Origin of the sequence: Clostridium sp. UBA1652, from assembly GCF_002320975.1 — a bacterium.
GTDB lineage: Bacteria > Bacillota > Clostridia > Clostridiales > Clostridiaceae > Clostridium_T > Clostridium_T intestinale.
On sequence record NZ_DCLI01000001.1, the window covers coordinates 1 to 57,671 of the forward strand.

Here is a 57,671-nt window from a genome sequence, read left to right on the forward strand (position 1 = left end):
TCGTTGTGTAAGTTTCGTTTTATTCAAAACTTCTTAAGTTTCCTCTGTTTAATTTTCAAATAACATCGTCACCACTTGGCGACTTATTCATAATAACATCTCTTTAAATCGATGTCAACAAAAAATATTCATTTTTTTAAACTTATTATTTTATATACTTCTTTAATAATTCTTATTGCCTTCTTAAGATTTCCTTAATGTAAGTCTAAACGTCTTGAATTCCACTTATTAAAATCATACAATTCAGATATACGATAAACAAAAAGGAGGGAACGAATTTGATAAAAAGTGAATTTATAAATATATTAACAAATGGTCTTATACAAATGCCTAAAGAGCAAAGAGACGATATAATTTCTCAGTATGAAGAACATTTCGATATAGGGATTTCAAGTGGAAAAAGTGATCATGAAATAATACAAGAGTTAGGCAGTCCCTATGAAATAATCGAAAAATATAATGGCAACTCTCATAATACGCCTGAGGAGAATGAGGTTGAATATACGCCAAGTTTTAAATCTGAAATAAAAGAGCCAGATAGTGATTATAAAAACTATACTAATAATTCTTACAATAATTATGAATCTGTAAGAAATAAAAAATCTGATAAATCAATTTTATTAACTATTTTTCTTATTATTGTAGTTTTAATTCTTTCTCCTGGAATAATAGGTGCTGTTTTTGCAACAATTGCAGCCTTATTTTCTGGAATTATATTTTCATTAGCTTTAACCTTTAGTAGTGTTCTATTATTTTTTGCAAAACTATTAAATACCGGTCACTTAAAGGATATGCTAGGTACTGTTCTAGATCAAATTCCTATGGCATCTACTATTTTCTTTTTAATAGGAAATATTTCTCTTACAATTCTATCTTTTATAATAGTGATTCAAATATTTAAATTTTTATGGTATCTTACAAAGAAGTTTTTTGCATTCATGAAAAATTTGTTTAATTAGGAGGTGACTTATCTATGAAGAAAAAACTTAGCTTATTCAGCTTTTCTATAATTTTGATAATAATATGTATAATAAGTTATACAGGCGTAGTTATTAGTTTACTTTCATCAAATATAAGCTTTAATGATTTAAATAAATTAAATATAAACGTAAATTCATTTTTCAGTAGAAACACTTATACCTATGGTGTAGATTCAACAGAATCCAATTCTTTAGATGGTATAGATTTAGTAAACTTAAATTTCGTAGTAGGTAATATAAATATTGAAACTTGGGATAAAAATGAAGTTTCAGTAAGTACTGTTGGAAATGTAAGTACTAATAATTCTATTCAAGACTTTAAGCTTGAAAAAACTATTTCAGGAAATCAAGTGACTTTTTCATTTTCTAATAGTATAAATTTACTTTCTAATTTATTTAATTCACAAGATATGTCTATTAATGTTTTTATACCAAATAACTATAATAAAAGCTTAAACATATCATCTACATCTTCTTATATTAATATTAATAATAATAGTTTTAATTCGATAGATATCAAAACTATTTCAGGTGATTTAGAATTAATGAATATTAATACAAAAAGTATTAATTCCAGTTCTACTTCTGGCAATATTTCTTTTAATAATGTAACTACTGAAACATCTACTATTGAAAATATATCTGGTAGTGTATATGCTCAAAACTTTTCTGGAAATATAAATTGTAAAACAGTTTCTGGAGATATAAATGTAGATTTTAATAGCTTTAATAATGATTATAAATTTTCTACTGTTTCAGGATATACAAACTTAACAATTCCTTCTAACGCATCTTTTGCATTAGCTTCTGAAACTTTAAGTGGATCTATATCTAATGAATTTGGATCAAATAACAATTCTAATTCAAAAATTAGATTTAACTCAACTTCTGGTGATTTATCGATAAATAAAAAATAATAATAACCACTCAAAATATTTATGTTAATTTTGAGTGGTTATTTTTTTAGAAATTTAAAGTGATTTTAATGAAAAAATTGGAATATATTTGATATAATTATATGTGTAAATATATTCTAGGAGTGATTTTATGCAATCAAAATATATGATTATAATTTCTTTTGATGCAATAGATAAAAAAGATTTTGAATTAATGAAAGGTTTTCCTAACTTCTCAAGAATTATAAATGAAGGTTCTTACTCTAATGATGTAGAATCTGTTTATCCATCATTAACTTATCCAGCGCACACAACTATTTCTACCGGTAAACATCCTATTAATCACGGAATAATAAATAATATCTTGGTTCAACCTAAATTTCCAACTAACTCGGATTGGTACTGGCAAAGGAAATATATAAAAGGTAAAACTTTATACGAAGTTGCAAAAGAAAAAGGAATGAAAACCTCTACTTTTTTGTGGCCAGTTACTGGAAAGGCTGATATTGATTATAATGTACCTGAAGTTTTTCCAACTAGACCTTGGCAAAATCAAATATTAGTTTCTTTATTAAATGGGAGCAAGTATTTTCAATTTGATATTAATAACAAGTTTGGACATATAAGAGATGGACTTAAACAACCTAATCTTGATGATTTTGTGCTTGAATCTTTTTTATATCTGCTTGAAAGCAGAAAAACTGATTTTATGATGGTTCATTTTACTGATCTAGATACTAATCGTCATAATTACGGTTATTCATCTAAAGAGGCTTATGATGCTTTGAAAAGGCATGACGATAGGTTAGGTAAAATTATAGGTTCTCTAGAGAAGCTTAATATGTATGATGAGACTACTTTAGTGGTCTTAGGAGACCATAGCTTTTTAGATGCGGATTATGTAATAAAGTTAAACAAGCTATTTATAGATAATTCACTTATATGTGTAAATAGCAAAGGCTTAATAGAAGATTACATTGCTTATTGCAACTATTGTGATGGTTCGGCTTATATTTATATTAAAAACAAATTAAAAAGGGATTTTGTATTTAATTTATTAAAGAAGTTCTCTTCTGAAAATAATAATTGTATAGAAGCTATACTGTCTGAAGAAGAAGCTTCCTTACGTGGTGCAGATAATCATTGTGATTTTATGCTAGAGGCTAAGCGAGGTTACTATTTTATAAATGATATTGATGGAGATGTTATAGAGGCAGTTAGCGGTAAATATCATAAAGCTACTCATGGTTATGATCCAAAAATCAAAGATTATCAAACTGTTTTTATGTTAAAGGGACCTTCTATAAAGAAAAATCATTCTATAGGGCCTATGCATCTTACATCTGAAGGACCAACTTTAGCTCATATTTTAGGCGGCTCTCTTCCTGAAGCTGATGGCCCTATTCTTTACGATATATTTAAAAATAAATAAGGCTGGAAAACCAGCCTTATCTTATATAGATTTTATTGAACCAGATATCAGATTATTTATCTCTTTTAATTCTTCATCAGACAAATATCTCCACTGACCCATTTTTAAATCTTTTAATTCCACATTCATTATTCTTATTCTTTCTAATTTCTTAACTTTATATCCTAATGCCTCACACATTCGTCTTATCTGCCTATTTAATCCCTGAGTAAGTATTATTCTAAATACATAGTCACTTTCTTTTTGTACAAAACATTTTTTCGTAATAGTTCCTAGTATCTTTATTCCAGAGCCCATTCTAGCTATAAACTCTTTGTTAATAGGCTTATCTACAGTAACAATATACTCTTTTTCATGGTTGTTTCCTGCTCTTAATATCTTATTTACTATATCCCCATCATTAGTTAGAAAAATTAATCCTTGGGAATCTTTATCTAATCTACCTATAGGGAATATTCTTTCTTTATGGCCTACAAAGTCCACAATATTTCCTTTGATTTTTGATTCAGTTGTACAAGTAATCCCTACTGGTTTATTTAATGCTATGTAGACTTTTTTTAGGTTTTCTCCTATTAATATATTATTAACCTTAACCTGCTGTCCCTTTTTTACTTTAGTTCCCGTAGTTGCTTTAATTCCATCTATAAAAACTTTTCCTTGCTCTATTAATTTGTCAGCTTCTCTTCTTGATGTAAATCCTGAATCTGATATATATTTATTTATTCTTATGTCATCACTTTTTTCACTATGTTTTATTATATTATTTGAGTTTACTTTACTATCACTTTTTCTCTGTGCTAGTTTTTTGTTGCTCTGTGTTTTTCTCAGATTCATGATCGTCTTTATCCTTCCTAACCTTATGTTCATATCCAACATTATTTATTGAAGTATCAATGTTTTTTTCTATTAAGTACTTTTCAGTTTCTTTTATACTATCATAAGATATTGCTTGCTGATTTATAAAAATTGTGACTGAATTATTTACAAGCATCTTTTTTTCATAGGCTAATGCTAAGATCTTTTTTAGCGCATCATCTATATCAGTATTCTCAACATTTGCTTCGTCTAAGAGATCAGCTCCCTTTTCTGTAGGGGAATAGCTATATACTACCTTATTAAACGAGTTAATTTCAACTTTGATTAATGATGTAGTATTAATAATTATTATAGATGTGATCTTATTATATTTATAATAAAGCACTCCAGACAAAGCAATTATAATTGTTAATATGATTGCTATCTGTTTTCTATAATGTTTTATACTTTTACTTTCATTACCTTCTTTTTCTTCACCCAATTTAACACTTTCATTTGTTTTTATCTTTATAAAACTCCCATCACATGTTAATATAATTGAGTTTTTTCTTTCTTTTCTAAGTATTATCCCTTTATGTAACTTTTTATCACCTTCAGCTTGTACTATTCCTTGTTTATCATATTCAACTATATTTATGTATTCTTGAATAAATCTATAATTAGGATTAGCTAATATTAAAGTATAAGCTATTATAAAATCGCCCCATAGCTCAACAAATGTTCTTGAGACTCCTGTTTCTCTGCATATATCGCTTATAGGTAACTCCCTCTTTTTTCTAAGTAAATCATAAGCATCAGGGCTCTCAATAATATAATACGCTATATTTAAACAAAGACTTTTACTAGCTTCCTTTTGGTTACTATTAACCAATCTACTTAATTTAACTTTATATAATGCTAACTCCCTAATAAATAAGAATACTTCCTTACCTCTTATTTTATCCTCATCAGGATTAACCATCCTAATTTTACTTCCATTAAAAAATCTATACCTAAGCTTTGTTATTAAAGCATCCATACTATCAACTCCATATACCTTAATTTAGCCTATACTTTTAGCACACCTTTAATTATAAGTCTTTTTTTACCTCCAGGTGTACAAGTCACAAGTGTTATAGTACTATCCTTTGTGGCATCTAATACAGATACTTGCTCTGGCTCTACTATAAAACTATCATTAACCTCATAGACATACTCATTTTCTTTTGTCTTTATTATTATTTCATCACCTTTTACTAGTTCATCAACATCTTTAAAAAATCTATCGTTGTGTGCTGCCAAAGCAAAGTTTCCCTTCTCCCCTGCTTTTGCTGTTTCAGGAAAGTGTCCTATTGCATATCTTAGTGTTGATAATTCTACACCTTCTACAACAGCCGTTTCCACATTTATTTTAGGTATTTTTAACAGTCCCATAGGAGGAATAGTTACTTCACTACTACCACTTTCATTAGTTACACTTGTACCTTCTTCATAAGATTGATTTAAAACTTCATCAAAGGCTAGCTTCAATTTTTGCTGTTCTTTGTAAGCGATATATTTTTCATTTCCTACCCAAGCAATAATTATAAATCCTACTAGGATTAAAATTACACCTACTATATTTCTTATTTTATTTTTCATAAATTCCTCCCATTGTTCTATGTATATTCATATACTATATTATAGCATAGTATATAAATTTTTTTATTACTTAATTATTCATAAAAACTTTTACAAATGCCTAATATGTTTATGCTAAATTTGGTATAATATAAATATAAGATTTTGTATTAAGAGGTGATTAATATGAACGGCAAAGTTATTTATGTGGATTTTACAAAACATCAACAACCCGCTGCCTCTAACAAGTTAATGCTATTTAAAAAATTTTTTTATAGGATTAAGAAAATCTTTACATCGTCTAATAGTAAGGATTCCTATGATAACGTTGTTTATCCATTTAAAAAAATTCTCTAGTTAATTTCTTTTATCCTCTTAAATTATGTCTTAGCTTATGCTAAAATATAATAAAAATTTGAGGTGATAAAATGAGAGTTGGACTTGGATATGATGTTCATGCATTAGTAGAAAATAGAAAACTTATATTAGGGGGAGTTCAGATCCCTTTTGAAAAAGGATTATTAGGTCATTCTGATGCCGATGTATTGATTCATGCAATCATGGATTCATTATTAGGTGCTGCCGCTCTAGGTGATATAGGAAGACATTTTCCTGATACTGATGAAAGATATAAAGGTGCATCATCAATAGAATTACTTAAGTATGTAGGTAAGCTTTTGAATGAAAAGGGATACATTGTTAATAATATTGATTCAACAATAATAGCACAAAAACCTAAACTTTCTCCATATATACCTAGTATGATAGATAATATTGCTAAAGCTTTAAATATCTCAATTGAGGATTTAAATATTAAAGCTACAACAGAAGAAGGACTAGGTTTTACCGGAAAAGGTGAAGGAATTTCTTCACATAGCATATGTTCAATAATAAAAAATAGATAGAAATTTTATTTCTATCTATTTTTTATTCCCATTGTTTCCAAACTTCTGGTTCATATCCTACTGTAGCTTCTTTTCCATTCCTAACAACAGGAGTTACAAATAACTTAGGATTTTTTAACAATATTTCTTCTTTAACCTCATCGCCTCTAATGTTTTTCAGATTTGATTTTTCGTATTCTTTAGATTTTATATTAATTAAAGCGTTTAGCGTTATTGACTTTCTTATACTTTGTAATTCGCCCTTACTTATAGCTTTTTCAGTTAGATCAATAAATTGATATTTTATCTTCCTTTCTTTAAAATACCTCTCTGCTTTTTTAGTGTCAAAACATTTTTTAGTTCCAAAGATTTGTATATTCATTTCTTTCTCCTTATAATTAACTTGTTATATTAATATTCTAATGCTATAATTATGAGCCGTAAATAGTTATATTAGGAGGTCATTCATGGATAAAAGGAGCTTTAAAGGTAGTGTTATATTAAATCCAGTACCAGTGGTATTAATCACTTCTAGAAATAAAAACGGAGATGAAAATGTATTTACTGTAGGTTGGACTGGAACTCTATGCACAAAACCCCCAGTACTTTCAATCTCTGTAAGACCTGAAAGATTGTCTTATGAATATATTAAAGAAACTATGGAGTTTGTAGTTAATCTCCCAACCTCTTCTATGGTTAAAGCCGTAGATTATTGTGGTGTTAAATCAGGTAAAACTGTGGATAAAATTAAAGAAATGAATTTTAATTTAGGTGAGTCTACTAACATAAATGTCCCATACATAAAAGAATGTCCTGTAAATATTGAGTGTAGAGTTAGAGAAATCATGTCTCTTGGTACTCATGATGTGTTTATTGCAGATGTCCTTGGTTCTCATGTAGATGAATCACTTATTGATGAAAAAGGGAAAATTCATTTTGAAGAAGCTAATTTAATATCTTATTGTCATGGAGAATATTACCCATTACCTAAAAAATCTTTAGGGTCTTTTGGTTTTTCAGTTGCAAAAAAGAAAGTTAAAAAAAAGAAAAAATAAAAAGGATGCTGTAGTAAACAGATTTTATATAACAACTACAGCATCTTATTTTAAGCTAAAATTTTCTCAGCATGTTCTTTTAATAATTCAATTTTATTATTATAGTCTACTACAGTGAAGTCATAAATGCTTTTTACATGCCTAAAGAAATCCATAAATTCAAGTCTTCTTGCTAATCCTATATTAAATGAATATGCAAGATTATTTAAAAATACCTTTTCTTTATGTTCATACTCTCCATCTACAAGAGCTAGTCCAACTAATTCAAAATAAATTATCTTTTTAACCCTATCACTTGAACCTCTTAAAGTTTTTTCTATCTCTTCGAGGGTAAGTTTATAAACATTACACTCTTCTAAAGAAAGTTCTTTAATGTAATCATCTATTAAATTTTTTTCTTCATTTGCAAATATTTCATCTACATTTGCAAACTCTTTAACTAGATTTATAAATGCTATAGACTCTTCTTTATTTAATTCATGTAAAAACATCACTTTCCTCCTAATATTTTAATTTTTTATCTTCTTATTATAACATTAGCACCAAATTAAAATATTCACAAATACATTTTTATAAAAAGATTGCCTTATGTATGAAAGACAATCTTTTTATATTAAGCTCCTAATATCTCATCAATGCATTCATGGACATGATTAACATGATTTTTAGCTATTTCTTTTATTTTTTCTTCTGCATAATTAAAAGTATAGCTATTATTAGTTATTTCAAACATTGATATATCATTAAAGGAATCTCCTATGGTGTATAAATTATCAACTTTTAGCTCTTTTCCATCAATAACTTTTTTAAGACCTCTTCCTTTAGAACAATCTTTTGGTACCACATCTAAATAATATTGATTTCTAAATACTTCTACATTATCTCCATATTTATCAAGTATTTTCTTTTTAATATCTTCTGATTCTTCAATAGATTTACTTCTAGGATACAAGCTAATTATTTGATAATCAGTATTTAAGTTAATAATCTCATCTTTAGTAAATATTTTTGTAGCATATGATTCTAAATTAAATTCTTGTTCACGAATATACTTGTCCTTAATTAAACACGTATCTATTCCGTTATCTAAAACAAAGCAAATATTTTCATCATCAATAAAATCTTTAATTATTTTTGTTGCAGTAACTGAATCTATTCTTTTATTGTATACAACTTCAAAATTACCATCCAATACTAAAGCTCCATTACAAAGTACCAAATAATCCGCATCTACATCCTTATAATCTTTAAAAATTTCCTTTACTCCACGCAAGTTTCTTCCTGTGGAAATAATAAATTTGTGACCATTATCCTTTAATTTCTTTAGAGCTGATATATCATTTTTGGCTATTTCCTGTTCTCTAAATAAAGTTCCATCTAAATCACTTGCTAATATCTTCATCCGTTACCCCCTACTACATTTACTATTATAATAAAAGTCTATATTAAATAGTATAGTTTTACAATATTGGTTAACTACTATTAACATTAGATAATGATAAAATAACAGATATGTTAACGATTTAATTGGTATTTTGTCTATATATCAGAAATCCTTTTTTCTATATATATTGGTTGATATTATATACGATATATAGGAAATAAGCATTGTTATTAAAAACAACAGTATCCACTTTATTACATTATTAGAATTACTCATAAAATTAATCACTTTTTGATTTATGTTTATATTATTTACTACAAGACTTGCTGCTCCAAAAAAAGCGAAAAATACAATGAATCCAAAAAATCTAGTTTTCTGATATCCAAATTTATAATATAACGGTATCTCTATACTATTATATATACATATAATTAACAAACACATTAAAAAAGTCTTTAAATCTATAGGTATTATTTCAACCCCAAATATTGGGCTAAAGGATGTTATAAAAACTGCTAAATAATATAACACTAAAACATAAACAATATTTACTAAAGCATTTAAATATTTAACTAAAACTATATCCTTTCTAGAAACAGGTAGTATATTCATCATTATATCTGCTTTATATTTATCATCAAAAGCCATACTTGTATTGCTAATCAAATAATTTATTCCAACAGCACACATGATAAATAATAACATTCCAAATTCATTAAATATAACTCCAAAAGTAACTATATATATAATAGAAAATATATAATATTTTTTACATACCAATAAATCCTTTTTCATCAAATTAATAATTCCCATTTTTATCACTCCTTATATAATAAAGCATAAGCTCTTCAATATTAGGTTTTTCCATAACCATTTTATCTCCATAGGTTCTTGATAGTTTATTTGCTTCTTTAGTTAATGCTTCAAACCCATAGGCGTTTTCTTTAATAGCTACAAAGTCTTTTCTATTTTCTAAAGTTAATAGATTTTTGTCTCCTTTTACTAATCTATGCCCCTCTATTATTTCATCTTTTGCTCCTTTTAATAGAATCTTACCATCATTTATGATGATTAAATAATCTGCTATCTTATCTAAATCAGAAGTTATATGAGTTGAAAAAAATATAGTTTTATTCTCTTCTTGAATAATATCTGATAATATTTCTAACAGCTCTTCTCTTACAATAGGGTCCAAACCTGATGTAGGTTCATCCATTATAAAAAGTTCTGCATTATGTGATAGTGCTATAGCTATAGAGTATTTCATTCTCATTCCTTTTGATAATTTAGATATCTTTCTATCTAAAGGAAGATTAAATCTTCTAATATAATTATTAAATTGATTCTCATCCCAGTTAGAATACATAGGAGAAATTATATTTTTCATTTCTTTTAGCGTTAATTCTTCATAGAAATATCCTTCATCTAAGACTACACCAATTTTATTTTTAAGTTCCTTATCGTTAGTTTTATTATCTTTATTAAATATTTTTACATCCCCTGAATCCCTGTTTATTAAATTCAATATAGATTTTATAGTTGTAGATTTACCTGCACCATTAGCTCCTATAAAACCAGTTATATAACCTTGTTCCAGCTTTATATTAATATCTTTCAAAGAAAAACCTTTATAAGTTTTCCTTAAGTTATTTATCTCTAATACATAACTCATTTACTATTCCTCCTTAATTAATAATTGAAATATTTCTTCAAGTTCCTTTTTAGTTATTCCTAATAAGTTAGCTGTATTAATAGCATCCATAAGTTTTTCTTCAACTGTTCTAAGTTTTGTTTCTTTTAAAATTTCCTTATTTTGAGAAGTAACAAAAAATCCTTTTCCAGCAACAGAGGTTAAAAATCCTTCCTTTTCTAAATCATCATATGCTCGCTTAGTTGTTATAACACTTATTCGTAGTTCTCTAGCTAGTTCTCTTATAGATGGAACAGCTTCACCAGAACTAACCTCTCCTCTTAAAATAGAATCCTTAATTTGATTCATTATTTGTTGATATATAGGTAAATTAGAACTGTTTGATATAATTATATTCAAAGGCTTCACCTCTTTTCGCTTCTGTATATATCGTATATACTGTATATATTAATTATATACAGTATATACGATAGTGTCAATAAAAAAAGAATCTCTATTTTTGAGATTCTTTTCGCTAAAAATTATTTAATTTCACTTAACTATAATTTAGAATATTGAACTAAATAAAAGCATTATATTTAAAATACCAACTATTATTCCAACAATCCATAAAAATATGCTTTCAAGACCTTTATTTTTATATTCTCCCATAACCTTTTTTGAAGAAGTTAGGTAAACTTGAGTAAACACTGTCCATGGTAATTGTATACTTAATAACATTTGAGAGTAAACCAACCCTTTAAATGGATTTGAGATAAAAAATATTATTATTGCTGCAATAACTAAAGTTATAGACACCCCTATCTTAGTATGTCTATCTTCCATATCATATGGTTCGTTGAACATCCCAGCAAAAATACTACCTCCTGCCATACCAGCTGTTACGCTTGATGATATTCCCGCAAAGAGTAATGCAATTGCAAATATTAATGATGCCCAATTTCCTAACAAGGGTTGAAGCATTAAGTGCGCTTCACTTAATTCATTAATCTTAATATTATTTGTAAAGAATACAACTGCAACTAAAATCATTGCACTGTTTATAGACCATCCTATTGTCATAGACACCAGAGTATCTAAGAACTCATATTTTAGTTGTTTTTCCATAACATCTTTATTTTCTAGATTCCATTGCCTACTTTGTATTATTTCTGAATGTAGAAATAGATTATGTGGCATAACTACAGCACCTAAAACACTCATAATTATAGGCATTGAATTTTCAGGAAAAGATGGTGTAAACCATCCTTGCACGGCTGATGACCAATTTATATTAACCATAAACAACTCAACTATAAATGCTAACCCTATTATTGATACAAAGCCTATTATAACTTTCTCTAATCTTTTATAAGAGCTTGTATATAACATCCATAAAACTACTACAAGAGATATTATACTACCTATTTTAATAGGTATTTTAAATAGCATATTTAAAGCTATAGCCGCCCCTAGTAGTTCTGCCATAGCCGTAGCTATAGACGCTAAAACCGCAGACCACAATATTGGCTTTGCTACCTTTGGCTTTATAAATTTTGTTATTGCTTCAGATATACATAATCCTGTTACTATACCTAAGTGGGCTGCATTATGTTGTAGTGCTATTAACATAATTGTAGATAAAGTTACCATCCACAATAATTTATATCCATAATCTGAACCAGCTGCAAGATTGGATGCCCAGTTACCAGGGTCTATAAATCCAACTGTTACTAAAAGTCCTGGCCCTATATATTTTATAAAATCCTTTGCCATTAATCTTGGCTTATGACCTTCTTTAGATAAGTTAATCTTCTTTATAAGTTTCTCCATATAATCACCTAATTAATATTTATTATTATTTAATAGTATTGTAATACATTTCTATTTAATTGTACACTATTTAATATGCTGGGTATCTTATTATCCATTCTTCACTATCTTCATATCCTATTAATAAGTCATCTGCAATAGAAACTATTGTATCATATAATTCTATACTATCTATATACTCTTTTGGTATAGCATCAACGCCCAAATAAGCACCTAATATATTTCCTGTTATAGACGCTATACTATCGCTATCTCCACTATTATTTACAGATATCAATACTGCCTTCTTATAATTATCACTATATTTTACAGAAGCATATATAGATCTTGCTAAAATTTCTTCTGCATACCATCCTTCACCTAATTCATTTATGCATTCTATCGGTGATTTATCAGAATTTGCTAACTCTAAAGCTCTAATTATTATATTTTCACATTCCTCATGTCTACTATATGTCTTTAAAACATCTAATGAATTTTTAACAGCACTAGTCAAGTCATTTCCTTCTATAATTTCTGCAATAATAAATGCAAAAACACCTGCTGATAGATATCCAGATGGATGTCCATGAGTAATAGCCGCACACCTACAAGCTTTATCAAAAGCTTCTTGCTTTGGATAGCTTAATCCTATTGGAGCTACTCTAACAACTCCACCTGAATATTTGCTATCATTTACCGCGTCCTCTATACTTCCTCTTTTCTCTTCCCTTAATACCTCTAAGCATGTTTCTTCTGGTTCCTTTAATGCATGAAACCACCCTCTCCTAAGTACCCAACTGTTCACAAGATATTTATCCATTATTTTATGAAGTCTTTCTTGAGTTGATAGCCATCGTATGTATGCATGATAAAGAATTTCTTCAAAATTTTCCTCATTTGCTTTAGTCATTTTTAATTTCGAACGAAGTACTCCTTCTGCTGTAAATAATGACATCTGCGTATCATCACTTATTTCAGCATTTTTCATCATTCCAAGTTTTAAATTTTCAACTCCATTTTCTCCGTAAGCTTCTCTTATTTCTTCTATGGTCATAAATTCAACTTGAAACCCTAGCGAATCTCCTATCGCTCCTCCTAGTAGACACCCTCTATAATTCTCTTTCTCTCTTCTTCCCATAAATAATCTCCTTTATTATTTCTTCAGATCAACTACTATTCCATCCGTCACTTTAATCAGACCATTTGTTTTTAACTCAATTTGAACTCCTATCTTTCCCCCACTTACTATTATACTTTCTATATTATTGCAGCTATTATCAATAAATGTCTTATATTTCTTTTTCATACCAATAGGTGAGCACCCGCCTCTGATATATCCAGTATATTTATTTATATCTTTAACCTCAAGCATTTCAATCTTTTTTTCATTTGTTGCTTTTGCTGCCTTCTTTAGGTCAAGCTCTTCAGTTACAGGAATAACAAAAACATATAGTTCCTTTGATACTCCTTTAGTAACCAAAGTTTTATAGACCATCTCTGTGTTTTTATTAATTTTCTTCGCTACTGATACTCCATCTATTTTCCCATCTTTATTATCATAATTTAATATATCATAATCAATATTATTGGAATCTAAGATTCTCATAACATTAGTTTTACCTTGAGCCATTATATTAATCTCCTTAAATAACCTTTTAGTATCATTATACATCATAAATTATCCCATAATAAAATAAAAACTACCAATAAGGTAGTTTTACATATCACATTGTTCAATTTCTATAGTATATTTGTTGCATTTTTCACAGAATATAATATTCACTATAAAACTATTATCTACAACATTACTTCTAAAAAGTCTGCCAAAAGAACTATCTTTATAGGATTTTGATATATTACTTTCAATATATTTATTATCTTTAGTAAATATATAAAAAGAATACCCTAAATATTCATAGAATTTACTCTTAACAATATCTTCTTCTTTGCAGCTACTGCAATATTCACTGTAGTATTCTCTATCAAAACTAATGTTTTCAGCTTCATTTAATAAGTTTAGTATATTGTTAACTGATAAGCATTCTATTTTGTACTCTTCATCCATTATGAAATCTTCACAATTATTTTCTGTTAACTCATATGTTTTTTCATTAAATTTAAGTGTGTACATTTATTTAATCACCTCTTGGTTAATTATACACTTAACATAGTTAACTGTATATCATTAAATCCAATCATATATTGTTTTCCCAAGTTCTGGTGCATGCTCAAATTCAGCCTTCTGACCATTATAAAGAACTTTTACTCCCTTAACCCATTCTCCCGTATAGTCTTTTTGAATAATATTATTAACTATTCTTTTTGAATTTATTGTTCCACCTGTACTACCTTGAAACTTTGAATACCATCCATTAGGTGTGTCTATCCCTTTATCAATTAAGTCTATTACCACTATCTGTTTGTTATCTTCTTTTGTAATAGAAGTTTTATACTCTAAGCCTACAAACCATCTATCCATTATTTCCTTAACTATCATATCTACTTTTTTATTAATTAACTCATTTGACTTTACAGAGAAATCATAGGGTTCTAATAACTCATATGTATTATTATCTACATCATATATTTTAAAAGTATCTTTGTTTTCATTATCAACTTTAGGATTTGATATTACTTCATCACTTTCTCTGCCCTTTTCTTCTTTAATCTTTTTTCCAGTGCATCCAGCAATAACTATTAATGATAAAAAAACTAGTAGTGAACATTTTAATAACTTTTTCATAGTTAACCTCCACTTATATTTTCAACAATCGATTATAGTGTTAACATATGGAAATAAAAATATTCAACATAAAAGAAAGTGCCCTAAAGCACTTTCTTAATTACCTATTTAAAATATTCCATTAAATGTTATTGCTGCTACCACAGCTCCTAATATAGGTGCTACTACTGGTATCCATGCATATGCCCAATCAGAATCTCTCTTATCTTTAATTGGAAGTAATGCATGAGCTATTCTTGGTCCTAAGTCTCTAGCAGGGTTTATAGCGTATCCTGTAGTTCCCCCTAAAGTAAGTCCAATTACCCAAATTAACATACCTACTGCTATTGTTCCTAATCCAGCAACCATTTCAACTCTTCCCAACCCAAGTATACCAAATACAAGTATAAATGTACCTATGAATTCAGATATAAAATTAGATGCTGTACCTCTTATAGCTGGACCTGTACAAAAAACGCCTAATTTACTGTCTTTGTCTTCAGTAGCATCGAAGTGTTGCTTATACATTACATATACTAAGCATGCACCTATAAATGCTCCTATCATTTGAGATACAATATATCCTGGTACTTGTTCCCAAGGAAATTTCCCTATTGCAGCTAACCCTAATGTTAATGCGGGGTTAAAGTGTGCTCCTGATACTCCTCCAAATATAAATGCAGGAATAGCAACAGCTAAAGCCCATCCAGTTGTTATTACTATCCATCCACTATTATTTCCTTTAGTTTTATTCAAAACAACATTGGCTACTACGCCATCACCTAAAAGTATTAAAATTGCAGTTCCGATAATCTCAGCTAAATATATAGACATGGTATATCCCCCTCATATTCTATTTTATTTTTCCCACGCTTGTGATCTTTTTACTGCTTCATGCCATCCACTTAAAAGTTTTTCTTTCTTGTTATCTTCCATTGAAGGCTCAAATGATTTTGATATTGCCCAGTTGTCACATATATGATTTTTATTTTGCCAGTATCCTACTGCTAAACCTGCTAAGTATGCAGCTCCTAATGCTGTAGTTTCTATAACCTCAGGTCTATCAACTTGAACACCTAATATATCTGATTGGAATTGCATTAAGAAATTGTTAGCACATGCTCCTCCATCAACCTTAAGTGTATGAAGTTCTATTCCTGAATCTTGTTCCATAGCCTTTAATACATCATAAGTTTGATATGCTAAAGATTCTAATGTAGCTCTAACAAAATGTTCTTTCTTTGTTCCTCTTGTTAATCCAACTATAGTTCCTCTTGCATATTGATCCCAATATGGTGCTCCTAAGCCTACAAATGCAGGTACCATATAAACTCCATTAGTATCTTCAACAGCCTTAGCATATTCTTCTGAGTCAGCTGAAGTCTTAAGCATTCTCAATTCATCTCTTAACCATTGAATAGCAGCTCCTGCCACAAATACACTACCTTCTAGTGCATATTCAACTTTTCCGTCAACTCCCCAAGCTATAGTTGTAAGAAGTCCATTTTTAGATTCTACTGCTTTTTCTCCTGTATTCATAAGAAGGAAGCATCCTGTACCATAAGTATTTTTTGCATCCCCAGGATTATGGCAACATTGACCAAATAATGCAGCTTGTTGGTCTCCTGCAGCACCCGCTATTGGAATTTCTCCTCCTAGTAATCCATTAGCTGTATATCCATAAATAGCACTAGATGGTTTTACTTCTGGAAGCATACTTGCAGGTATATTTAACTCTTCTAGTATTTCTTTATCCCATTTTAATTCGTGTATATTAAATAACATAGTTCTTGAAGCATTAGTATAATCGGTTACATGGACTTGTCCTTTTGTTAAATTCCATATAAGCCATGTATCAATTGTTCCAAATAATAAATTGCCTTTTTCAGCTTCTTCTCTAGCACCTTCAACATTGTCTAGTATCCATTTTATTTTAGTAGCTGAGAAGTAGGCATCAAGTATAAGTCCAGTTTTTTCTTTTATAGGTTTGTCAAATCCCTTAGATTTAAGTTCATCACACATATTAGAAGTTCTTCTACATTGCCATACTATTGCGTTATATACAGGTTCTCCAGTATTCTTATTCCATACTACAGTAGTCTCTCTTTGATTTGTTATACCAATTGCTGCAATATCTGTAGATGATATTCCTAATCCTGCCATAGCCTCAGCAGCAACCCCTATTTGTGTAGACCATATTTCTTTAGGATCATGTTCTACCCAACCTGCTTCAGGATATATTTGAGTAAATTCTTTCTGTGCAACATTTACTATAGCCCCTGCTTCATTAAAAATAATACTTCTTGAACTTGTAGTTCCTTGATCTAGTGCCATTACATACTTTGCCATTTAATTACCTCCCTTAGTAACCGTTTTCTTTTTTATTACAAGGTAACGGTAAATTCCCCATATTATTTACCATTACTTATAATCCATAATCCATTTCATTTCTTAATAATTATTCATTTAACTCCCATAAAACTCTCTTAGTTGTTGATACAGCTACTGCTCCGGCTCCTATTGATTCAATTATATCTTTTTTGGTTTGAATTAATCCCCCTGCTATTATGGGAAGATGTACTTTTCTCTCCATTGATTTTATTATCTTGCTTGCCACTCCTGGCATAACCTCAACCGCATCAGGTTGTACTGTTTTTATATTTTTTATTCCTGTCTCTAACGATAATGAATCAATTATAAATATTCTTTGTATCGTATTTAGTCCTAGATTCTTAGCATATTTTATGTTAGTTGGTTTTGTACTAATAATCCCATAAGGTTCTGCAATTTTTTTTACATATTCTATTCCTTTAGAGTCCCCTTTTAGTCCTTCTACTAAATCTATATGAACAAATACTATCTTATTATGCTCTTTTAATTGTCTGCATATTTGTGCTATATTAACAATGCTCCCAAAGAGGACAAATACAATTTTCACATCACTTTCAATAACCTTGTCCAAATCCTCTTCATTTCTTATTGCTGCAACAACAGGATTCTCTATAAGAATTTCTCCTAAATTATTCATCAATACCTCCACTGGAATTATTAAACATTACCTCTTAATAATATCATCTTATTTACGCTTTAGCTACATTTCTTGTTGCTATAATATTTATAGATGTATTAGCTACATTTCTAACTATTATATCACCTATAGCAATAGGCGCCTGTACAGTTATCCCCTTGATAGCCCTTATACATTCCTGAATTTTATCCTTTGGTATATCCTGTTCAGTTTTAACTGGAACCATAGGTATGTCTCCATTTACAACATCTACTACTGATGTAACTATTCTAGTAGGGTTTGTACATTCTTTTACCCCATACGCTGCTCCTCTGTTACAACTATTCCCTGTAACACTCTTTACCTCTTTTCCATCTAAAGTTACTTCTAATACACATCCTAATGGGCAGCATATACAAGTTAATTCTCTATTTTCCATATAAACTACTCCTTTTCAACCTTTATTGTTATATTCTCACAATTAGGATACTTAGTTAATAAAGTTTTAGATAACTTCACACTTTCCATTTCACCTGGAGTTAAAATTCTTTTCTTAATATGCATTACTCTTTCATTATCAAAATACACACTAATAAACTCATTTTTAAATACACTTCCAACCCTAAATCTTACCATAGCTTCCTTTTCTACATTATCCTCATTTATATAACTTGGAACTGTATATCTAACTCCCTCTATTCCTTTTATCTTAATTGAATTTTCACTTTTATTTTTTCCATTAATATATTGTGCAGCGCATTTTCCTGCATTGTAGGATTCCTGAGTTACATAGTCTACAAGATCATGCACATGTAACACATTACCACAAGCAAATACACCCTCAATATTAGTTTCTAAACTTTCATTCACAATTGGTCCTGATGTAACATTAGACATTTCAACCCCTATACCCTTTGATACATCATTTTCTGGTATCAATCCAACAGACAGTAATAAGGTGTCACAACTTACATACTCTTCAGTTCCCTCAACAATATTTCTATTTTCATCTACTTGAGCTACTGTAACCCCTTCTAATCTACCTTCGCCTTTTATATCTATTATTGTGTGACTTAATTTTAGTGGAATATCAAAATCATCTAAACACTGAACGATATTTCTCTTTAATCCACCAGAATAAGGCATTAATTCTACTACCATTTTAACTTTAGCGCCTTCTAAAGTCATCCTTCTTGCCATAATTAGTCCTATATCACCTGAACCTAAAATAACAACTTCTTTTCCTGGCATATACCCTTCAATATTTACAAATCTTTGAGCTGTTCCTGCTGTAAATACCCCTGAACATCTATTTCCTGGTATATTTAATGCTCCTCTTGGTCTTTCTCTACATCCCATAGCAAGAATTATAGATTTTGCTTCTATTTCTAAAACTCCATTTTTGCTTATAGCTGTAATTATTTTATCCTTATTTATATCAATAACCATTGTATTTAATTCAAATGGAATTTGTAATTCTTTAACTTTCTCTACAAATCTGTCTGCATATTCAGGTCCTGTTAACTCCTCTTTAAATGTATGAAGTCCAAAACCATTATGAATGCATTGATTTAATATTCCTCCAAGTTTGTTATCTCTTTCTAAAATTATAATATCATCTATACCATTTTCTCTTGCTGAAATTGCAGCAGCTAGTCCTGCAGGACCTCCACCTATTATTACTACATCATGCTTTCTCATAACTGCACCTCCCTTAAATATTCTCTTTATTCTTACCTACAAGAATATAAGAATCTTCACCAAATTTAGTTACATCTGTTTGTGGTATATTAAGCTCTCTTGATAATATTTCAACTGTACGAGAGGTACAAAATCCAGCTTGACATCTACCTGCCCCAGCTCTAGTTCTTCTCTTTATTCCATCAAGATTTGTTGCTCCTAATGGTCTTCTTATTGCGTCTATTATTTCACCTTCAGTTACAAGCTCACATCTGCATATTATATTTCCATATTCCGGTCTATTTTTTATAAGTTTGTTTCTTTCTTCATTAGATAATTCACTAAACTTTACTATATCTTTTCTCTTACCATTAAAATCAGCCTTCTTATTAGGATTTAATCTATTAGCTACTATATCCTTAACCAATACTCCAATAGCTGGAGCTGAAGATAATCCTGGCGACTGGATTCCAGCAACATTTATAAATCCCTTTGAATCTTCTGCTTCTCCTATTACAAAATCATCATGTTCCTCTACTGACCTTAATCCTGTAAAAGAAGTTATAACAGCATTTTTAGGTATATTATTAATACTTTTAGTAGCCTTAAACATTATATCTTCAAGACCTTCTCTTGTTGTTCTAACGTCGTCTTTATCTTCTGAATCTACTGCATTAGGTCCAACTAATAAATTTCCATCAATTGTCTTAGTAACCAATATTCCTTTTCCTAACTTACTAGGTAATTGAAATATTGTATGCGAAACTACATTTCCTGCAATTTTGTCAAAAAGACAGTATTCACCTCTTCTTGCTGTAACTTTTAATTTCTTTTCACTAATCATATTATTAAAGTAATCACTATATACACCAGTGGCATTTATAACTATTTTAGATTCATATATTGCATCTTTAGTTATAATTTTATAATTATCATCAATCTTTTCTATTGATTCGACTTTACTATTAAACTTAAATTCAACGCCATTAACATTAGCATTCTCAGCCAATGCTATAGTCATTTTAAATGGATCTACTATTCCACCTGTAGGTGCTACTAATGCTGCAACTACTGTATCTGATATATTAGGTTCCTTCTCCCTTAATTCTTGTGCATATATTATTTTTAGTTCAGGAACTCCATTTCGTTCGCCTTGTTTTTTTAATTCTTCAAGTACATGTATATCATCTTTACTAAAGCATAATACTAGGGATCCATTTCTTTCAAAAGGAAAGTCTAACTCTTTAGAATATTCATCATACATAGAATTACCTAATACGTTTAGTTTAGCTTTCAAGCTTCCAGTCTTAGCATCGAAACCAGCATGTACAATTCCACTATTAGCTTTTGATGTACCACAACATACATCAGAATGTTTTTCTAAAACGCATATATTCATTTCATATCTTGATAATTCTCTAGCTATAGCACTCCCTATAACCCCTGCCCCTATTACTACTACATCATACATCCCTTATTCCCTCCAAAATCCTTAATTTCACCTAAAAAAAGACAAAAAAACCACCACTATAAGTTAAATACTTACTGTGATGGCTCTCATATACTCGGCCGAATCATATATTCTCTTCTTTAAGTTTATTCTATCACTTATAGAAAATGATTACAAGAGTTTTGTTAATTTTCTTTTATAATATATTAGAGAGGCGTTCTTATTATTCTATCTTCAAAAAAACAAAGGGAAAAATACTATTTCCCCTCATATTGCCTTCTTATTATTTTTAATTGTATACATATTCGAATCAGCTTTCTTAAATAAACTATCCATATGCCCCAAAGATTTCTGACTAAATGAATATCCTATCGATATGTTTATATCTACACCTAAATTAACCTCATTGAACTTATGTATATTTCTATCTATATCTTCAACTATTTTCTTTACGCAAGATTCATTTAAATCTGTTAGCAAAATACAAAACTCATCCCCACCTATTCTAGATACTATTGAATTTGTTGATGAGAATTTATTTAATATTGTACCAACACCTTTTATCAGGTTATCTCCTTCCATATGTCCATAAACATCATTAGTTGTTTTCAAATTATCTAAGTCACACATAATTATGGCCACTTTAGAATCTATTTCTACATCATATTTATTGCATGCTCTTTCAAAAAAATCCTTATTATAAAGTCCTGTTAACATATCATGAGTCACTCTATACTCTAACCCTAATTGATATTTTATTTTTTCATCAATATTTCTTATTATCCCTTGAACAGCTACCAACTTACCTTTTGAGTATATAGGAGTAGCATGTTCCTCAAACCACAAGTATTTTCCTTCTCTATTTCTCCATCTCTGTATTATAGGTTTTTCAAAATCAAGAGTTCCATAAATTTTGTCATATAGTATATTTAAATCATCTGGATGAATAAGCTCAAAAGGATTATTAGGGTTTTTATAACATTCCATAACTAAACCTTCCCCTAAAAACTTTTCTATAGATGGACTTAAGTATATGAACTTGAATTCAGGTAAAATTTGAAAACAATATACTATGTCTTTAGACTTCTCGATTAAATTAAATATTCTTTTCTGATTCCTTTTTATGTTCTGAGTCTTTCTGTAAGACTTTAAGCTAATTCTTTTATGATAAATACTTGCAATTATTACACCAACTATACATCCTATTAAAAAGTATTCTACCATTAACATCTTCCCCTAAATAATTTATATTGTAAATACTATATTTTTAAACAATATCCAACATACAATTATTTCAACAAAAGTTAACCGATTCCTTCTATTAAATTGATAAATTTTTGTTAAATTCATTCATAATATATCAACTCACCAAAACTAATTTTTGAGCAATATCATAACATAAACAATATGCTCTTGAAATTCCCATTATAATCCTTAATAATATAGTATATATTACATTATTAGGGGGAAAATAAATGATCGAGTTGGTATCAGAAAAATTAACAAATTATATAAGCTCAAATAGCGATATTAATGATTCAGAAATACCTAAGATAAACTTTGCTATAAAAGCAATATTAAGTGAAAGCTCTAAATTTATAATAATGTTTATTATATTTTTTATGTTAGGTACAGAAAAATACTTCTTATTATCTTTCTTAATTTTATGTCCTATTAGATCCTATTCTGGTGGAATACATTTTTACACGTATAAAGCTTGCTTAGCTTTTTCCATATTAGTATTTTTGATAACAAGCTACCTAACTCCTAAATATATTGGGCAAGTACCATTAATCATACATTTAATTTTATCCATATTGAGTCTAATAATTATTTACATAAATTCACCAAAAGTAAGTAAATATCGTAGAAAACATAAAAAATATGATAATCCTACTATGATATTAAAAAATAAATTAGCTGCCTGCCTTATTACACTTTTTTTCTTGTTTTTTTCTTTTACACTTTTAAGCAATACTTTATATATTAATTGTGCAATAGCCTCAATATTTTTACAGTCCTTACAATTACTATTTACAGCTAAAGCAAACTAAAAATATTTTTAATGCCTTCATTTCAATAATTCATGCAATTTTTATTCATACTTCTTGTCATATTTTATATTATTATAATATAAAATTATGAGGAGGACGGTTATGAAACTTAAAAAAAAGTTGTTTAATATACTATCAGCTGCTCTAGTTGTTGTTGCATATTCATCCACTAATCCATGGGGTTCTTTTGGCCTTTTTGGAGAATCTGAAATTCCAGAAAATTTAATGGAAGATTAAAATAAACTCTGTACTATCATTTTGAGTGGTTATTTCTATTGAACCACTATACTTATCCACTATGCTTTTAATATTATATAAGCCGAATCCCCTTTGGCTACCTTTAGTGGAAAAGCCTTTTTTAAAAATTTCATTTGTATTTGTAATTGTTGCTCCACTATTTGTTACATGAATAATGGAGTTCTCTTTTTCCTTATCTATAATTAAGTTTACCCATCTATCATCATCTTGTTTATCTACTGCCTCAAAAGCATTGTCTAATAAATTAAATAATATCTCAGCTAATTCATAATCTTTTACCGGTATCAAATTTGTATCACTATTTATACTATAAGTAAATTCAATATTCATTTCATCAGCTCTTTGAAATTTACTATATATTATTCCTGCTAAAACCTTATTTTCTAAAGATATCAGATTTTGTTCTTTTGAGAGTGATGTATTTAATCCCTCAATATATTGTTTTATTTTCTCATTAGAATCACTTGCATCTGAAACCTGAACTATTCCATATATAGTACTTAGATGATTTTTAAAGTCATGTTGTTTACTTTTAACATCTTTCACTAGGTCTGTAGTTAGTTTAGAATATCTGTTATACGCCTCAAGATTTTTCTTTTCTTCTATTAATGATATTAGTATTTTTAGGAATCTTATATTTATAATTATATATACAATTAACAATGCTCCAAATTTAATTATATTTTTCTCTATTATTGTATAGTCAGTTTCCCATATGCTTCTTATTATAAAAACACATATAAATGTACTTATTAAATAGAAAAAAATAATCTGAACATGTATATTATTTGTGAAGAGATTGCTATATTTAATGTATTTATGTATGATGATTGTCCCACAAATCATTATTGTATTACTAATTAATCCTTTAATTTCATTATTATTCATTATCTCTGTATTTACAAAACTACTTAGTAACGCTAATATAGCTAAAATCAACAGTTGTAAAAATATTATTGTAATAATTACAACTACAAACTCTACTATACACTTCTGTATGTTTTTTTTAAATACAAGTGCTACCAAAAATATTATTAAACAATAATTTATAAAAAAAATATATTCAAATTCAAAATATGATAAAATATTATTTATAGAACATGCTACTAACGATATTATTGCATACTTAACTATATTGTTTTTGCTCTTGGTTTCAAACTTGCTCCATAATATAAATATCCCACACATCTCCATATAACTTAAAACAAAACTCCACACTCCGCTACTAAACATTCTCCTCCAACTCCAACCTCTATATATTTTCAAAATTCAATTTAAATTTAGATCCCAAATAAGCTTTATCTTCGCATCCTCTAAAGTATATTTCACTACTTGTTACAGATATCTGCCTTATTTCTTTGATATATTTTTTATTAACAGCGTAAGCTCTATGACTTTGCACTATATCTTCACTATTAATTTTTTCTAAAGCTTTTTTCAAAGATAACTTGTCTATTTCATATACACCAAATTTTGTATAAACAGTTAAAGTTCTTATTTTAACTTCTATAAACACGATTTCATCGATATAAAACTTAAGTCTTACGCCTCTGCTTTCAAATACTACATATTGCTTGTCTAACTTCGTTTCATTGTCTTCTTTAGCATAACTATTTTCATGTAAAAGTTTTGTCATATTTTGTATTTTCTCTTTTTTTATTGGTTTTATAATATAATCGTAACAATGAATTTTTTTAAAAGCATTTAGCATATAGCTAGAGTTTGAAGTAATAAATATTATCCAAGCAAGTTTATATTTATCTATCATTCTTATTTTATTTGCTAAGCTTATCCCCGAACCTTCCTTTAATTCTATGTCTATGTAAAAAAAATCTATAGGAACTTTATTTAATATTTCAAGTCCCTTAGCCTCACTATCAGCATGAAAAATATTTATATCTAAGGATAACTCTTGAATAATTTTAATTAATGATTCTACTTGATATCTCTCATCCTCTATTAAAAGTAAATTTGACAAGTCTTAATCCCCCTTAAGTCAATTAACAAAACTAAAACTACAGCCTATTTTGCCGTAGTTAAAAATTGATTTTTAGAGTTTACCTTATATATCTATTATATCTACATAAAATTTTACTCTACTACTTTATTTTATCTTAATATTCTCTTACTATCTAGTCAATTGTATTTTAATTATTTCTATTATTTAATTATATTTTTTATCAAAATATAAAAGACCATATGTTATATGATCTTTTATCCACTCTATCATATTTAAGTTTTAATTTTTTTTTGACAAATTTCTCCTTCAAGCCAATCTACAAATTGTCGTGCTGTCCTTGGCGATCTTCCGTTATAACTCATTTCCCATTGAATAGCCCTTTTATGGATTTCTTCGGTTGGTTCTATCCCTCTAGCTTTAGCTAAAGAATCTACTATCTCTAAATACTCCTTTTGAGTTGGTGATATAAACGTTACTGTTATCCCAAATCTATCTGATAAAGATAGTTTTTCTTGCATTGCATCTGCAGCATGGATTTCGTCACCAGCTCCTGATAATCTCATCCCATCTCTATCACTAAACTTTTCTTTAACTAAATGTCTTCTATTTGATGTAGCATATATTATTATATTATCAGGTTTTGTCTCTAATCCACCTTCTAAAACTGCTTTGAGGGCTGTATAAGTATCTTCACTATCTCCAAAAGCTAAATCATCTATAAATAATATAAACTTTTGAGGTATATCTTTTATGATTCCTATTAATTTAGGAAAGGTACTTATATACTGTTTAGGAATTTCTATAACTCTCAAGCCCTCTGTATAATACTCATTTAATAAAGCCTTTACTGTAGATGATTTACCAGTTCCTCTACTACCATATAGTAAAACATTATTAGCTTTATATCCCTTCAAAAATGCAATAGTATTATCTATTATTATATTCCTCTCTCTTTCATAATTAACTAGTTCCTGAAGTCTTATAGGATCTAAGCACTGTACCCCTTTTAACTCTTTTCCTTCCCATAAGAATCCTTTATATTCACCAAATATACCAATACCATTATTTTTATAAACTATAGCTAAATCATTAATTAAAACACTCCAAGGAGAAGTATTCATAAATTTATCAACTATAAAATTACTTTCAATATATGCATCGTCTATAATTTCTATTTCCCATTCCCCAAGATTTTGTAGTTTATCTAACTCAAAATATGGATTATTTTCATCTTCTATAAATAGCTCTTTTATATATTCTGCTGTAAAATTCCCTATACTTTCTAAGGAATCTAAATCATTTGCTACAGCTTGCTTAATTGAAAACCCTATATTACATAAATTATCTTTTTGAGCCTTTTTAGAAAATATGTTTTCGCTTAATATTATCCTATTTATTATATATTGTTTCAGCCCAAATCCATTATTAATTTCCATCAGCTCATAATAAAAATCATTATATAAGTTAATTATTTCACTAATTGTATTTTCATTCTTATCTAAATAATTAATTAATTTATGCAATTTTTCAATAACTGAATCCTTTAGTAAATTCCTATATATTCCTAAGGATTCTAAATTAATTTTCATCCTTCTTATCTTATTGCTTATCATGATAATACTCCTCCTTATACTCCCTATAGAAATTATAATTCTACGTTTTAATTCATATACCTCTTTATTCTTTGTTAATTTTTTTACTAAAAATTTAGAACTATACCATTGCCTTTGTAATAAATTTCCATGAAAAGACAAGGAAAAAATTTAATTCTTTCACTATAAGATTAAATTTGATATAATCACATTAGCATAAGCTTAAATTTAACAATATAAACTGTTTTTATTTCTATTTTTATAAATCTATTACAAATTATTCACTTATGATATTACTTTGCTATTTGTATTCATTTCATAAAAATGGTAAAAACAACTACTAATAGGGGGCTAAAATCTAATGGAAAATTTAACACAATTATTTTCAAAAATTGATGATTTAGTTTGGGGACCACCCTTACTAATTCTACTAATTGGGACAGGTGTCTACCTTACCATAAAGCTAGGTTTGCTACAAATATTCAAATTACCACTAGCATTTAAGTATCTTTTTTCTAAAGATGAAGATTATGATGGTGATGGAGACATAAGTAGTTTTGCGGCTCTTTGTACAGCTCTTGCTGCTACAATAGGAACTGGTAATATAGTTGGAGTTGCTACTGCTCTTGCAGCAGGAGGTCCTGGAGCACTGTTTTGGATGTGGGTAGCTGCATTATTTGGTATGGCTACTAAATATGCCGAAGGATTGCTAGCTATAAAATATCGTGTGGTAGATAAAAATGGCCAAATGTCAGGTGGCCCAATGTATTATATAGAAAAAGGGTTAGGAATTAAATGGCTAGCTAAAGCATTTGCTTTTTTCGGAATATGTGTTGCACTCTTAGGAATGGGAACCTTCACGCAAGTAAATTCTATATCAAGCGCAATTAATATTACATTTAAAGTTCCTCAATTTGCTACAATAGCATTATTAACAATTATAGTAGGACTAATAACAATAGGTGGTATAAAAAAGATATCTAAAGCAGCGGAACTTATAGTTCCATTTATGGCTATATTTTATGTATTAGGTGCACTAATAATATTAATTACAAACATATCAAAATTACCTGAAGCTATATCTTTAATAGTTCGCAGCGCATTTTCTCCGTCTGCGGCCTTTGGTGGGGCTCTAGGTGTTACTATATTAACATCAATGCAAAAAGGAATAGCTCGAGGTGTTTTTTCAAATGAATCTGGATTAGGTAGCGCTCCTATAGCTGCTGCTGCTGCTAAAACAAAATCTTGTGTTAGACAAGGTTTGATTTCCATGACAGGAACATTTATTGACACAATAATTGTTTGTACTATGACAGGGCTAACTTTAGTTATAACAGGAATGTGGAATAGCACTGAATATTCAGGAGCTCAAGTGACAACAGAAGCATTCAAAGCAGGTTTTGGCAACTTTCCAATGATTGGTCAATTTATAGTTACAATTGGACTTATTTTCTTCGCATTTACAACTATAATAGGCTGGAATTACTATGGTGAAAGATGTACAGAATACTTGTTTGGAGTAAAAGGAATTCTCACATATAAAATAATGTTTCTCGTAGCAATTGCTTCATCTATTTTCATGAAACTTGAACTAATATGGATAGTAGCTGATATAGTAAATGGTTTAATGGCACTTCCTAATTTAGTTGGATTAATAGGCTTAAGAAAAGTAATAATAGGAGAAACCACAAGCTACTTTAATCAAATAAAATTAAATAAAGCAGCCTAAAAATTAAGACAGTATATAGATTTATTAAAAGTAAATCTATATACTGTCTTTTAGTTAAGAAATAGGTTTAAATCTACATCTTCAATATTATAATTTCCAGAGTTTATATCATCAAAATGCCACCATTCAGTATCAATTACTTTAAATCCACTTTTCAGCATAATACCTGTTAGAATTTGCATATTATTTTTAGCTTCTTCATTCATATTGGAATTGCTTCTATATGCTTTCTCTGAAAAGTCATCAAAACTAGAAGGCATTACTAATTCCTTCCCATCTTTATCAACAAGAGTGATATCAACAGCACAGCCTTTATTATGTATTGAACCACCGTTATCAGGATTTGCAACAAATCTACTGTCTTTAACTATGTTCCAAAATATTCTTTGCACATAAACTGGTCTATACGCATCCCAAATCTTTATTCTATATCCTAACTTTTTAAATTCTTCATTTGCCTTTGCCAACTTTAGAGCAGTATCTTTTCTTAATACACATATGTCATTTGGATAAACTTTTTGTTTAGTAAAATTGTTTTCTGTTGCATATCTTAAATCTATAACAAAATCTTTATCTATTTCATTTAATAAAACGAATCCATTAATTTCTTTAGGTTCTTTTACTTTCTTCTCGTTATTTACTTCATTGGATACATCAACATCTTTCTTACTCTCAACTTCTTTATCAGCTGAATCTTCATTTATATTAATTTCTTCAACAACTTTAACCGTCTTATCATTTTTTATATTTTTACTACACGAAACAGCAAAAAAGTTTACAGTAACCGATAAAATCAGAATAAGTGAACATATTTTTCTCAAAAATATTTCCTCCTATTTTTATTTAGTGTGATTATACAAAGACTCATACCTATAATAAATCATATCGATTACGCTTAAAAGTGCATATCTTCCTCCTACTAGCGATTCTACACTTTTAACATCTGGATTCCCATATAGCAATACTAAATCAGCCTCTTCCATATATTGAGTATTTGGATTTTGAGTTATTATTACAAGTTTTGCTTTCTTATTTTTTATCTTTTTAATAAGCTCTGTATTAGCTACTCTTCCAGCTACTGTTAAAATTATAGCAAGAGAATTCTCATCCATATCATCAATATACTGATATTGTTCCTGCATATCAACAAATGCCGTTACTAGTTTACCAAGCATCAAAAGCATTGTTTGTATCTCCATAGAAATATATTGAGAAAACTGCATACCAAAAAAAGCAATCTTTTTATATCTATATATATACTCCACCAATTTATCTAGTTTTCTTATATCTAAATTTTCAGAGGTTTGTTTTAAATTATTTATAACTAAATCATAAAAATCATTTGTAAGTTCATCTGGGGTTGATGATTTTTCCTGTATAAATTTAGGATTAAAAGAAGCTTTAAGCCTATAATATTTTAAATTCAGATCTACCTGTTCCTTGAATTCACTAAAACTCTCATATTCTAATTTTTTGATAAATCTACTTATTGTAGCTGATGATGTATAGCACATATCCGCTAACTGATTTATGTTTAGCTTAGGAACCTTTTTTATATTATTCAACATTGTCCATGCAATTGTATAGTAAATATCTTTTTCTTTATTAGAATTAACCAAAAATAACAATCGATAAATAACTTCATTCATATAAATACCCCTCCTACTTCACCTAAACATTATTATAAAGTATTTATTAACTATTCGCAAAACATAAAAAGGAGTTTTATATAAACTCTTTGCAGCTATTTGAAAACTAATTTAAATTCTACTATCAAGAGATTCCTTTGGTAAGTTTTTTACTCCCTCTTTAAGTAATTCGGATCTTCTTACATTCTTAGAACTAGCTGGTGAAACTATCTGCTTCCATAATTTTGACCCCTTAGCACCTAAAAATAGTCCTAAAGTATGAGTTAAGGCTACATGAGGATTTTCTCCATTCTTCTCAAGGGTTTCAATATAAGGAATAAATTCTTCTATTATTTCTCTTCTCGATATATTATTTATCTCACCATCTTTAAAGAATTTATCTACTTCCCTAAGAATAATAGGATTATCATAGGCAGCTCTTCCTATCATAACACTATCTACATAATTTAAATGTTTTTCAATTTCTTCTATAGTTTTTATTCCACCATTAATTTCTACTTGTAGATTAGGTTTCTCTTTCTTAACCTTATACACCTCTTCATATCTTAATGGAGGTATTTCTCTGTTCTCTTTTGGACTTAGTCCTTCTAAAATAGCTATTCTTGCATGTATTGTATATCTATCTGGATTAGCTTCTGCAACCTTGTCTATAAAGTTAATCATATCTTCATATCTATCTAATAAAGTTCTCTCAAAACTAGCTGGCAGTATATTTTTCCCTTCAATACCTATTCTATGTTTTAGAGTTACAGGTTTCTTAGTAGCTTCTTTCATAGCTTTAATCATATCTCTTACAAGTTCAGGATAAGCCATAAGACATGCTCCCATCTCATTTCCAGCTACTCTATCAGAAGGACAACCAGCATTTAAATTTATTTCATCATAATCCCAATCTTCAGCTAATTTTACTGCATTATATACATCTTCTAGAGTAGAACCTGCAATCTGTAAGGAAATAGGCTTCTCAAAAGAATCAAAATCTAATAACCTATCTCTTTTCCCATTTATTATAGCTTGTGCTGTTACCATCTCTGTATATAACAAAGCTTTTTTAGTAATAATTCTAGCAAAATATCTAAAGTGTCTATCTGTTCTGTCCACCATAGGCGCTATACTCACCTTAGGCGTTAGCATCTTTGAATCTATATTCATAATCCCATTCCTTCCATTAAACCTTGTCTTTAAGATAGTATTCATCCAAAATAACTGCCCTTATACTCTCATATTTTATGTTATCAGGAAGTTTTCTCTTTATTGAACTTATAGAGCTGTAACCCGAGCTTCTGCACTCATTTATAATTAAAGCTCTCTCCTCTTCTGTGTATAACCCTCTTATATCTAAGTTAAAGTCTAGTTCTCTTCCTGACTCTAAATAGTAAGTAACATAACCTAATACTGTAGATATTGAAACCTCTAATTCCTGGGAAATATATTGAAGTTCCTGTCCTTCCTTAAGCATGTCTATGGCAATTTCATCCGGCTTTCTATGCTCCCCATCTATTATCAGCTTATTTCTTTTCTTATCTCTCCACTTAACGTCAATACCATTTTCTAATACATAGTTATTTACTATTTCTAAGATTTTCTCTGAATATCTTTCTATTTTCTTAGGTCCAAGACCTGTTATATCCTTTAAGTTATCCGTATCTCTAGGATACCTTCCACTTATTTCTTTTAATGTATTTTTAGCTATTACAGCTTGAGGAAGTTGATTTTCTTTTTTAGCTATAGCATTTCTAACCTTCATTAGTTCTTCTAATAATCTTTCATCAGTTGAAACATAAAATGCTTCATCGTCTAAAACAGCTCTATTTTTCTCTAAATATTTTAGTATTAGCTTTTCAAATTCCTCACCATATTTACTATACTTAACCTCACCTACTCCAGATATTAAAAGCATTTGTTCTTTATTAACTGGATGTTTTATAGACATATCCTTTAATGTTACATCAGGGAATATTATGTAAGGAGGAACTCCCTCTCTCTCCGAAATCTCTCTTCTTAAAGTTCTAAGCTCTTCATATAATGAATCGTCAAGCTTAAATACTCTTTCCACCTTGATTTCTTTGAATTTAACCTGTTCTTCTCCCTTTAATACTTTTATAGATCTATCATTTAATCTAATAACTGGGTAAGTTCCCTCTACCATATCCATATATCCATGAGAAATAAGAGTATTTATGAAGTTCTTCAAATCTTCTTTGGAGAACTCCTTCATTATTCCATAGGTAGATAATTCATTGAACTTAAACTCTTGAAGTTTCTTATTCTTCGATGCTCTAAGTACATCTACAATCATTGTAGAACCAAAGCTTCTCTTCATTCTATATATACAGGATAAAACCTTCTGTGCATCTAAGGTTCTATCTACTATTTCTCCTTCACTTTCACAATTACTACAGTTGTTACAATCCTTAGGATACTCATCTCCAAAATAGTTAAGTATAAATCTTCTATAACAATCATTCGAGTGAATCATATCAACCATATATTGAAGCATTTTATATTGATTACTTTTTCTCTCTGGATTTTCTATACTCATTTCAATTAGATACTTTTGAGTTTGCACATCTCCAGGAGTAAATAACAATACACATTCGCTATCTAAACCATCTCTACCTGCCCTACCTATTTCTTGATAGTAGCTTTCTATATTTTTAGGCATATTATAATGAATAACATATCTAATATTAGATTTATCTATTCCCATACCAAAAGCATTTGTAGCCACCATAATATTAACTCTATCGTAGATAAAATCCTCTTGATTTTTTTCTCTTTCATTGTCAGATAAGCCTGCATGATATCTTCCTACAGAAAAACCCTTCTTCAAAAGTAATGTATAAGCTGCATCTACTTCTTTACGGGTAGCTGCATATATTATACCTGAATCTTCTTTATGATTATTTATGTAATCTAAAAGATAGTCCTTTTTACTACCTGATTTTACTATAGTTATCTTAAGGTTTTCTCTATCAAAGCCTGATATAAATACTTTTGGAGTCTTAAGAGATAAAATATTAATGATATCTTCCCTTACTTCATTTGTGGCTGTTGCTGTAAAAGCAGTTATTATAGGTCTATTCCTTAAGCTATTAATAAAAAAAGGTATCTTTCTGTAGCTTGTTCTAAAATCATGTCCCCATTGAGATACACAATGAGCTTCATCTATTGCTACTTGTGATATATTTTTCTCTCCAAGTATAGCTAAAAACTCATAAGACTCAAGTCGTTCTGGAGCAACATATATAATTTTAAATCTATCACTTCTTATTCCATCTAATACTTCTTTAAATTCATTAGTTGATAATGAACTATTTATATAGGCTGCCTCTATTCCCATTTCTTTAATAGTATCAACCTGATCCTTCATTAAAGAAATCAATGGAGAAATTACTACTGTCATTCCTTCCAACATAAGTGCAGGAATTTGATAACAGATAGACTTACCTCCCCCTGTTGGCATAATTGCTAATACATCATTACCTTCAACGATATTTTTAATAATATCGTCTTGTCCTCTTCTAAAACTCTTGTATCCAAAATATCTTTCTAACAGTTCTAATCCTCTATCAATCAACTTAAAACACCTCTACAAAATCTTTATTATCATAATTATTAACATAACTCAGCATTATTTTTCATCTAATTATAACACTTCAAGTCTTTTTACTTTTAAATTTATGTTAAAATTAAGTATATCATATTTTAAGGAGGGTATTATGCTTACAATTGGTTATATAGGCAATGGTAAAAGTACAAATAGATATCATCTACCATTCGTTTTGAGAAGAGAAAATATAAAAGTTAAAACAATATATCAAAGAAACCCTAAACACGAAAGTTGGGCTAGAATAGAAGGTGTAAACTACACTTCTGACTTAGATGAGCTATTAAATGATGAAGATATACAGCTTATAGTAGTCTGCACAAGACATGATAGTCATTATGAATATTCAAAAATGGTTTTAGAACATAATAAACATTGTTTAGTTGAAAAACCTTTTATGGAAACATCAACTCAAGCTAAAGAAATATTTGAACTTGCAAAGGAAAAAGGATTAATTGTTCAAGCGTATCAAAATAGACGTTTTGACAGTGATTTCTTAACAGTTCAAAAAGTTATTGAAGAAGGCAAGCTTGGAGAATTACTTGAAGTTGAGATGCATTATGATTATTATCGTCCTGAAGTTCCTGAATCAGTAACTAATTTTATTCCTCACTTTTCTTATTTATATGGACATGGCTGCCATACTTTAGATCAAGTAATAAGCTATTTTGGAAAACCTGACGACATTCATTATGATGTTAGACAATTATTAGGTTCAGGAAGAATGAACGATTATTTTGATTTAGATTTATATTATGGAATTTTAAAGGTGTCCGTTAAATCTAGTTACTTTAGATTAAAAGAAAGACCAAGTTTTGTTGTATATGGTAAAAAAGGATGCTTCGTTAAACAAACTAAAGATCGCCAAGAAGAACACTTAAAACTATTCCATATGCCTGATAATAAAGATTTTGGTATTGATACTCTTGAACACTACGGGACTCTAACTTATATAGATGATGAAGGCGTAACTCATGAAGAAAAAGTTAAATCAGTTGATGGTGATTATGGAAGAGTTTATGATGATTTATACGAAGCTATTATAAATGGAAAAGAAAAAACTATTACTGATGAACAAACTTTATTGCAAATGGAAATTTTAGAAACGGGCGTAAAAGATTTAAAATAGTTTATCTAATTTAATAGTTGAATACTTGAGTACCTGAGTACTCAGGTACTCAAGTATCTATGTACTTAGGTATACAACAATAAAAATATATTATATAAAATAAAAAAGCAGCTTAATGCTGCTTTTTTTATTAAACTTTATAAAGTTTTATTTAAATTTACATCTATTACAATCAGCAAAATAATTAAACCAAATTAAATTGCTATGATGCAACTTCTTCTCTAACTACAATTTCTCCATCTCTTAGTTTCAATATTGATGTTCCATAAGCTGCCGATTCTTGTGAATGAGTAACTTGTATTATTGTTTTTCCTAAGTCCTTATTTATATTTTTGAACAGTCTCATTATTTCCGTACCTGTCTTTGAATCTAAGTTTCCTATAGGTTCATCTGCTAATATTATATCTGGTTCAAATACTAATGCTCTAGCTATTGCAACTCTTTGCTGTTGCCCACCAGACAATTCTCTTGGCGTCACTTTTCTCTTATGACTCATCTCTATTCTATCTAATATTTCAGTAAGCTTACGTGAATAATCTTTTATCTTTCCTCCATCTAAAATTATTGGAAGTAAAATATTATCTTCTACAGAAAGGTTAGGAACTAAATTATAAAACTGAAATACAAATCCAAGCTCTCTTCTTTTCATTATACTTTTTTGTTTTTCACTTAATTTGCTTAAATCTTTCCCATTAACATTTACTATACCGCTTGAGGGTTTATCTAATCCTCCTAGTAGATACAAAAGTGTAGACTTTCCACAACCTGATGGACCCATTATAGAAAGAAATTCTCCCTTATCCACAGAAAAGTTTAAATCCTTAAGAACGTTTATCTCTTCTTTCCCTACCTTAAAATTTTTATTTAAATCAAATACTTCTATTGCTCTCATTTCTTTTCCTCCTACTCATATTTTAATTCTTCTATAATAGATAGTTTTTTACTTTTAAATAGTACTGGTATTGTTGCTATTAAAACTATTGCCAGTGACACTAGGAAAATTACAGGCACAAATTTTATATTAAATACAACCTCCATATCAAATCCCAATAACTTACTTATCTTGCTCATTATAGACATGCCGAGATATGAAAATGGTGTTACTATGATTATTGACCATACTACTGTTAGAATTGACTCTATTATAAGCATTTTATTTCTTTGGAATTTACTCATACCTACTGAACTTAAAACTGCTAAGTCTTTTTTTCTCTGAATAAAACTTATCCCTATATTATTTAAAACTCCAAAAGCTCCTATAACAACCGACATAAATGAGAATATACTCAATATATCTGTAAGTTGTTTGTTATTTTCAACATTTCTTGCTTTTGTTTCTTCAAATGTTAAAACACTGCCTCCAAGGGCTCTTATTTTCTTATTAATATTTTCTTTTACATCTGCTGAACGTCCTGTAGTATTTAAGTAAAATTGTATAGACGCACTATCTACATATTCTTTTGGTAGACCCTTATAATTTATAAAAACAACCGCTCCATTGTTATATAATTTACCATCAATAATCCCTACAACATTATAGCTTTTATTGGTAGTTCCAACTTTCATATCAAAGCTATCGCCTTTTTTCAATTTTACTTTTTCTGCTATCTTTTCAGTTATAACAACATCATTTAAACTACCATTTTCAAATTCTTTATATTCTTCTTTATCCCAGTTTAGATAATTATCAAAGGCTAAATATTTATCTGGCTCTATTCCCATAACAGAATAATTATTGCCCTTAATCTCTCCACTAGCATATTGCTGTCTTTGTATTGAACTTTGAACAACATTAGGTTCTTCTTTAAGTATATCTAATACCTTTTCCTTAAGATCAAAGGCACCACTTTCAGGAACATTTATTTCTATACTATAGTGTAATTTTTCATAAGCTTCTACTACTACATCTTTTATACTAACGCTTAAAGAATTTATCATTATAATAGATATAATTGCTATATTCATTAAGTTAATATTTCCAAGCAAAACTTTTGATGTGCTCATGTTATTTAAAGCTAGTGCATTTATAGGATTAGTATCCCTAAGCTTAGAAAATATATTTTTTGATATAAACTCTACAACCTTAGGATAAATTAGTATTACTGCAATTATTGCTAATAAAAATAATACTGGGCTTATACTAATTAGCCATTTAGTTTTAAGTGAGTTTACAATAATCACTCCAAGTAGAAGTATTATGCCTGCTACAAATTTCCCTATTCCTATATGTTCTGAGCTATCTGAGGTATTTAATATAACTTCCTTAACTTGAAGTTTATTCGTCTTTATAATCGGTACTATAGCCGATGCAACAGATAGTAATATTGAAAATACTAACCCATACATTAAATATCTAATATTTATATTAGGTTGTTGTAGTATTCCATACTCTTTTAAAGGAGATATAATATAATTTATTAGGTATAATATTCCAATTCCTAAACCATTACCTATTACCCCTCCTAAAACTCCATAACACAAACTTTCTAAATATAATATTCTTCTTATAGTCCCTCTAGTTGCACCTTGACTTAAGAATGTTCCTATAATAGGCATTCTCTCTGTTACTGTTAATTTAAAAGAACTATATATTATAATACTGCTCATAAATACAACTACTAATAACATCATGTAAAGCATGTTATTTATTTGTGCAACTTGACTTTTTACAGCATCTTCATTATAAAGTTCTTCTGCTATAAAGTTAGTATTAGCATCATTAAATTTTTCTATTGAATCTTTAATATTTGATTCTGCTTTATTCCCAAATGCAACATTATATTTACCTTTCATATTAAACTTTTCAGCTAAATATTTATAAGGAACTAGTATCTGAAAATTCTCTTTTGTATCCCCATAAAAAACTCCTTGATTAGCTGAAATTTTTGAGATTTCTAAGCTAACTTTCTCTCCATTAAGTAGTGTATTTAATTTATCCCCAACTTTAAGATCAAACTCTTCACTTACTCTTTTGGAAATTATACACTTCTCTCCATTAAAATCTTTTAATTCATTTCCATCTATAAATACATCTTTGTTTATATACTTCTCTTCTCTCCCTATTACTTGTATAGTCTGCATATCATCTGTATCATATATAAAACTACTTCTTATTTCAGGCACTATATCTTTTAGTCCATCTAACTTTAACCCCTCTAAGTCAAAGGCCATTGCCCCATCTTTAGCTGATACATATACATCTTTATTTTCAAGTTGTTCTAGCTGTGGTTTTACAAAACTGTCTATAGCTGCATCTACTGCTCCCATGCTCCCTACAAATAATCCTGTGCTAAGTACTATAGCTATAAGCAAAAGAAAAAATCTTGCTTTTTTTTCTAACATGCTCTTTAGTACGTACTTTAAAAATATCTTCATAATTTGCCCCCTTTGTTTCATCTTATTTATTACATTACCATATTTTTCTTAAAATTAATCACTATTAAGGTTAAAGTTAGTAAATCTTAAGAGTTTTATAAGATTTATACAAAAGAGTTGCTGAATCTGTAGAAGCTGCTTCTCATGCTCCATTAAATTCCTTGAAAAAAATAAGAACAGATCTCTCTGCTCTTATTTTTATTAAATATTTTCTAATTCTATTGTTAAAATATACTTTAGCCCCTTTAAATCATGTGGAGTCTTTGTGTAAATAGTTTTTATATTTTCTTCTTTACATGCTAATTCCAAATGTTTTATTGCTATTCCTACATCCAAATCACTAAAATGCATAAGTTTTTTAGTGATTAAGTTACCAGTTTTAGCAAAGGCTTCTATTTTAGCGTCGCCTTCCATAGTAAATACCCAAGGTTGAAGATTAACCGCCGATGGAGCTACTCTAACTTTATCAAATATTTTCACCCATTTATCTTCAAAAGGTTCATATATAACTTCCTCAAGTTTTTTTCTTTTAAAAGAGCTTGACTCTTTAACATCTAATTCCTGTTCATTTTCAGGATAACCAAAAGAAATTACTATTACAGGCTTGTGATTTTCTTTTATAGTCATTACATCTTTTAATAAATTTTTCTTTATAAATCCACCTATCCAACAAGTTCCTATCCCTCTATCAGCTAGTTCTAAAACTATTTCCTCAAGCGTATATCCTATATTTTCTAGATATCCACTTTTCTCCTCTGAAGTAATTACTAAATAATGTGGGGCTTCTATCTTCCCATAACTTCCCACTATCCCCTTACTTATATCTTGAATCTTTTTACCATCTTTAATAAGTTCAATATTCATTTCTATCTTTGGATATAATCTTGGAACCTCTTTTATTAGTTTATTGATAAAATCAAAGTCTTCTTCTGAAATACTACTGTTTTTGTACTTTCTTACTGACTTTCTTCTATAAATTGCATTCTCTATATTCATTAATTATCACTCCCTTACAAATCACATTTCACTTTATAGATTATTATAACTTAAACATAGAAATTACATCCAGTGAATTTATAATAAACTTTTTTACTATAATTTAACTTAAATAAAAAGGCTACACTATCTTTTTTAAGAATAGTGTAGTCTTTTATATGGTTAATGCACTTATTTTATCCCAAATTATATTATTTAACTTTTTAATATTTATTATCTTAAAATCACTATTAACAAAGGCATGAGTAGTACTCCCTTTTGCTAAAAGTACTCCATCCTCTTCTCTTATGACTTTATAGTTAAAAATAACTTTTACTGGACTCAGGGTTTCTATCCACGTTTCTATTGTAATTAGATCCTCATATTTTGCAGGAATTATGTATTTACAATAACTTTCTGCTAAAGGCATAAGAATTCCTTGCGTTTCCATATCTTTATATGATATATCTGTTTCTTTTATAAACTCTCCTCTACCTATCTCAAACCAAGGATAATAGTTAGAGTGGTGAACAATCCCCATTTTATCTGTTTCTACATATCTTACTTTAAAAGATGTTCTATTTATGTACATAATATGCTTCCTCCAAAACTATCTTCAGTTTTTCTATACGTGCTTTATGTTTAAAGATACTTTATCTATGGCTTTTATTAGTTGATTTGCAATATCTATTTTAAATTGAGTTCCTAATTGATTTGCTTTTATATATAATATTCCTTTTTCAGTTACTCCATACAAAGGTTGTAGATTATTTAAAGCTATTGCTTTTATATCTTGAATACACTTTTCACAAGTGCATATTCCTTCGTATTTCTCTAATAAATCTGGTAACATATCATTAACCATATCTTCCATACAATTTTTAAGCATTATTGGCCTCCACATATTAAAATATACAATATTATATATTATACTATACATATCATATATTCGTAAAAGATTGTATGTACTTTATATACTTAATTTGGAATATGTTTATAAAAAACCTCTATAAATTATTAGTTTATAAAGGTTTTTAGATGTTATTTTAAATTAATAACTTCTAGTAAGCTCTTAAGTTTAGCATAAGCTAAACCTACATGTTTCTCAGAAGGCTCAACTAAATCTGGTATGATTACACATTTTATACCTCCAGCAACTGCTGCTTCTAATCCTCTTTCCGAATCCTCGAAAACAATAGCTTCCTTAGGTTCAACATCTAGCTTCCTACATACCGTTAAAAATATCTCGGGGTCTGGTTTTCCTTTTGTTACTTCATCCCCACATATTACTCTATCAAATCTATCTAATATACCAGCTATAGATAATAATCTTTCAGCTCTTTCTCTACTGCTAGATGTTGCTACAGCTTTCTTTATACCTTTTTCATCTAGAAAATCAAGAAGTTCTATAAGTCCCTCTTTTACTCCAAGGCCTTCCTCTTCTATTATCCTATTAACAACCTTGCCTTGTTCTACATATAGCTTATCAAATGGAAAGTCTTCTCCGTGTATACTTTTAAATCTATTTGATATTGAAGTTTTATTCATTCCTAAAAGTCCAAGTAAAAAATCTAAAGTTATATCATAATTATAAGTTTTCCCTATTTCCATCCATGCTCTTTTAGTAAGCATTTCTGTATCAAACATAAGCCCATCCATATCAAATATTGCTAGTTTTACTTCATTCATTTGCTACACTCCTTGCTAAAAACCTTAGTAAACTACTTTTAAATTATTATAGCATAAACCATATTTAATTATTTTCAAAATAAGATATTAAACTTTTTTTAAAAATACTATTGATTTTTTATTTATATAATAATATAATAAGAAAAACAATATTTAACTCTTAATCTATGACGAGGAGAGTAAATACATAACTTGATTTTTAGCGAGCTTGGGGATGGTGAAAGCCCAGTATGATGTATGTATCGAAGAACACCTTTGAGATGCTAACCGAAATGTAAAAAGTAGACTTAGCCGGTAGTCAACCGTTAAAATGACTAGATATAAAAACAAGTTAGAGTTTTTGTATCAATATGAGTGAGCATTAGCTAATTTAGGGTGGCACCGCGGATATCCGTTCCTATACGTAAGTATAAGGACGGTTTTTTTATTCTTACGGCTTCTAAATTTACTATGTTAACTAGGGTGGCACCGCGGAATTTTAACCGTCCCTATACCAATTTATGGTATAGAGGGCGGTTTTTTTGTTTATAAAAATATGCAATAAGTATTAAAAATTATAGGAGGCTATTAGAAAATGAAAAGAACTTATGTATGCGATGTAAAAGAAACAACTGAAGAAAGTGTCTTAGTTAAAGGGTGGGTTCATAAAATTCACGACCTTGGTAAGATAACATTTCTTCATTTAAGAGATAAAACTGGAATAATTCAACTAGTTGTTGATAAAGATGAAATTAAAGACTTAAGACTTGAAATGAGTGTTGAGGCAATTGGGGATAAAGTTGAAAATGAAAAGGCACCTGGTGGTGTAGAACTTATATCTAAAGGAATCACTGTAATTGGAAAGGCATTTTATGATAAATTACCTTTTGAAGTAAACAGCTACAAACAAAAGGCTTCATTAGAGAAACAATTGGATTACAGAAGTTTAAGTTTAAGATCGCCTAAAACAAGAGCTGTATTTAAAATTCAAGAAGAAATTGGTGATGCTTTTAGAACCTACTTAAAGGACTTAAGATTTTCTGAAATTCATACACCTAAGATAATCTCATCTAGTACTGAGGGTGGATCTGAAATGTTCACTGTTAACTACTTTAACAAACGTGCATTTTTATCACAAAGTCCACAGTTCTATAAACAAATGATGGTTGGAGCTGGATTTGAAAGAGTTTTTGAAGTAGGTCATGCATATAGAGCTGAACTTCATGGAACTTGGAGACACTTAAGTGAATATGTGAGTTTAGACGTTGAAATGGGCTTTATAAAAGATGAATATGAAGTTATGGACTTAGAAGAAGGTTTCTTAAACTATTTGTTTAAAACCCTTAAAGAAAAGTGTCCAAAAGAACTTCAAATGTATGGAATTGAACTTCCTGATAAATTGGAAATTCCTAGAATGCCATTAGCTAAAGCACAAGAAATCTTATTAGAGAAATTCAACAAAAAATCTCCAGTAGGAAATATAGATGCTGAAGGAGAAGTCCTTTTATCAAAGTATATAAAAGAAACTTACGATTGTGATTTTGTTTTCCTTACTGAATACCCAGTATCAAAGAGACCTATGTATGCAATGCCTGATAGTGAAAGACCTGAACTTACAAAAAGCTTTGATTTAATATATAAAGGTCTAGAAATTACAACTGGCGGTCAAAGAATACATGACTATGATATGTTAGCCGCAAACATCAGAAAGTTTGGTTTAAACCCAGAGGATTTTGGTTTCTATCTAGATAGTTTTAAATATGGAATGCCACCTCACGGCGGTTTTGCTATAGGCCTTGAAAGACTTACCCTAAAAATATTGGATTTAGAAAATATAAGAGAAGCTACTCTTCTACCAAGAGATTTAAAAAGATTAGAACCATAGGAGGATTGTAAAAATGAAAGTTACTGTTGAAAATGTAGAATATATTTCAAAACTAGCTAAACTTAAATTTACAGAGGAAGAAGCTGAAAAGCTTGCAGGAGAATTTGAAAGTATCTTAACTCATTTCGAAACTATAGACAAATTTGATTTAAGTGATATTGATTTGAATATTTTTTCTGAGGATTTAAAACCAGTTCTAAGAAAAGATGAAATGACGGTATTTGAGGATAAGAAGAAGTTATTCTCTAATACAAAATCTATGAGAGATACTGCAATAATGGTTCCAAAGATTATTGAATAGGTGGTGAATATAAATGCAAATTGAATTATTACAAGCAAATGAAATTAGAGAAAGTATTATAGCTAGACGCTTTACTGCTGTTGAAGTAGTAACAGCTCTATTTGATAGAATTAAAGAAGTTGAACCTAAGGTTCAAGCTTATATAACGCTTTGCGAAGAAAAAGCTTTAGAAAGAGCTAAGGAAGTTGATGAAAAAATTGCAGCTGGTGAACCTGTCGGAAGACTTGCTGGAGTTCCTATCGCTATAAAAGATAATATTTGTACTGATGGTACATTAACTACTTGTGCATCAAAAATGCTTGGAGACTTTGTTCCTCCTTATGATGCTACAGTTATAAAAAAGCTTCTTAAAGAAGATGCCATAATAATAGGTAAAACTAATATGGATGAGTTCGCTATGGGTTCTTCTACAGAAAACTCTTCCTTTAAGACAACAAAAAATCCATGGGATTTAACTAGAGTTCCTGGTGGTTCATCTGGTGGTTCTGCCGCTGTTGTTGCTGCTGGTTTATCTCCTATTTCTTTAGGATCAGATACTGGTGGCTCTATAAGACAACCAGCTGCTTTTTGTGGTGTTGTAGGCTTTAAACCAACCTATGGAATAGTATCAAGATTTGGTCTTATAGCTTTTGGTTCTTCTTTAGATCAAATAGGACCATTCTCTAAATCTGTTACAGATGCAGCTTTAACTTTAGAAGTTATTCAAGGAGAAGATTCTCTTGATTCAACTTCTTATAAAGGTGAAATAAAAAGTGATTATTTAAGCACTTTAGCTGATGGTGTTAAAGGAATGAAGATAGGAGTTCCTAAAGAATTTTTCCAAAGCAGTCTTGATGAAGAAATCAGTGATTCAATAAAACAATCTATACAAGTGTTAAAGGATCTTGGTGCTGAGGTTAGTGAGATGTCTCTTCCTATAACTGAAGAAGGACTGTCTGCATACTATATAATCTCTTCTGCTGAAGCTAGTTCTAACTTAGCTAGATTTGATGGCGTAAGATACGGTTACAGACCTGAAGAATTTTCAAACATTGATGATTTAATGGTTAAAAGTAGAACTGAAGCTTTTGGTAAAGAGGTTAAAAGAAGAATAATGCTTGGAACTTACGCTTTATCTTCTGGATACTATGATGCTTACTACAACAGAGCTCACAAACTAAAAAAGAAAATTAAAGAAGAGTTTAAGAAAGCTTTTGATGAATATGATGTAATCTTAAGTCCTACTACTCCTACTGTTGCATTTAAATGTGGAGAAAAATCTGAAGATCCATTATCAATGTATCTTGCCGATATTTACACAGTTAATGCAAACCTTGCTGGTATTCCTGCAATTTCAATTCCTTGTGCTTTAAGCAAAGAAGGATTACCAATAGGACTTCAAATACTTGGGCCTCACTTTGGTGAAGAAAAAATATTAAAAACAGCTTATGCTTTAGAGCAAGAACTAAAAGTATCTACTCTAGCACCAGTGCAATAAAGAAAGGAAGGATATATTATGAGTTTTGAAACAGTCATAGGTCTTGAAATACATGCCGAACTAAAAACAAAATCTAAAATATTCTGCTCCTGCTCTACTGAGTTTGGTGCAGAGCCTAATAAAAACACTTGCCCTATATGCTTAGGATTACCTGGAACTCTTCCTGTACTTAATGAAGAAGTGGTTAACTATGCAATAAAAGCAGGGACTTCATTAAACTGTGAAATTAATAAACTAAATAAAATGGATAGAAAAAACTACTTCTACCCTGACCTTCCAAAGGCCTTCCAAACTTCTCAATTTGACTTGCCTATCTGCAGCGGTGGTCATGTTGATATTGAAGTAGGTGGAAAAACAAAAAGAGTTCAATTAAACAGAATTCATATAGAAGAAGATGCAGGTAAATTAATTCACCTTGATGATGACGGCATCTCTCTAATTGACTATAACCGTGTAGGGGTTCCGCTTATTGAAATAGTATCTGAACCAGATATGCGTTCACCTGAAGAAGCTGTAACTTTCTTAAGAACTTTAAGATCCATTCTTCAATATGCAGATGTATCAGATTGTAGAATGGAACAAGGTTCAATAAGATGTGATGCTAACATTTCTATAAGAAGATTTGGTGAAGATGTTCTAAACACTAAAGTTGAAATTAAAAACATCAACTCTTTTAAAGAACTTCAAAAAGCATTAGAAAAAGAAGAAAAACGTCAAAGAGAGCTTTACACCTATGGCGAAGAATATAAAATAAAACAAGAAACTAGAAGATGGGATAATGGAAAAGGAAAAACTATTCCTATGAGAAGTAAAGAAGATGCTCATGATTACAGATACTTCCCTGAACCAGATCTAGTTCCAATAATAATCCAGGAAGAACAAATAGAAAGTATAAAAGCAACTCTTCCCGAAATGCCAAGAGTTAAAAAAGAAAGATTTATTAAAAGCTATGGACTATCAGAGAAAGAAGTTGGGATCATAATAGATGATAAGGTTCTATCTTCTTTCTATGAGGAAACTGTTTCCTTAGGTGCTAACCCTAAATCTGTAGCTAACTGGGTACTTGGAGATATGTTAAGACTTCTAAAAGAGGTTGATGGAGATTCTTCTGAAGGAATTACTTCTATATCTTTAGATCCTAAAGCACTATTTGATCTTATCAAAATAATTGAAGCTGGAACTATAAGTACAACAGTTGGTAAAGAAGTATTTGAAGAAATGTTCAAAACTGGTGCTTCTCCAGATGAAATAGTAAAAGCTAAAGGACTTTCTCAAATAAGTGATAGTTCAGAACTTGAACAATTAATAATAGAAGTTTTGGATAACAACCCACAATCCATAGCTGATTTCTCCTCTGGAAAACCTCAAGCAGCTGGATTCTTAATGGGACAAATAATGAAAGCTTCAAAGGGTAAAGCAAATCCTAAACTTGCAAAAGAGCTTTTAGATGAGAAACTAAAAGAAAGATGTTCCTAAAAAATAAGGTTGGTGCCTATACGCATCAACCTTATTTTTATTCTTTTCTAAATACAGAGTACTCCTTGTTATCCATAGGAGAAGTTTGGAAAAAAAGTTTAATACCTTTTTCCTGAATAAAGCGTATATACTTTATCTCTTTAGCAGAAAAAAAGTCAGAAAGCTTCTTTATAACTATGCGACTTGCTGGATAAGGAATTTGAATTTCATTTACTTTAAATCCTGCTTCAACAGCATCCTTAGCAACTTCTAAATCTTTAAATATAACCATTAAATTACGTTTTGTACTGCTATCATTTTCTATAAAATCTAGTAGTTCTTTTATAGAAAAAATCTTAACTTTCATTGGCTCTGGAAGACATAGCTGCATTACTTTAATAATGAAAGGGTCATTGCTATAACTTGGATCTACTATTACCACATAGTTAGCATTTAAAAACTGATTCCAGTTTAAAGCTACTGTGGCATGCAATAATCTTTTATCAATACGTGCAAGCTTAATTTTTGTGCTCATATTTTTTCACCAACCTGTTTCTGTCTTTGATATTCCTTCAATGTATTGGCAATTAATACCATCAAGAACTTTCCTTTAAAATCTCCCCTAATATCAATATTAAAGACTTGTTCGTACTTCTTAAGTTTATAAATTAAAGTATTCTTATGTAAAAATAAATCATCTGCAGTCTGAGTAATATTGTAATCATTTATAAGTAATTGATTTGCAATACTAGTAAATTCGTCAATATCTATCCCTTTTCCTCTATCACTATAAAAATCAAAAATATTTCTTGCATCATCTAAATGAATTTTGGAAACAAAATATTCAAATAAATAATCCGTAAAGAATACTGGTTCATCCACTTGATAATTTATATTCTTTTCAATCCACAAGCAATTTTGGTAACTTACACTATACTGCCTAAGTTTATCCTGCATAGATCCTACCATATAATAGCACCCTTGCAATCCCCAATCTTGCAAGCTTCTAATATACTTCTTAAAGTATCTTTTAGCTTCAACATTATCTAAACCAGTTGGCATGTCTTTAAACAATATCAGACTTTTATTATTGAGTAGTGAATATATCAACTGCTTGCTATCGGCTCTTAATTTAAGACGCATAACTTCATCTAAGTTATGCCCTTTTTTATTAACAATATATATAGCCGCCCTGGTTTTATTTTCATCAATTCCTAACTGATTGATTAACTCTAAAATATTATTTAAATCAAACTGCTCTTCATTGAGCAAATATTTAATTAATTCATCGTCCTTAGTAACTTTTTGCTTTAAAGAACTATTGTTTATCTCATACATTAGCCGTGTTGTTAAAGAGTCTATAAGAAGACTACTTATCATCTTAAGATTCTCATCCTCACCTTCAACCCAAATGTATCCATACTTTTCACTTTTAACTCTAATAGCATAAAATACATTATTAGAATTAGAGTCATCTACATTAAAACATTTTCCTATATATTCTTCCTTACTGCAAGAAATAACTCTACCTGCTTCATTCAATAGCCCTATAGTATATTTTTTATTTTCTTGAACAACACTAATAAACTCTTTAAAAATATCAACTAACATCATATTTTTTGCCTCTCTTATTCTGGTTAATTAATATTTTAGCACATTTACATAAAATTAAAGAAATTAGTTTTTAAGACCTTTCATAATCGCTTATTTGCTCTAATCTTCTTGTATGGTGCTTTCCTATAAATATTGTATTTAACCATATATAAATTATCATAAAAGCAAGCTCTTCTCCTATAACTCTTCCCCCTAAACATAGTTTCTAATATACTTAAATTGATTCAGATTTTAATAGAACAACCACTATTAAAATCTGAATCAATTAACAGTCTATAATTTATAATAATTTAGCATTTTTTTAATTTTTTCATCAACTTCTTGATTTACTTCTCTAACAGGTTTTCTTGCAGGTCCTACTTCTGCTATATTAGCTAGTTCTACTGATCTTTTCATTATTGATGGAACTGTTCCTAATTTTAAAACATCTCTTAAAACATCAATATCTGCTTGCAATTTTTTAGCTTCATCAACAGCATTTGTTTTAAGTGCCTTATCAAGCTTTACTAAAACTTCTGTTATAACATTACTAGTGCCTGCTATTGCTCCAGTAGCTCCTAAACTATAACCTTCTGAAATCTTAGAATCTGACCCTACTAATACATTGAACTCTTTGCCCCTACCAGCTTCAATATATCCTTTTAAATTTTCTAGTTCTCCACTACTATCTTTAATAGCTTTAATATTATCTATTTCTGCTAAACGTTCAGCTACCTCTTTTGAAATATTGCCTCCTGTTAATTTAGGAATATTATATAATACAATTGGAATTTTTACGGAATCAGCAACATCCTTAAAATGATTATATAATTCTTCATCGTTAGGTTTTATAAAGTATGGACTTATAACTGAAAGGGCATCTGCACCCACTTCCTCCATTTTTTTAGATAAACGTATAGTTTCTTTTGTTGAACATGCACCAGTTCCTACAAAAACAGGAACTCTATGATTAACTATTTCTATTACTTTCTTAGCAAATTCAACTTTCTCTTCTTCATCTATAACGTGAAACTCACCATTACTTCCTAAAATAAAGATTCCATTAACACCTTTTTCTATTAAGTGGTTTATTAAGTCCTCAGTAGCTTTATAATTAATTGATTGTTCTTTGTCACGATTAAATGCTGTAACAATTGGTGTAATAATTCCTTCAAACATAACTTTCCTCCTAAATTTTAAACATATTTTACTCTATGAAATGTAGAAACTAATCAAGCATACTATTAGTATGAACTCCACTTTCTCTTAAGTTATTTATACAATTCTCAACTGCTTGTTTTACGTCTATCTCTTCAGCATTTGATGTATTAATATAGAGATCTATTAACATAGGTAAGTTTAAACCTGTTATAACATTATGATTATATGACCTTGTTAAAGCAGTAAGCACATTACATGGTGTTCCTCCATATAAATCTACTAAAGCTATTGTCTCGCCTTCTAATTCAGCTAATATATCCTTAACTTGCTGCATAAATTCTTCAAAAGACATTTCGGGTAATAAGGATACTGCTCTAACATTCTCCATTTTACCAACTATCATTTCTGCTGATTTAATGATTTCTTCACCAAATCTTCCATGGGTTCCAATTATAATATTTAAATTTGCCATAAAAACTCCTACTCTCTTTCCATTTCTCTTATACTTTTACCAAGACTTCCACCTGGATGCCACTTTAGGTACTTATCTAAATCTAACTTTTTCTCTTTTTGTAATACTATACTTAGGCACTGAAGAATCAATAGCTCCGATAAAATAGATGCTCGTGGTGGTTTGTTTAAGCTATCACCTTCTATATTTACATGAGCTACTAAACATACTTCTGAATGCTTAGCTAACCATGATTCACTATTTCCTGTACAACTAATAATACGAGCTCCATTCATAGTTAGAGTCTCTATAGTTGACTTTAACTCCACAGTTTCTCCACTATTAGATATAGCAATAACTACATCTCCAGCTTTAACTTGACCACTTGAACCATGAACAGCTTCTGTACCATGTAATTCGTAAGCACTTGTCCCTGTACTAGATAGTAAAGAAGCAATATATCCAGCTACATATGATGGTTTGCCTATTCCTGTAACATGAACACGCCCTCCAACTTTCTCGCTTTCTAATATTATTTCAGCAGCTTTTTTTACACTTTCTATATCAATGTTATCTAGGTTTTCACCAAACTCTTTTTTAATATTAGTTAAAAAATCTTGTATTTCACTATACATTCTCTCACCAACTAACCTAATAAATTTTGTAGTATAATTTCAGTCGACATTTCACAAGTTCTTTTTTCTGATTCTATTGTTCTTGCCGCTGTATGAGGTGTTAAGATGAAATTATCTAAAGCAAGTAATTTATCGTCTTCTGTAGGCGGCTCAGTACTATATACATCAAAGTAAGCTGAACGAATTTCCTTGTTAATTAAAGCTTCATATAAAGCCTCTTCATCAACAATTCCGCCCCTTGCTGCATTAATTAAACAAGCATCATTCTTCATTTTCTTAAACTCTTCTGTAGAAAGCATATTCTTAGTAGATTCTAAAAGAGGTACATGTAAAGATACATAGTCACTTTCAGAAATAATTTCTTCAAAAGATTTCTTTTCCACATTAAACTCTTTTGCAGTTTCATCTGTAATTTCAAAAGCATCATAGGCATATACTTTCATACCTAATCCATTTGCAAAGTTTGCAATGTGTTTTCCAATCATTCCAAATCCTATAATTCCAATTGTTTTCCCGCTAACCTCTTGACCTGTAGGCTTGTTCCATTTATGTTCTTTAACTTCTTTAGCTGTATTATAGAGATTTTTAGCATCTGCAAACATTAATGCTACTACATGTTCTGCAACAGCTTTAGAATTAGATCCAACTGTTCTTCCAACAATAATTCCTTTTTCTTTTGCATAATCTACATCTATGTTATCCGTTCCAACTCCGAATTTACATACAACCTTTAAATTGGGACACTTATCAATTAATTCTTTGTCAATTATATCTACCCCAACAATAATTGCATCTGCATCATAAGCTAAATTATAAAATTCTTCTTTTGTGTATGCCTTTCCAGTATTATTATAATGAACCTCTAACCCCTTAGATTCCATATATCTAACTTTATCTAATCCATAATTAGCAAACCCTCTAGGAGTAATTAAAACTTTCATACCTTTCACTACCTTTCTAACTTAACGTCATATATGCTGCTTAAACATAAAGCAAATTCATATATAGTTATGAATTTGCTTTATGTATCTAAAACTATATAATTCCAAAGAATGTTAAAATTAAAGCCATTATCATAGTAAAAACAATTATACGTAAGTATCTTGGTCCTCTTTTAGTAATATAGAAATACATTCCTAGAACTAAAGTAAATGGTAATAACTTTGGAACCATACCATCTAAAATGCTTTGTAAAGATACTTCTGCCGCTGAACTACTTGTAAATGTCCAAATGGTTTTAAATGAAACATATGATGAAGACAAACACCCAATCATAAATAAGCCAACTATACTAGCAATATCAATAACTTTTTTTATCTTCCCTGAATGTAGGATTTCAAGAACTGCATTTTTTCCTAACTTATAACCTTTATTTATTAGAAACCATGAATATCCATATGACCATGCTAAATAAATAAGTGCTGGTATAAAAGCTGCAACAACCGAGCCATTAAGTGCCATAGGAACAAATATAGCAAGCGGAATCGTAGCTACTATTCCTTGGTCAACACTATCCCCAATTCCTGCTAATGGTCCCATAAGACCTATCTTTAATGATTGAATCATATCTGGAGTAATATTTTCATTGCCTAAAGCTCTTTGCTCTTCAAGAGAAATAACTATTCCATGAATAAGGCTTCCCCAGTCACAATTAGTATTAAACATTGATGTATGACGTTTCATAGCTTCCTTAAGTTCCTCTGGATTATCTTTATAAACTTTTCTTAGTATCTTATTTAATGAATACCCAAAAGCTAGTGCTTGCATTCTATCAAAACTTACAGGAACTTCAACTGCTAAATTCCATTTCCACCAAGCTTTAAATAAATCCATTTTTGTAACTATTGTTTTTTGTTCTACTGTATTCTCAACTGCTTGACTCATATTAATTCTCCTTCCTCATTTTGTTTAAATAAAGAAACTATTAGTGCTATACATAAAGCAATAATTGCCCCTGTTAGCATAGAAAATCCTGAAATAGCATGTATGAAGAAACCTAATACGAAAAATGGTATGTATTGCTTCTTACCCATAACTACTAATGTCAAAGCAAATCCTAGTGCTGGTAACATTGCTCCAGCATTTGCAAGTCCATTCATAAACCAAGTTGGTATTGCTTGAATAAATGCTTGTATTACGCTTGGACCATAAAGAGTAGCAATAAAAACTGGTGTAAAATACAGAACTCCATTTGTTAACCATGGTAATAAAAATGAGAAAGTAGATAGTTTGTCATACTCCCCTGCTTCTACAAATGCATCGGCCTTAGTATTATAAAAAGAATTAATTGTACGACGAAGGTTGTTAATTAAAACACCTAAAACTCCAAATGGAACAGCAATTGCTATTGCTGCAGCTGGATCTAAGTTATTAATAATTGCGGCCGGAATTGCAATACAAGAAGCTAGTCCCAAGTCATTTGGAATATTTCCTCCAGCTTCAATACCCCCCATGTACATTAATTGGATTGTAGCACCATATATAAGTCCTGTTTGAACATCTCCAAAAACTAATCCAATGAAAACACCTAAAATAATTGGTTTACGGAATGCATATGAGAAGAAGTATTGAGCTCTTCCCATTGAAATCCAATAAAGCAAACCTACTAATGCAGCTTTAATAATCATTTATTTTTCCCCCTCTTTTTTAATTAAAGTCTTGTAATAACCTTTTGTAATGCCTCCGATGGGTAATCAGGAGTAGTCTGAAAATAAATATTGATTCCCATTTTTTCAAGGTCTAATAATGTATTAGCATCTTTTTGGTCTAATGTAACTGCATTATGGACAGCTTTTCTACCAGCTCCTCCTCCTAGTCCTCCTATTTGCACTTCCTTTAGATCTAAACCTGCTCTTATAGCATTATCTAATTCTTGTACACTTTTAAACAAAACCATTACTCTATTTTTTTCAAACTCACTATTTTGTTGAGCTTTTACTGCATCCTCAACTGATAAAATTCTAATCTTTACTCCTTTTGGTGCAGCCATCTTAAACACATCTTGCATAAAATCGTCATGGCTTAATGCCGTATCTATAGTAACGATTTCATTGATTTGACACTGAGTTAACCACCTAGTGATTACCTGTCCATGAATTAATCTAAAGTCTATTCTTGTTAAAGCTATACTCATAATAGCCCTCCTTTCTTGTATGAGTTTATTATAATACAATCGTTTTCTATAAATAAATGTTCGACAACCACAAAAAGGAGAGCTCATTTTCATTCAAAGTACCAAAGTTAAAATCTATATCTTTGTTCTAAAAGACTAGTTTAAAGAATAACTATATAAACTAAAAATTCCCCCTAACATAACAATTAGAAGGAATTTTCAAGACTCATTTATTAATTATTCTTATTACGATATTCTGTAATTATAGATTTAATTTTAGATGCATTTTCTGCGATCTTCTCTGATGTCCCTTGTGTTAATAATCCACCAAACCCACAAAGATCAACGCCATTTTCTAACCATACATGGAGATTGTCTAAAGTAATTCCTCCACTAGCTAGAATAGGCATATTAGGAATAGGTGTTTTAAATACTTTAACTAACTTTGATCCATAAAAATCTGAAATAGGAAAAGCTTTTATAAAAGACGCCCCCATACTTAAAGCATCAATAGCCTCAGTAAGAGAAGTACATCCTGGTGCATATGGAATTTGATATCTGTTGCACACCTTTGCTGTTTCTGGGCAGTAATTTGGTGCAATAATAAACTTAGCTCCTTTTAATATAGCATGTCTAGCTGTTTCAGGATCTAAAACTGTTCCTGCTCCTACACACAAATCATCTCCATACTTTTTAACTAAACCTTCAATAATATCTCCGGCATTGTTTAATGTAAAGCTCATTTCCATAACTGGAACTCCACCTTTTATACATCCATCAGCTATCTCACAAGCTCTTTCAATAGTCTCTGCTCTAACTATAGCAAGAGCAACAGATTCATACATTCGATTTAAAATATCCATTTTTTTCATCACAATTCACCCCTTACCTATTATTTTATAGGTTCCATCTAAATTCACAATGGTACAGCAAACCAATTATATTTTGTTATTTTGTTATATTAAACGAATTTTTAAACACTTTTATTTACTGTTATCAATCTTATATCCTTTATTGACTAAAACTATAGTCAAATATATAATGTAATAGTAAAAAACAGTAAACAGGAGTTTATTTATGCAATATTTAAAAGAAGATGTAAGAGACGCTATCCTAGGCGCAGCCATGAAAGAATTTAGAGAAAAAAGCTTTCTTGAAGCTTCTATGAGATCTATCGCAAAAACCTCTGGTGTGACTGTTGGAAATATTTATAGATATTTTAAAAATAAAGATGATTTGTTTAATTACATAATGGATCCTGTATGGAATGAAGTAACTAAACTAATCTACATTGATTTTAACAGCAATAATGCAGATTTTCAGATTTCTGAAATGGTATCTGCTATTATGGATATTTATAAAAAATATGATATAGAGTTATATATCTTATTAAACAATAGCAGAGGCTCAAAATATGAAAATGTAAAAAAAGAGCTTGTGGATTTAATCTATAAGCGTACTTGTAATGAGTTGCTTCCTACTTTACAAACAGAAAATAAAGAACTAAATGATATGTTTATTCTTAAAGTTATTTCTAATCTAATAGTTGATGGATACTTTTTAATAGTAACTGAAGTAGGAAACGATATAGAAAGAATTAATGAACTTTCTCACCAACTGCTTAATATAATAATAAAAGATGTTCATAAAAGGATATAGTGTATAGATTTTTTATCTATACACTATATTTAATCTAATTTTTATAAGCTTCCATCTTTACTTGAAATTGTTCCATATAAAGAAGGTCTTCTGTCTCTAAATATTCCCCAGAAGCTTCTTTCTTCAGCTATTTTATCTAAGTCAAAGGTAGCAGTTAAAACTGTCTCCTCTTCCCTATTAGCTTCCACAACTTTTTCCCCAAATTCATTTGTTATAAAAGATGAACCGTAAAAAGTTATTTGTGAATCTTGTATATGTTCAGTTCCAATTCTATTTGAAGCTATAACTGGAACTATATTAGCAGCAGAATGTCCTTGCATAACTCTTTGCCAGTGATCTCTAGAGTCATATTGTGGTTTTGATGGTTCTGAACCTATAGCTGTTGGATAAAATATAAGTTCTGCTCCCATTAATGCTAAACTACGAGCTGTTTCTGGGAACCATTGATCCCAACATATGCCTATACCTATAGTACCATATTTTGTTTTAAATACTTTAAACCCTGTATCCCCTGGTGAAAAATAGAACTTCTCATTATATCCTGGTCCATCTGGAATATGAGTTTTTCTATAAGTTCCTAAAACCTCTCCATCTGCATCTATAACCACTAAAGAGTTATAGTACATGTTGTTTTTCTTTTCAAAGAAACTTATAGGTAATACTACTTGAAGTTCTTTAGCTAACTTTTTAAAGTGATTTACAGCATCACTATCTTCAAGAGTTTTGGCAAGCTTAAAATAATCTTCAACTTGCTTTTGGCAAAAATATAGATTTTCAAAAAGTTCTTGTAAAAGTACAATATTAGCACCTTTTTTTACTGCTTCTCTTACTAATCTTTCTCCATTTTTTATGTTATCCGCTACAACATCTGTACATTTCATCTGAGTAGCTCCAACTGTTACATTTCTCATCTTTATCCTCCCTTTATTTAGGTTGTTGTTGTGTTATACAGTGGATATTTCCCCCACCTAATATAATTTCCCTAGAATAGACAGGCACTATCTCTCTTTCTGGGAATATTTTTTCTAAAGTCTTAATAGCTAATTCATCTTTTTCATCGTTGAAAACAGGCATTATAATAGCTTTATTACATATTAAGAAGTTAACATAGGAAGCTGGTAGTGGGTCATCTAATTCTATTTCTCTAGTACCCTCTAAATGCACGAGCCCTTCTTTTTCTTCATTAGTAAAATATATAGGTTGTGGAAGTATTAATTTATGCACTACTAAACTTCTACCTTTAGCATCTTTCTCCTTAGTTAATACTTCATAAGCGTCTCTACAAATTTTATAGTTTGGACTTTTTTCATCATCAGTCCATGATAGTATAACCTCTCCTGGTCTTGCAAAGCAACAAATATTATCTATATGACCATCAGTTTCATCATTAAATAAACCCTCTTCAAGCCATATAATCTTTTCAACATTCAAATACTCAATTAAGTAATTTTCAATCTGTCTTTGGGTTAAATCAGGGTTTCTATTTTTATTAAGTAGACATTGCTTTGTCGTAAGAAGAGTTCCTTCTCCATCAACATGTATAGAACCACCTTCCAAAATAAAGTTTTCAGTTCTATATCTTTCTTTCCTAGAAAACTCTAATATTTCCTTAGCAACCTTATCATCATTATCCCATGAAGAATAAAGTCCTCCAGCAAGTCCTCCCCATGCATTAAACTTCCAGTCCACTCCTCTAACTTCACCCTTATCATTTTTAACAAAAGTTGGTCCAACATCTCTAGCCCATGAGTCGTCATGAGACATCTTTACTACCTGTACATTTTTATCCAATAATGTTATTGCTTTATCATAGTATTCTTTTGATACACCAACAACTATCTCTTGAAATCTGCCTATGGCATTTGCTACCTCTGCAAAGGTTCTTTGAGCATTCTCAGCATTATGATGCCATATATCTCCTCTTTCAGGCCAAAGCATATAACATTTTTCTTGTTCTTCAAATTCTCCTGGCATCCAAAATCCATCATTTTTTGGCGTTGAATTTAACATATTTGTCCTCCATTTCAAAGAAAAAGAATAAGATACTTATCTTACTCTTTAAATACAATTTTATATAAATTAGTATTTCCCTATTTTGATTTATAATCTATTATACTAATAAAATTATTAAATTTAAACTAAAAAGTTGCAAGAATTATTGGGTAATAATTCTTGCAGCTTACATTAAAATATTATTTTATAATTCTTCACCATTTGTCTCTATAACTTTTTTATACCAGTAGAAAGATTTTTTAGGTTTTCTTCCTAAATCTCCATTACCATCATTGTCTTTATCAACATATATAAAGCCGTATCTCTTTTTCATTTCTCCTGTAGATGCACTTACCAAGTCTATACATCCCCACATAGTATAGCCCATAAGGTCAACACCGTTTTCCACAGCCTTTTCCATTTCAATTATATGATCTTTTAAATATTCTATTCTGTAATCATCATTTATTGATCCATCTTCTTCTACAACGTCTACGGCACCTAGCCCATTTTCAACCACCATAACTGGTATTTGATATCTATCATAAATATGATTTAAAGTCCAGTTTAATCCTTTAGGATCAATTTGCCATCCCCAATC

61 protein-coding genes, 1 pseudogene and 1 other annotated feature (1 of these 63 running past the window's edge) are annotated in these 57,671 nt (G+C 29.5%); of the genes and pseudogenes, 14 read left to right on the forward strand and 48 right to left on the reverse strand.

Going from position 1 to position 57,671, the window contains the following annotated elements:
* Nucleotides 1-278: 278 nt before the first annotated feature.
* The 3 genes from B3N22_RS00005 to B3N22_RS00015 all read left to right on the forward strand — a co-directional run bounded on the left by B3N22_RS00005 (nt 279) and on the right by B3N22_RS00015 (nt 3,308).
* Nucleotides 279-959 (forward strand): DUF1700 domain-containing protein, encoded by a 681-nt coding sequence (locus tag B3N22_RS00005; protein WP_286903864.1) that lies wholly within the window; start codon nt 279-281, stop codon nt 957-959.
* Between the two features lie 14 nt (nt 960-973).
* On the forward strand, nt 974-1,897 hold the full coding sequence (locus B3N22_RS00010) for a DUF4097 family beta strand repeat-containing protein (RefSeq protein ID WP_286903866.1): 924 nt from the start codon (nt 974-976) through the stop codon (nt 1,895-1,897).
* Nucleotides 1,898-2,027: 130 nt separating this feature from the next.
* Entirely contained in the window at nt 2,028-3,308 is a 1,281-nt protein-coding gene (locus B3N22_RS00015) for an alkaline phosphatase family protein (protein ID WP_286903868.1), read from the forward strand.
* Between the two features lie 21 nt (nt 3,309-3,329).
* On the opposite strand, the gene rluF is transcribed toward B3N22_RS00015, so the two are convergent.
* From rluF to B3N22_RS00030, 3 genes are read right to left on the reverse strand one after another with little or no spacing between them, the layout of a single operon-like run.
* Complete coding sequence (gene rluF, locus B3N22_RS00020) at nt 3,330-4,142, reverse strand: 23S rRNA pseudouridine(2604) synthase RluF (RefSeq protein ID WP_286903870.1); 813 nt, start codon at nt 4,140-4,142, stop codon at nt 3,330-3,332.
* Nucleotides 4,090-5,142 carry an anti-sigma factor domain-containing protein gene (locus tag B3N22_RS00025; protein WP_286903873.1) on the reverse strand — a complete coding sequence of 351 codons (1,053 nt, stop codon included), beginning with the start codon at nt 5,140-5,142 and terminating at the stop codon, nt 4,090-4,092. Before B3N22_RS00025 ends, rluF begins: the two co-directional genes overlap by 53 nt.
* 29 nt (nt 5,143-5,171) lie before the next feature.
* Nucleotides 5,172-5,744 carry a class D sortase gene (locus B3N22_RS00030; protein WP_286903875.1) on the reverse strand — a complete coding sequence of 191 codons (573 nt, stop codon included), beginning with the start codon at nt 5,742-5,744 and terminating at the stop codon, nt 5,172-5,174.
* 407 nt (nt 5,745-6,151) lie between these two features.
* Between B3N22_RS00030 and ispF the strand changes: the two genes are divergently transcribed.
* On the forward strand, nt 6,152-6,628 hold the full coding sequence (gene ispF / locus B3N22_RS00035; protein WP_286903877.1) for a 2-C-methyl-D-erythritol 2,4-cyclodiphosphate synthase: 477 nt from the start codon (nt 6,152-6,154) through the stop codon (nt 6,626-6,628).
* Between the two features lie 22 nt (nt 6,629-6,650).
* Here the strand turns inward: ispF and B3N22_RS00040 are convergent, their stop codons facing one another.
* A complete protein-coding gene (locus B3N22_RS00040; protein ID WP_286903879.1) occupies nt 6,651-6,989 on the reverse strand; it encodes an arsenate reductase family protein in 339 nt (112 codons plus the stop codon).
* Nucleotides 6,990-7,074: 85 nt separating this feature from the next.
* On the opposite strand from B3N22_RS00040, the gene B3N22_RS00045 reads away from it, so the two are divergent.
* Nucleotides 7,075-7,662, forward strand: a complete 588-nt coding sequence (locus B3N22_RS00045; protein ID WP_286903881.1) for a flavin reductase family protein — start codon at nt 7,075-7,077, stop codon at nt 7,660-7,662.
* A 50-nt stretch (nt 7,663-7,712) separates the two neighbouring features.
* Here the strand turns inward: B3N22_RS00045 and B3N22_RS00050 are convergent, their stop codons facing one another.
* The 17 genes from B3N22_RS00050 to B3N22_RS00130 all read right to left on the reverse strand — a co-directional run bounded on the left by B3N22_RS00050 (nt 7,713) and on the right by B3N22_RS00130 (nt 22,574).
* Nucleotides 7,713-8,153, reverse strand: coding sequence for a hypothetical protein (locus B3N22_RS00050; protein WP_181602579.1), 441 nt, complete (start codon nt 8,151-8,153; stop codon nt 7,713-7,715).
* Nucleotides 8,154-8,275: 122 nt separating this feature from the next.
* Nucleotides 8,276-9,064 carry a Cof-type HAD-IIB family hydrolase gene (locus B3N22_RS00055; RefSeq protein ID WP_286903883.1) on the reverse strand — a complete coding sequence of 263 codons (789 nt, stop codon included), beginning with the start codon at nt 9,062-9,064 and terminating at the stop codon, nt 8,276-8,278.
* Between the two features lie 144 nt (nt 9,065-9,208).
* Complete coding sequence (locus B3N22_RS00060; protein ID WP_286903885.1) at nt 9,209-9,859, reverse strand: ABC-2 transporter permease; 651 nt, start codon at nt 9,857-9,859, stop codon at nt 9,209-9,211.
* Complete coding sequence (locus B3N22_RS00065; RefSeq protein ID WP_286903887.1) at nt 9,846-10,718, reverse strand: ABC transporter ATP-binding protein; 873 nt, start codon at nt 10,716-10,718, stop codon at nt 9,846-9,848. Before B3N22_RS00065 ends, B3N22_RS00060 begins: the two co-directional genes overlap by 14 nt.
* Nucleotides 10,719-10,721: 3 nt before the next feature.
* Nucleotides 10,722-11,096 (reverse strand): GntR family transcriptional regulator, encoded by a 375-nt coding sequence (locus tag B3N22_RS00070; protein WP_286903889.1) that lies wholly within the window; start codon nt 11,094-11,096, stop codon nt 10,722-10,724.
* 147 nt (nt 11,097-11,243) lie between these two features.
* The gene (locus B3N22_RS00075; RefSeq protein ID WP_286903890.1) at nt 11,244-12,509 is read right to left on the reverse strand and encodes an Nramp family divalent metal transporter; all 1,266 of its coding nucleotides are present in this window, start codon (nt 12,507-12,509) and stop codon (nt 11,244-11,246) included.
* Nucleotides 12,510-12,579: 70 nt separating this feature from the next.
* Nucleotides 12,580-13,629 carry an ADP-ribosylglycohydrolase family protein gene (locus tag B3N22_RS00080; protein WP_286903892.1) on the reverse strand — a complete coding sequence of 350 codons (1,050 nt, stop codon included), beginning with the start codon at nt 13,627-13,629 and terminating at the stop codon, nt 12,580-12,582.
* Between the two features lie 15 nt (nt 13,630-13,644).
* Complete coding sequence (gene ybaK, locus B3N22_RS00085) at nt 13,645-14,121, reverse strand: Cys-tRNA(Pro) deacylase (RefSeq protein WP_286903894.1); 477 nt, start codon at nt 14,119-14,121, stop codon at nt 13,645-13,647.
* Between the two features lie 87 nt (nt 14,122-14,208).
* A complete protein-coding gene (locus B3N22_RS00090) occupies nt 14,209-14,622 on the reverse strand; it encodes a DUF3785 family protein (protein ID WP_286903895.1) in 414 nt (137 codons plus the stop codon).
* A gap of 54 nt (nt 14,623-14,676) precedes the next feature.
* On the reverse strand, nt 14,677-15,234 hold the full coding sequence (locus tag B3N22_RS00095; RefSeq protein WP_286903896.1) for a hypothetical protein: 558 nt from the start codon (nt 15,232-15,234) through the stop codon (nt 14,677-14,679).
* A 108-nt stretch (nt 15,235-15,342) separates the two neighbouring features.
* Nucleotides 15,343-16,047, reverse strand: coding sequence for an MIP/aquaporin family protein (locus B3N22_RS00100; protein WP_021803209.1), 705 nt, complete (start codon nt 16,045-16,047; stop codon nt 15,343-15,345).
* Nucleotides 16,048-16,071: 24 nt separating this feature from the next.
* A complete protein-coding gene (gene glpK / locus B3N22_RS00105; protein WP_286903899.1) occupies nt 16,072-17,562 on the reverse strand; it encodes a glycerol kinase GlpK in 1,491 nt (496 codons plus the stop codon).
* Between the two features lie 109 nt (nt 17,563-17,671).
* Complete coding sequence (locus B3N22_RS00110; RefSeq protein WP_286903901.1) at nt 17,672-18,241, reverse strand: glycerol-3-phosphate responsive antiterminator; 570 nt, start codon at nt 18,239-18,241, stop codon at nt 17,672-17,674.
* 52 nt (nt 18,242-18,293) lie between these two features.
* A complete protein-coding gene (locus B3N22_RS00115) occupies nt 18,294-18,659 on the reverse strand; it encodes a DUF1667 domain-containing protein (protein WP_286903903.1) in 366 nt (121 codons plus the stop codon).
* A 5-nt stretch (nt 18,660-18,664) separates the two neighbouring features.
* Complete coding sequence (locus B3N22_RS00120; protein WP_286903905.1) at nt 18,665-19,921, reverse strand: NAD(P)/FAD-dependent oxidoreductase; 1,257 nt, start codon at nt 19,919-19,921, stop codon at nt 18,665-18,667.
* Between the two features lie 13 nt (nt 19,922-19,934).
* A complete protein-coding gene (locus B3N22_RS00125; RefSeq protein ID WP_286903907.1) occupies nt 19,935-21,371 on the reverse strand; it encodes an NAD(P)/FAD-dependent oxidoreductase in 1,437 nt (478 codons plus the stop codon).
* A 246-nt stretch (nt 21,372-21,617) separates the two neighbouring features.
* Nucleotides 21,618-22,574: a sensor domain-containing diguanylate cyclase gene (locus tag B3N22_RS00130; RefSeq protein WP_286903909.1), complete on the reverse strand. Its 957-nt coding sequence runs from the start codon at nt 22,572-22,574 to the stop codon at nt 21,618-21,620.
* A gap of 251 nt (nt 22,575-22,825) precedes the next feature.
* Between B3N22_RS00130 and B3N22_RS00135 the strand changes: the two genes are divergently transcribed.
* Entirely contained in the window at nt 22,826-23,404 is a 579-nt protein-coding gene (locus B3N22_RS00135; RefSeq protein ID WP_286903911.1) for an accessory gene regulator B family protein, read from the forward strand.
* A 102-nt stretch (nt 23,405-23,506) separates the two neighbouring features.
* On the forward strand, nt 23,507-23,641 hold the full coding sequence (locus B3N22_RS00140) for an AgrD family cyclic lactone autoinducer peptide (RefSeq protein ID WP_286903913.1): 135 nt from the start codon (nt 23,507-23,509) through the stop codon (nt 23,639-23,641).
* On the opposite strand, the gene B3N22_RS00145 is transcribed toward B3N22_RS00140, so the two are convergent.
* The 3 genes from B3N22_RS00145 to B3N22_RS00155 form a co-directional block, all read right to left on the reverse strand.
* The gene (locus B3N22_RS00145) at nt 23,627-24,895 is read right to left on the reverse strand and encodes a sensor histidine kinase (RefSeq protein ID WP_286903915.1); all 1,269 of its coding nucleotides are present in this window, start codon (nt 24,893-24,895) and stop codon (nt 23,627-23,629) included. The two genes, B3N22_RS00140 and B3N22_RS00145, sit on opposite strands and share 15 nt — an antisense overlap.
* Nucleotides 24,896-24,914: 19 nt before the next feature.
* A complete protein-coding gene (locus B3N22_RS00150; protein WP_286903917.1) occupies nt 24,915-25,640 on the reverse strand; it encodes a LytR/AlgR family response regulator transcription factor in 726 nt (241 codons plus the stop codon).
* Nucleotides 25,641-25,894: 254 nt separating this feature from the next.
* Nucleotides 25,895-27,235: an ATP-binding protein gene (locus B3N22_RS00155; RefSeq protein WP_286903919.1), complete on the reverse strand. Its 1,341-nt coding sequence runs from the start codon at nt 27,233-27,235 to the stop codon at nt 25,895-25,897.
* A gap of 340 nt (nt 27,236-27,575) precedes the next feature.
* On the opposite strand from B3N22_RS00155, the gene B3N22_RS00160 reads away from it, so the two are divergent.
* Complete coding sequence (locus B3N22_RS00160) at nt 27,576-28,943, forward strand: alanine/glycine:cation symporter family protein (RefSeq protein WP_286903921.1); 1,368 nt, start codon at nt 27,576-27,578, stop codon at nt 28,941-28,943.
* A 50-nt stretch (nt 28,944-28,993) separates the two neighbouring features.
* Here the strand turns inward: B3N22_RS00160 and B3N22_RS00165 are convergent, their stop codons facing one another.
* From B3N22_RS00165 to recQ, 4 genes are all read right to left on the reverse strand, one after another.
* On the reverse strand, nt 28,994-29,764 hold the full coding sequence (locus B3N22_RS00165) for a M15 family metallopeptidase (protein ID WP_286903923.1): 771 nt from the start codon (nt 29,762-29,764) through the stop codon (nt 28,994-28,996).
* A gap of 18 nt (nt 29,765-29,782) precedes the next feature.
* Nucleotides 29,783-30,592 (reverse strand): MurR/RpiR family transcriptional regulator, encoded by an 810-nt coding sequence (locus tag B3N22_RS00170; protein ID WP_286903925.1) that lies wholly within the window; start codon nt 30,590-30,592, stop codon nt 29,783-29,785.
* A 111-nt stretch (nt 30,593-30,703) separates the two neighbouring features.
* Complete coding sequence (gene dusA / locus B3N22_RS00175) at nt 30,704-31,744, reverse strand: tRNA dihydrouridine(20/20a) synthase DusA (RefSeq protein WP_286903928.1); 1,041 nt, start codon at nt 31,742-31,744, stop codon at nt 30,704-30,706.
* 16 nt (nt 31,745-31,760) lie between these two features.
* Nucleotides 31,761-34,172 (reverse strand): DNA helicase RecQ, encoded by a 2,412-nt coding sequence (gene recQ, locus B3N22_RS00180; protein WP_286903930.1) that lies wholly within the window; start codon nt 34,170-34,172, stop codon nt 31,761-31,763.
* Between the two features lie 142 nt (nt 34,173-34,314).
* On the opposite strand from recQ, the gene B3N22_RS00185 reads away from it, so the two are divergent.
* Entirely contained in the window at nt 34,315-35,331 is a 1,017-nt protein-coding gene (locus tag B3N22_RS00185) for an oxidoreductase (RefSeq protein ID WP_286903931.1), read from the forward strand.
* Nucleotides 35,332-35,533: 202 nt separating this feature from the next.
* Here the strand turns inward: B3N22_RS00185 and B3N22_RS00190 are convergent, their stop codons facing one another.
* From B3N22_RS00190 to B3N22_RS00215, 6 genes are all read right to left on the reverse strand, one after another.
* Entirely contained in the window at nt 35,534-36,223 is a 690-nt protein-coding gene (locus tag B3N22_RS00190; protein ID WP_181602551.1) for an ABC transporter ATP-binding protein, read from the reverse strand.
* 11 nt (nt 36,224-36,234) lie between these two features.
* The gene (locus B3N22_RS00195; RefSeq protein ID WP_286903934.1) at nt 36,235-38,706 is read right to left on the reverse strand and encodes an ABC transporter permease; all 2,472 of its coding nucleotides are present in this window, start codon (nt 38,704-38,706) and stop codon (nt 36,235-36,237) included.
* A 201-nt stretch (nt 38,707-38,907) separates the two neighbouring features.
* Complete coding sequence (locus B3N22_RS00200; protein ID WP_286903936.1) at nt 38,908-39,702, reverse strand: nitroreductase family protein; 795 nt, start codon at nt 39,700-39,702, stop codon at nt 38,908-38,910.
* A 154-nt stretch (nt 39,703-39,856) separates the two neighbouring features.
* The gene (locus B3N22_RS00205; protein WP_286903937.1) at nt 39,857-40,273 is read right to left on the reverse strand and encodes an acyl-CoA thioesterase; all 417 of its coding nucleotides are present in this window, start codon (nt 40,271-40,273) and stop codon (nt 39,857-39,859) included.
* 33 nt (nt 40,274-40,306) lie between these two features.
* Nucleotides 40,307-40,570 (reverse strand): late competence development ComFB family protein, encoded by a 264-nt coding sequence (locus B3N22_RS00210; RefSeq protein WP_073022278.1) that lies wholly within the window; start codon nt 40,568-40,570, stop codon nt 40,307-40,309.
* Nucleotides 40,571-40,722: 152 nt separating this feature from the next.
* Nucleotides 40,723-41,370, reverse strand: a complete 648-nt coding sequence (locus tag B3N22_RS00215) for an HAD family hydrolase (protein ID WP_286903940.1) — start codon at nt 41,368-41,370, stop codon at nt 40,723-40,725.
* A gap of 158 nt (nt 41,371-41,528) precedes the next feature.
* Nucleotides 41,529-41,772: a binding site (T-box leader), on the forward strand.
* Nucleotides 41,773-41,944: 172 nt separating this feature from the next.
* Between B3N22_RS00215 and aspS the strand changes: the two genes are divergently transcribed.
* The 4 genes from aspS to gatB are packed head-to-tail and all read left to right on the forward strand — an operon-like array spanning nt 41,945 to nt 46,488.
* Entirely contained in the window at nt 41,945-43,234 is a 1,290-nt protein-coding gene (gene aspS / locus B3N22_RS00220; protein ID WP_286903942.1) for an aspartate--tRNA(Asn) ligase, read from the forward strand.
* A 13-nt stretch (nt 43,235-43,247) separates the two neighbouring features.
* Nucleotides 43,248-43,535: an Asp-tRNA(Asn)/Glu-tRNA(Gln) amidotransferase subunit GatC gene (gene gatC / locus B3N22_RS00225; RefSeq protein WP_286903944.1), complete on the forward strand. Its 288-nt coding sequence runs from the start codon at nt 43,248-43,250 to the stop codon at nt 43,533-43,535.
* A 13-nt stretch (nt 43,536-43,548) separates the two neighbouring features.
* Nucleotides 43,549-45,012 carry an Asp-tRNA(Asn)/Glu-tRNA(Gln) amidotransferase subunit GatA gene (gene gatA / locus B3N22_RS00230; protein WP_286903946.1) on the forward strand — a complete coding sequence of 488 codons (1,464 nt, stop codon included), beginning with the start codon at nt 43,549-43,551 and terminating at the stop codon, nt 45,010-45,012.
* 18 nt (nt 45,013-45,030) lie between these two features.
* On the forward strand, nt 45,031-46,488 hold the full coding sequence (gene gatB, locus B3N22_RS00235; RefSeq protein WP_073022274.1) for an Asp-tRNA(Asn)/Glu-tRNA(Gln) amidotransferase subunit GatB: 1,458 nt from the start codon (nt 45,031-45,033) through the stop codon (nt 46,486-46,488).
* Nucleotides 46,489-46,525: 37 nt separating this feature from the next.
* On the opposite strand, the gene B3N22_RS00240 is transcribed toward gatB, so the two are convergent.
* From B3N22_RS00240 to B3N22_RS00290, 11 genes and pseudogenes are all read right to left on the reverse strand, one after another.
* Nucleotides 46,526-47,002, reverse strand: a complete 477-nt coding sequence (locus B3N22_RS00240) for a PTS sugar transporter subunit IIB (protein ID WP_286903947.1) — start codon at nt 47,000-47,002, stop codon at nt 46,526-46,528.
* Entirely contained in the window at nt 46,999-48,081 is a 1,083-nt protein-coding gene (locus B3N22_RS00245; protein WP_286903949.1) for a PucR family transcriptional regulator, read from the reverse strand. The genes B3N22_RS00240 and B3N22_RS00245 overlap by 4 nt, the downstream gene beginning before the upstream one ends.
* A gap of 70 nt (nt 48,082-48,151) precedes the next feature.
* Nucleotides 48,152-48,271: pseudogene (locus B3N22_RS00250) on the reverse strand (ribose-5-phosphate isomerase); the annotation flags it as partial.
* 83 nt (nt 48,272-48,354) lie between these two features.
* Nucleotides 48,355-49,239, reverse strand: a complete 885-nt coding sequence (gene dapA / locus B3N22_RS00255; protein WP_286903951.1) for a 4-hydroxy-tetrahydrodipicolinate synthase — start codon at nt 49,237-49,239, stop codon at nt 48,355-48,357.
* 49 nt (nt 49,240-49,288) lie between these two features.
* Nucleotides 49,289-49,693 carry a PTS sugar transporter subunit IIA gene (locus B3N22_RS00260; RefSeq protein ID WP_021803244.1) on the reverse strand — a complete coding sequence of 135 codons (405 nt, stop codon included), beginning with the start codon at nt 49,691-49,693 and terminating at the stop codon, nt 49,289-49,291.
* Between the two features lie 8 nt (nt 49,694-49,701).
* Nucleotides 49,702-50,307, reverse strand: a complete 606-nt coding sequence (locus B3N22_RS00265; RefSeq protein ID WP_286903955.1) for an SIS domain-containing protein — start codon at nt 50,305-50,307, stop codon at nt 49,702-49,704.
* An 11-nt stretch (nt 50,308-50,318) separates the two neighbouring features.
* The gene (locus B3N22_RS00270) at nt 50,319-51,248 is read right to left on the reverse strand and encodes a phosphoglycerate dehydrogenase (protein WP_286903956.1); all 930 of its coding nucleotides are present in this window, start codon (nt 51,246-51,248) and stop codon (nt 50,319-50,321) included.
* A 94-nt stretch (nt 51,249-51,342) separates the two neighbouring features.
* Nucleotides 51,343-52,191 (reverse strand): PTS system mannose/fructose/sorbose family transporter subunit IID, encoded by an 849-nt coding sequence (locus B3N22_RS00275; RefSeq protein ID WP_286903958.1) that lies wholly within the window; start codon nt 52,189-52,191, stop codon nt 51,343-51,345.
* Nucleotides 52,188-52,934, reverse strand: a complete 747-nt coding sequence (locus tag B3N22_RS00280) for a PTS mannose/fructose/sorbose/N-acetylgalactosamine transporter subunit IIC (RefSeq protein ID WP_073022267.1) — start codon at nt 52,932-52,934, stop codon at nt 52,188-52,190. The genes B3N22_RS00275 and B3N22_RS00280 overlap by 4 nt, the downstream gene beginning before the upstream one ends.
* 23 nt (nt 52,935-52,957) lie before the next feature.
* Nucleotides 52,958-53,440 (reverse strand): PTS sugar transporter subunit IIB, encoded by a 483-nt coding sequence (locus tag B3N22_RS00285; RefSeq protein WP_073022266.1) that lies wholly within the window; start codon nt 53,438-53,440, stop codon nt 52,958-52,960.
* A 212-nt stretch (nt 53,441-53,652) separates the two neighbouring features.
* Nucleotides 53,653-54,291 carry a beta/alpha barrel domain-containing protein gene (locus tag B3N22_RS00290; protein ID WP_286903961.1) on the reverse strand — a complete coding sequence of 213 codons (639 nt, stop codon included), beginning with the start codon at nt 54,289-54,291 and terminating at the stop codon, nt 53,653-53,655.
* 205 nt (nt 54,292-54,496) lie between these two features.
* Here B3N22_RS00290 and B3N22_RS00295 point away from each other — a divergent pair, with 205 nt between their 5' ends.
* Nucleotides 54,497-55,078: a TetR/AcrR family transcriptional regulator gene (locus B3N22_RS00295; protein WP_286903963.1), complete on the forward strand. Its 582-nt coding sequence runs from the start codon at nt 54,497-54,499 to the stop codon at nt 55,076-55,078.
* A 41-nt stretch (nt 55,079-55,119) separates the two neighbouring features.
* On the opposite strand, the gene aguB is transcribed toward B3N22_RS00295, so the two are convergent.
* The 3 genes from aguB to B3N22_RS00310 form a co-directional block, all read right to left on the reverse strand.
* Nucleotides 55,120-55,989, reverse strand: a complete 870-nt coding sequence (gene aguB, locus B3N22_RS00300; RefSeq protein ID WP_286903964.1) for an N-carbamoylputrescine amidase — start codon at nt 55,987-55,989, stop codon at nt 55,120-55,122.
* Between the two features lie 13 nt (nt 55,990-56,002).
* Nucleotides 56,003-57,088, reverse strand: coding sequence for an agmatine deiminase (aguA, locus tag B3N22_RS00305; protein WP_286903967.1), 1,086 nt, complete (start codon nt 57,086-57,088; stop codon nt 56,003-56,005).
* A gap of 187 nt (nt 57,089-57,275) precedes the next feature.
* Nucleotides 57,276-57,671 carry the final stretch of a glycoside hydrolase family 1 protein gene (locus tag B3N22_RS00310; RefSeq protein WP_238902795.1) on the reverse strand. 1,050 nt of this gene lie beyond the right edge of the window, so 396 of the gene's 1,446 nt are visible here — the last part of the coding sequence; its start codon lies off the right edge, out of view — the gene reads right to left on this strand; its stop codon occupies nt 57,276-57,278.

Bases quoted from the DNA above. Each gene is read 5' to 3' on its own strand.
- gatC (WP_286903944.1), top strand. From the start codon at position 43,248: ATGAAAGTTACTGTTGAAAATGTAGAATATATTTCAAAACTAGCTAAA.
- B3N22_RS00155 (WP_286903919.1), bottom strand. From the start codon at position 27,235: ATGATAAGCAATAAGATAAGAAGGATGAAAATTAATTTAGAATCCTTA.
- B3N22_RS00110 (WP_286903901.1), bottom strand. From the start codon at position 18,241: ATGAATAATTTAGGAGAAATTCTTATAGAGAATCCTGTTGTTGCAGCA.
- B3N22_RS00290 (WP_286903961.1), bottom strand. From the start codon at position 54,291: ATGAAAAAAATGGATATTTTAAATCGAATGTATGAATCTGTTGCTCTT.
- B3N22_RS00075 (WP_286903890.1), bottom strand. From the start codon at position 12,509: ATGGAGAAACTTATAAAGAAGATTAACTTATCTAAAGAAGGTCATAAG.
- B3N22_RS00185 (WP_286903931.1), top strand. From the start codon at position 34,315: ATGCTTACAATTGGTTATATAGGCAATGGTAAAAGTACAAATAGATAT.
- B3N22_RS00200 (WP_286903936.1), bottom strand. From the start codon at position 39,702: ATGAATATAGAGAATGCAATTTATAGAAGAAAGTCAGTAAGAAAGTAC.
- B3N22_RS00275 (WP_286903958.1), bottom strand. From the start codon at position 52,191: ATGAGTCAAGCAGTTGAGAATACAGTAGAACAAAAAACAATAGTTACA.
- B3N22_RS00280 (WP_073022267.1), bottom strand. From the start codon at position 52,934: ATGATTATTAAAGCTGCATTAGTAGGTTTGCTTTATTGGATTTCAATG.
- B3N22_RS00050 (WP_181602579.1), bottom strand. From the start codon at position 8,153: ATGTTTTTACATGAATTAAATAAAGAAGAGTCTATAGCATTTATAAAT.
- B3N22_RS00125 (WP_286903907.1), bottom strand. From the start codon at position 21,371: ATGTATGATGTAGTAGTAATAGGGGCAGGGGTTATAGGGAGTGCTATA.
- B3N22_RS00135 (WP_286903911.1), top strand. From the start codon at position 22,826: ATGATCGAGTTGGTATCAGAAAAATTAACAAATTATATAAGCTCAAAT.
- B3N22_RS00040 (WP_286903879.1), bottom strand. From the start codon at position 6,989: ATGAATATACAAATCTTTGGAACTAAAAAATGTTTTGACACTAAAAAA.
- B3N22_RS00045 (WP_286903881.1), top strand. From the start codon at position 7,075: ATGGATAAAAGGAGCTTTAAAGGTAGTGTTATATTAAATCCAGTACCA.
- B3N22_RS00055 (WP_286903883.1), bottom strand. From the start codon at position 9,064: ATGAAGATATTAGCAAGTGATTTAGATGGAACTTTATTTAGAGAACAG.
- B3N22_RS00160 (WP_286903921.1), top strand. From the start codon at position 27,576: ATGGAAAATTTAACACAATTATTTTCAAAAATTGATGATTTAGTTTGG.
- ybaK (WP_286903894.1), bottom strand. From the start codon at position 14,121: ATGGCTCAAGGTAAAACTAATGTTATGAGAATCTTAGATTCCAATAAT.
- B3N22_RS00025 (WP_286903873.1), bottom strand. From the start codon at position 5,142: ATGGATGCTTTAATAACAAAGCTTAGGTATAGATTTTTTAATGGAAGT.
- ispF (WP_286903877.1), top strand. From the start codon at position 6,152: ATGAGAGTTGGACTTGGATATGATGTTCATGCATTAGTAGAAAATAGA.
- aspS (WP_286903942.1), top strand. From the start codon at position 41,945: ATGAAAAGAACTTATGTATGCGATGTAAAAGAAACAACTGAAGAAAGT.
- B3N22_RS00260 (WP_021803244.1), bottom strand. From the start codon at position 49,693: ATGGCAAATTTAAATATTATAATTGGAACCCATGGAAGATTTGGTGAA.
- B3N22_RS00240 (WP_286903947.1), bottom strand. From the start codon at position 47,002: ATGAGCACAAAAATTAAGCTTGCACGTATTGATAAAAGATTATTGCAT.
- B3N22_RS00120 (WP_286903905.1), bottom strand. From the start codon at position 19,921: ATGAGAAAGCATGATGTAGTAATAATAGGTGGAGGTCCTGCAGGACTA.
- B3N22_RS00130 (WP_286903909.1), bottom strand. From the start codon at position 22,574: ATGGTAGAATACTTTTTAATAGGATGTATAGTTGGTGTAATAATTGCA.
- B3N22_RS00265 (WP_286903955.1), bottom strand. From the start codon at position 50,307: ATGTATAGTGAAATACAAGATTTTTTAACTAATATTAAAAAAGAGTTT.
- B3N22_RS00060 (WP_286903885.1), bottom strand. From the start codon at position 9,859: ATGGGAATTATTAATTTGATGAAAAAGGATTTATTGGTATGTAAAAAA.
- dusA (WP_286903928.1), bottom strand. From the start codon at position 31,744: ATGAATATAGATTCAAAGATGCTAACGCCTAAGGTGAGTATAGCGCCT.
- B3N22_RS00195 (WP_286903934.1), bottom strand. From the start codon at position 38,706: ATGAAGATATTTTTAAAGTACGTACTAAAGAGCATGTTAGAAAAAAAA.
- B3N22_RS00210 (WP_073022278.1), bottom strand. From the start codon at position 40,570: ATGCTTAAAAATTGTATGGAAGATATGGTTAATGATATGTTACCAGAT.
- B3N22_RS00030 (WP_286903875.1), bottom strand. From the start codon at position 5,744: ATGAAAAATAAAATAAGAAATATAGTAGGTGTAATTTTAATCCTAGTA.
- rluF (WP_286903870.1), bottom strand. From the start codon at position 4,142: ATGAATCTGAGAAAAACACAGAGCAACAAAAAACTAGCACAGAGAAAA.
- gatA (WP_286903946.1), top strand. From the start codon at position 43,549: ATGCAAATTGAATTATTACAAGCAAATGAAATTAGAGAAAGTATTATA.
- aguA (WP_286903967.1), bottom strand. From the start codon at position 57,088: ATGTTAAATTCAACGCCAAAAAATGATGGATTTTGGATGCCAGGAGAA.
- B3N22_RS00010 (WP_286903866.1), top strand. From the start codon at position 974: ATGAAGAAAAAACTTAGCTTATTCAGCTTTTCTATAATTTTGATAATA.
- B3N22_RS00015 (WP_286903868.1), top strand. From the start codon at position 2,028: ATGCAATCAAAATATATGATTATAATTTCTTTTGATGCAATAGATAAA.
- dapA (WP_286903951.1), bottom strand. From the start codon at position 49,239: ATGTTTGAAGGAATTATTACACCAATTGTTACAGCATTTAATCGTGAC.
- B3N22_RS00170 (WP_286903925.1), bottom strand. From the start codon at position 30,592: ATGAATGAAGTTATTTATCGATTGTTATTTTTGGTTAATTCTAATAAA.
- B3N22_RS00080 (WP_286903892.1), bottom strand. From the start codon at position 13,629: ATGGGAAGAAGAGAGAAAGAGAATTATAGAGGGTGTCTACTAGGAGGA.
- B3N22_RS00140 (WP_286903913.1), top strand. From the start codon at position 23,507: ATGAAACTTAAAAAAAAGTTGTTTAATATACTATCAGCTGCTCTAGTT.
- B3N22_RS00095 (WP_286903896.1), bottom strand. From the start codon at position 15,234: ATGAAAAAGTTATTAAAATGTTCACTACTAGTTTTTTTATCATTAATA.
- aguB (WP_286903964.1), bottom strand. From the start codon at position 55,989: ATGAGAAATGTAACAGTTGGAGCTACTCAGATGAAATGTACAGATGTT.
- glpK (WP_286903899.1), bottom strand. From the start codon at position 17,562: ATGGCAAAGTATGTAATGGCACTAGATCAAGGAACTACAAGTTCAAGA.
- B3N22_RS00270 (WP_286903956.1), bottom strand. From the start codon at position 51,248: ATGAAAGTTTTAATTACTCCTAGAGGGTTTGCTAATTATGGATTAGAT.
- B3N22_RS00190 (WP_181602551.1), bottom strand. From the start codon at position 36,223: ATGAGAGCAATAGAAGTATTTGATTTAAATAAAAATTTTAAGGTAGGG.
- B3N22_RS00245 (WP_286903949.1), bottom strand. From the start codon at position 48,081: ATGATGTTAGTTGATATTTTTAAAGAGTTTATTAGTGTTGTTCAAGAA.
- B3N22_RS00295 (WP_286903963.1), top strand. From the start codon at position 54,497: ATGCAATATTTAAAAGAAGATGTAAGAGACGCTATCCTAGGCGCAGCC.
- B3N22_RS00205 (WP_286903937.1), bottom strand. From the start codon at position 40,273: ATGTACATAAATAGAACATCTTTTAAAGTAAGATATGTAGAAACAGAT.
- B3N22_RS00145 (WP_286903915.1), bottom strand. From the start codon at position 24,895: ATGTTTAGTAGCGGAGTGTGGAGTTTTGTTTTAAGTTATATGGAGATG.
- B3N22_RS00100 (WP_021803209.1), bottom strand. From the start codon at position 16,047: ATGTCTATATATTTAGCTGAGATTATCGGAACTGCAATTTTAATACTT.
- B3N22_RS00090 (WP_286903895.1), bottom strand. From the start codon at position 14,622: ATGTACACACTTAAATTTAATGAAAAAACATATGAGTTAACAGAAAAT.
- B3N22_RS00285 (WP_073022266.1), bottom strand. From the start codon at position 53,440: ATGAGTATAGCTTTAACAAGAATAGACTTTAGATTAATTCATGGACAG.
- B3N22_RS00065 (WP_286903887.1), bottom strand. From the start codon at position 10,718: ATGAGTTATGTATTAGAGATAAATAACTTAAGGAAAACTTATAAAGGT.
- gatB (WP_073022274.1), top strand. From the start codon at position 45,031: ATGAGTTTTGAAACAGTCATAGGTCTTGAAATACATGCCGAACTAAAA.
- B3N22_RS00115 (WP_286903903.1), bottom strand. From the start codon at position 18,659: ATGGAAAATAGAGAATTAACTTGTATATGCTGCCCATTAGGATGTGTA.
- B3N22_RS00215 (WP_286903940.1), bottom strand. From the start codon at position 41,370: ATGAATGAAGTAAAACTAGCAATATTTGATATGGATGGGCTTATGTTT.